Genomic DNA, 57,671 nt, shown 5'->3' on the forward strand with positions numbered 1-57,671 from the left:
TGATGGTGCGCTGCTGGGTCTCGTAGTCGACGTGGAACAGTCCGAATCGACGCGAGAAGCCGAACTGCCACTCGAAGTTGTCGAGCAGGGTCCAGGCGAAGTAGCCCTTGAGCGGGATCCCCTCGGCGACGGCGTCGCGGCACGCGCTCAGGTGGTCGAACAGGTAGCGCTCGCGGTCGACGTCGTCGACGGCGCCGTCGACGAGCTCGTCCGGCCAGGCGGAACCGTTCTCGGTGACGTACAACGGCAGGTCCGGCGCGAGCTCGTGGAACATCCGGAGCCCCTCCACCAGTCCTTCGGGGTGGATGGGCCACCCCATCTGCGTCTTGGGAGCCCCGTCGTCGACGAACCGGGCCAGCTCGCCGCCCGGCTGGTCTCCCTCGGCCTCGATCAGGTCGGGACGCGCCGCGCTGACGGATCGCGCTCCGTAGTAGTTCATGCCCGCGAAATCCACGGGCGCCGAGATCAGAGCGGCGTCTTCGGATGGGAGCGCGTTGAACCAGTCCGACTCTCCGAAGGCGGCGATCACCTCAGGGTCGTAGCCGCCACCGAGGACGGGATCGAGGAAGAACCGGTTCTGCCCGCCGTCGACCAGGCGAGCCGCGGCGACGTCCTCCGGAGCCGATGACGCCGGCCGCATCGGCCAGATGTCGAGGGTGATCCCCACGCGGGCAGAGGCGGGCAGGAGCTCGCGGGCCGTGCGGAGCGCGAGTCCGTGACCGAGCAGGAGGTGGTGGCCGGCACGTGCGGCGGCGCCGTCGCCCAAGCGGAGCCCGGGCGCGTGCACCCCGCCCGAGTATCCGGCGAACGCAGCGGCGTGCGGTTCGTTGAGGGTGATCCAGTCGGTGACCACGTCTCCGAGTGCGGTGTAGACCTCGCCGGCGTAGTCCCGGAATCTCTCGGAGGTGTCCCGGTTCAGCCAGCCGCCTCGGTCTTCGAGTGCCTGCGGCAGATCCCAGTGATAGAGCGTGACCCACGGAGCGATGCCGCGCGCGAGGCAGGCCTCGGCCAGCCGGCGGTAGAAGTCGAGGCCGCGGCGATCGGCGGGGCCGGTGCCGTCGGGCTGGATGCGGGTCCAGGAGATCGAGAACCTGTACGCGTTGACGCCCAGGCCGCTCATCAGTTCGAGGTCTTCCGGCCACCGCCGGTAGTGGTCGTCGGCGACCTCGCCTGTGCTGCCGTCGGCGATCGCGCCGGGAATTCGTACGAAGGAGTCCCACACACTGGGGCCGCGGCCGTCCGCGGTCGTCGATCCCTCGATCTGGTAGGCGGCGGTCGCCGTTCCCCAGGCGAAGTCGGATGGGAAATCACTGCGTTTCACTGATGGCCTCCTTTGGCGCTTGACTCGGAACACTACCCCAAACCCGTGATCGGTTACAGTCTCGTTCTCCAGTGGTTCACTTTCGGGGAATACGATGCCTGCGTTGGCCTGAGAGGTTGACTCGAACCGGTTACAGTGTAAATATACTGAGGCACACCAAATGGGGCTGTGCCCGGCGCACCGAAGAGATTACCCAGCCGACGTGCGACCGGAACTGTGCACGGTCCCAGTGTCCGGGCCCGCAACCTGCGTGGGCCGTGGCAAAAGGGTCGGTGCCGAGGCGCACCGACTAGAAAATCCAATGGAGGATTTATGCGCACATTCATCAAAGGCGCGCTTGCGGCCACAGTGGTCGCCGCTGCGCTCCTCACAGCAGGATGTTCAAGCGACCCGGGTGGCGGTGACAGCGGCGGCAAGGTGAACCTCACCTTCTGGTCCTGGTCCACGAACATCGACAAGACCGTCGCGATCTGGAACAAGTCCCACCCGAACATCCAGGTGCGACAGATCAAGATCGCGCAGGGCGACCCGTCGGTCACCAAGCTGCTCGCCGCCGCGAAGGCGGGAAGCGGGCTCCCCGACGTCACGCTGGCCGAGTACCAGACGGTGCCGTCCCTCGTATCGAACAACGTGCTCGCGGACATCTCGAAGTATGTTCCCGCCGACCTGAAGAACGAGTACTCCGAGGGCGACTGGTCAGGAGCGACGCTCGGAACCGACGCGGTCTACGGAGTCCCGCAAGACACCGGGCCCATGGAGTTCTACTACCGCAAGGACATCTTCGACTCACTCGGCCTGACGGCACCGAAGACGTGGGACGAGTACGCCGAGGTGGCGAAGAAGATCCACGACGCGAACCCCGCGCAGTTCCTCGGGACCTTCTCGTCGGCGGACGCCGGGCAGTTCAAGGGACTCGCCCAGCAGGCGGGCTCGTCGTGGTGGTCGGTCAAGGGCGACTCGTGGTCCGTCAACATCGACGACGCCGCGACGAAGAAGGTCGCCGCGTTCTGGGGCGGATTGGTCGAGTCCGGAGTGATCGACAACACTCCGCAGTACACGCCTGAATGGAACAACGCGCTGAACACCGGCGGTCAGGTCGGCTGGGTGGGTGCCGCGTGGAGTCCGGGCGTCCTGCTCGGGAACGCGCCCGACACATCCGGCAAATGGGCGATGGCGCCGCTTCCCCAGTGGGATGCGGCGAGCCCGGCGACCGGCACCTGGGGTGGATCGCTGAACGGTGTCACGACGGGGTCCAAGCACCCGAAGGAGGCGGCGGAGTTCGTCACCTGGCTCGACTCGAGCACGGAGGGCGTGACGTCGCTGGTCAAGGACGGCGGACTGTACGCGGCCGCGACCAAGGTTGCCGCTCCGGCACTGTCGGCTGCTCCGGCGTTCTTCCCTGACGACCCCGACTTCTGGAAGAAGATCGGCGACATCAACGCGACGACGAAGCCCTTCACCTACGGCCCCAACGTCAACGTCGCCTACAGCGCGTTCAACGACGCGTTCGGCAAGGCCGTCGAGACCAAGACCGCTGCCGCCTTCACCCTGGCTCTCGAGTCGATGCAGAAGACCACGGCGGACGATCTGAAGTCCACCGGATTCACCAAGTAGCACCCGATGTCGGTGCCGGAGGGCGCACGCGCGCCCTCCGGCACCCTCTACCTCAAGGAGTTCACGATGGCCGACACTGCCGTTCGCCGGGTCTCTGGCTCGCTCGAGCGCGGACTGACCTCGTCACCACGTCGTCGACGCGCCAGCTTCACCCCATACGGAATGCTCATCCCCGCGATCGTGCTCTTCGCCGCGTTCATGGCGGCCCCGATCATCTACACGATCTACCTCAGCTTCCTCAAGTCGCACGTCGTCGGGCTCGGTCTCGGGCCGAACGCGAAACAGGAGGTCTTCGCCGGCTTCAGCAACTACGTCAGCGCGCTCACCGACCCCGACCTGCTGGCCGGCGCGGTCCGCATCCTGATCTACGGCGTCATCCTGGTGCCCGTGATGCTCGGCCTCGCGCTGCTGTTCGCACTGATCCTGGACTCCCGTCGCAGTCGCGCTCGCGGATTCAGCAGGATCGCCATCTTCCTGCCCTTCGCCGTGCCGGGCATCATCGCGTCCCTCATCTGGGGCTTCCTCTACCTGCCGGGGACGAGCCCGTTCTACAGCATCACGAAGGCGATGGGCCTCAACGTGCCCAGCATCCTCGAGGGCAACTCGGTCATCTTCGCGATCGCCAACATCGGCATCTGGGGTGGCGTGGGATTCAACATGGTCGTGATGTACACGGCCCTGCGCTCGATACCCACCGAGCTGTATGAGGCCGCGCGCCTCGACGGCGCGTCGGAGGTTCAGATCTCGCTGCGGATCAAGGTCCCGATCATCGTTCCGTCGCTCATCCTGACGGCGATCTTCTCGCTCATCTCGACCCTTCAGCTGTTCAACGAACCGAACACTCTGCGTCCTCTCACCAACTCCATCTCGACGACCTTCACGCCGATGATGAAGGTCTACCGGGACGCCTTCATCCGCAACGACTTCTACACCGCGGCCGCGACGAGCATCGTGATCGCAATCGTCATCTTCGCCCTCTCCTGGGGCGTCCTTCAAGTCATCCAGCGCCGCGCATTCGCGGGAGAGGGGGAAGCGCGATGAGCGTTTTGACAATCGCCGGCACCCGGCCCAAACGCGAAGGGACGGACGCCCGGGCTGGTTTCCGCGTCAGCTGGAGTTCGACGATCGTGCTCCTCCTCGGAGCGCTCTACTGCCTCATCCCGGTCATCTGGGTGCTCATCGCGTCGAGCAAGAGCCAGGCCGAACTGTTCTCGACGAACACCTTCACCCCGGGTCTGTCCCTCTTCAAGAACATCGCCGACCTCTCCAACTACGGCGGGGGCATCTACTGGACGTGGATGCTGAACACCTTCATCATCGCCGGCATCGGTGCGCTGCTCTCGACCATCGTCTCGGCGATGGGTGGCTACGCCCTCGCCAAGTACCGGTTCCGGGGCAAGGCCCTGATCTTCTCGATCCTGCTCGCCGGTGTGCTCGTGCCCGGGATCATCCTGGCGGTGCCGCAGTACTTCCTGATGGCGAAGTTCGGGCTCACGAACAGCTATCTCGCGGTGATCCTGCCGCAGATCATCAGCCCGTACGGGATCTACCTCGCCCGCATCTACGCGGGTGCCTCGGTACCCGACGAGATCATCGAAGCCGCGCGCACCGACGGAGCCCGCGACTTCTACGCCTTCCTGAAGATCGGCGTGCCGATGATGCTCCCCGGCCTGGTCACCGTCTTCCTGTTCCAGTTCGTCGGCATCTGGAACAACTTCATGCTGCCGTACATCATGCTCGGCAATGATCGCCTGTTCCCGCTGACCGTCGGCATGTACACGATGCTGAACCAGGGGGCCTCGCAACCAGCGCTGTATACGACGGTGATCGTCGGATCCCTGGTCTCGATCATCCCGCTCATCGCTCTGTTCCTCATCCTGCAGCGTTACTGGCGCGTCGATCTGAGCGCCGGCGCCGTCCGTTGACCCGTCGTCGACTCCGAGAACAGAAGAGGATTCCGTGACCCAGCCATCCGTGAAACGCCCGACCATCCGCGAGGTCGCGGCTCTGGCGGGCGTCTCCCGGGGGACCGTCTCACGCGTCCTCAACGGCGGACGCTGGGTGAGCGAGGAAGCGGAGTCCGCGGTCCGGGATGCGATCACGTCGACGGGCTACAAGCCGAATCCGCACGCCCGGAGTCTCGCGACGAACAAGTCCAACTCCGTCGCCTTCCTGCTGACGGAGCCGACCGACACCCTGTTCGACGACCCGGTGTTCTCTGTGCTCGTGCGCGGTGCGGCGCAGGCGCTGGCCCGACGCGGACAGTCGCTGGTCGTGCTGGTCGCCGGAACGGCCGCCGAGCAGGCGCGTGCTGCCGACTACATCACGTCGGGCCACGTCGACGGCGTGCTGCTGGCCTATTCGTCGCACAGCGGCAGTCAGCTCGTGACGGAGCTGGTCGGCGCCGGAGTGCCGATCGTGGCGTTCGGTCCGCCGGTCGGCGCATCCCGCTCCCTGGGCAGCGTCGCGAGCGACGACTTCAACGGCGCCCGGCGGATGGTCGAGCACCTTCGGGATCGCGGACGGTCGAGAATCGCGTTCATTTCGGGACCGGACAACACCCCGGGCGGCGTCGGCCGGCTGGCCGGCTACCAGGCCGTGCTGGGTGACGAGTTCGACGCGAACCTCGTCGATCGAGGTGACTGGTCGCCGCGCAGCGGTGCGGCAGCGATGCAACGACTGCTCGGACGGACCCCCGATCTCGATGCCGTCTTCGCCGCCAACGACCAGATGGCCGCGGGAGCGCTCAGCGTGCTCACCGCCGCGGGCTACCGGGTGCCCACGGATGTCGCCGTCGCCGGCTTCGACGACACGAACATCGCCTCGACATCGTCGCCGGGTCTGACCACGATGCGCCAGCCCTTCGACCAGATCTGCGCAGAAGGCGTGCGTCTGCTGCTCGACCTCGTCGCCGGCGGCGTGCCTGCGACCATCACCCTCCCGGCGGAACTCGTCGTCCGCCAGTCCACCTGAGGCTCACGAGCCCCGTACGATCCTCCGCTCCCGATGGGAGCGGAAACAGAAGAGGAAGCATGACCATCGACATCACCCGCCCGACCCCATCGCCGAGCGCGGAAACGACGGCCCGTTGGCTGCCGGGCACGGATCGGATCGCTTTCGGCGCCGACTACAACCCGGAGCAATGGCCTCGCGAGGTGTGGGAGGAGGATGTGCGCCTGATGAAGGAGGCGGGCGTCAACCTGGTCAGCATCGGGATCTTCTCCTGGGCGCTGCTGGAGCCGAAGGAGGGCGTGTTCGACTTCGGCTGGCTCGATGACGTCTTTGAGCTGCTGACGGATGCTGGCATCGCGATCGACCTCGGCACCCCCACGGCATCGCCTCCCGCCTGGTTCTGGCAGGGCTACCCGCAGGCGCGACCCGTGACCCGGTCCGGCGTTCCGCTCGGTTTCGGATCCCGCGGCATGGCGAGCCCAAGCTCACCCGACTACGCCAGGGCGGCGACCCGCATCACCACGGAGCTGGCCCGACGATACGGAAGGCACCCGGGGCTTCGGCTCTGGCACGTGCACAACGAATACGGCGCCCCCATCTCCGAGTGCTACTCCGACGATTCCGTGCGCGCGTTCCGCGTGTGGCTGGCGGCTCGGTACGGTTCGCTCGACGCGCTCAACGCCGCGTGGGGCACCGCCTTCTGGGGTCAGCACTACGGCGAGTGGGACGAGATCGACGCTCCCCGCCAGACCGCGACGGCGATCAATCCGGCCCAGCGGCTCGACTTCGCCCGGTTCAGCGACCACGCCCTGCGCGAGTGCTTCCGCAGAGAGCGCGACATCCTCCACGAGCTCTCGCCGGGCATCCCGGTGACCACGAACTTCATGGCGAGCAGCTGCCCCGCGGTCGACTACTGGCGCTGGGCCCGCGAGGTCGACATCGTCTCGAACGACCACTATCTGACGGCGGAGCGCTCCGACCGCCACATCATGCTCGCCATGGATGCGGACCTCGCCCGTTCGTTGGCCGGTGGGGAGCCCTGGCTGCTCATGGAGCACTCGACCTCCGCCGTGAACTGGCAGCCGCGCAACCTCGCCAAGACTCCGGGCGAGCTGCGGCGCAACAGCATGACCCACTTCGCCCGCGGTGCCGACGGCATCATGTTCTTCCAGTGGCGCGCCTCCCGCTCGGGCGCCGAGAAGTTCCACTCGGCCATGGTGCCGCACGGTGGACCCGACACCCGCGTGTTCCGCGAGGTGACCGCTCTGGGCGCGGAACTCGGCGGTCTGTCGGAGCTCCTCGGAAGCCGCGTGCGCAACCGCGTCGCGATCCTGTGGGACTGGGAGTCGAACTGGGCGCTCGAGCTCGATTGGCGTCCCAGTGCGGATTTGAGCACGCGCCGTCAGACCGAGACGTTCTACAGCCGGCTGTGGCGTGACGGCGTCGGGGTCGACTTCGTGCATCCGTCCGCGGACCTCAGCGCGTACGATCTCGTGATCGCTCCGGGCATCTACCTGGTGACCCGGGAGTCCGCCGACAACCTCGGCCGGTGGGTCGAAGGCGGGGGAACCCTCGTCGTGAGCTACTTCACCGGGATCGTCGATGAGAACGACGCGGTTCCGGCTGGAGCCTCGCCGGGATACCTGCGCGAGCTGCTCGGCCTGCGCATCCCCGAGTACCGGCCGCTGCGCGTGGACGAGACGGTCGAGCTCTCCGACGGTACCCACGGGCGGATCTGGACCGACGACATCGAGATCGACGATGCCGAGGTCGTGTCCCACTTCGTCGACGGTCCCTCCGCCGGAGGTGCGGCTGTGACCCGGCGGGTGCACGGACGTGGGTCGGCGTGGTACCTCTCGACGGAGTTCGGCCTTGACGACCTCTCCGCGGTGCTCGCCGGCGCCTACCGTGAAGCTCGGATCGTCGCCGAGACGGGCGACGGGTCCCTCGAGACCGTCGTGAGGCACGGTGACGACGCGGCCTACGTGATCCGGATCAACCACGGCGAAGAAGACGTCCCCCTTCCCGACGACGGGGAGGTCCTCGTCGGCGCTGCTGGAATCGTGCCCGCCGGTTCCGTGAGGGTGAGCCGGCTTCCGGTCGAAGGCACCGGCGTATGAGCGGCATCCTCACCTCTGCGAACTGGCGGTCGTTGCTGCCGGGTCAGGAGTCGGAGCTCTGCGAGATCGACGTCGAGACCGGCGAGGTCGACGTGCTGCACCGCTCAGCGGAACAGGTGATCGAGGCGCCCAACTGGAGCCCGGACGGGGAGTGGATCGTCTACAACTCCGGGGGCGGCCTGTTCCGCCTCCGGCTGTCCGATCGCGTCGTGGAGCGGATCGAGACCGGTGAGCTGGACGACCACAACAACGATCACGTGTTCTCGCCCGACGGCGCGACCATCTACACCTCCTCGGAGGTGAGCGGACATCTCTTCGCCGTCCCCTTCGACGGCGGCGTCCCCCGGCGTCTGACCCGCGAGCAGGACCGGCCCTTCGGCTACTTCCTCCAGGGCATCTCACCCGATGGCGTGACCCTCTCCTTCACGGGCGCAGACGTCCGTCCGGGCCGCCCGTTCGCCAACGACCTCTACACCCTGCCGGCAGAGGGCGGGACCGAGCACCGGCTGACGGAGTGGGACGTCGACGCCATCGGCTGCGACTATGCTCCGGATGGGCGCTGGCTGTACTTCAACGCGGCACTCGATGCGCGACGCGAGGGGCACATGCAGCTGTACCGGATGCGGCCGGACGCCACCGCCGTCGAGCGGCTCACCGAGGCGGAAACCTCCGACTGGTTCCCCCGTGCCTCTCCGTCGGGCGACTGGGTGGCCTTCCTGAGCTTCCCGCCCGGCACCATCGGCCACGAGGCGAACGTCCCCGTCGTACTGAAGCGGATGCGGCCCGACGGCTCGGAGCAGCATGAGCTCGCCCGGTTCCTGGGCGGACAGGGAACCATGAACGTCAACAGCTGGGCACCGGATGGCAGGCGCTTCGCCTTCGTCCGCTACCCGATCGCCGAGAAACAACAGGAGAAGAAATGAAGCTCGACCAGCAGCGCCCATTCGGACGGACCGGTGTCGCGGTCACGCCGCTCGCCATCGGCACGGGGTCCTGGGGCCCCCGCCGGAAGGACGAGACGCAGGAGGACGCTGAGCGGCGGCTCGCCGACATCGCGGACCGCTTCTTCTCGGGCCGCCTAGAGACGAACCTGATCGACACGTCCAACATGTACGGCGAAGCGCTGTCCGAACCGACCATCGGAGCTGCGATCGCTCGGGCCGGCGGCGTTCCCTCTGGTCTCGTCGTGCAGACCAAGCTCGACCGGGACATGTCCGATGACCGCTTCGACGGCGACCGGATGTGGGACTCCGTCCACGAGTCGCTCGACCGGCTGGGAGTGGATCGGCTGCAGGTCCTGTACCTGCACGACCCCGAAGTCATCGGGTTCGAGGCCGCGATGAGGCCCGGTGGTGCCGTCGAGGCGATCGTCGAGATGAAGAAGCAGGGTCTTACCGACGCCATCGGCATCTCCGGAGGCCCGGTCGACATGCTGCAGCGTTTCGTCGAGACCGATCTCTTCGACGCGCTCGTCACCCACAATCGGTGGACGCTTCTCGACCGTTCCGCCGACTCCCTCCTGGATGCGGCGGCCTCCCGTGATCTCGGAGTGACCAACGGAGCTCCGTACGGCGCCGGCGTGCTGACCGGCGATCCCCGGTTCCAGGGCTCGTACGGCTACAAGCCGATCCATCCGCTGACGCAACGCGCGCTCGACGGCATCGCCGCTGTATGCCGGGAGGCAGGCGTCCCCCTGGCCGCGGCGGCGATCCAGTTCAGCATGCGCGACCCGCGGGTGCACAGCTCGATCGTGGGCGTCTCCGGGCTTGCACGCTGGGAGGAGGCCGTCGCGTTCGCCGAGGTGGACATCCCGGCCGGATTCTGGAACGCGATCGACGAGCACGTGCCCCCGGCGGAGGTCGCTCTCGACCGGATCTGAAACCGTCGCCGCGGTCGAGGCTCAGGCTCGCGTGCTGAGCTCTGCCGCCGAGACCGCGGCGCGCGGCGGCAGCCCGGCGGCGAACCGCTCAACCTCGTCGACCACCGACTCGCCCAGCCGGTGGACTTCGTTCCCTGCGGCGCCCGCGATGTGGGGCGTGAGGATCACGGAATCCAGGTGGCGGAGCGGATGGTCGAGAGGCAGCGGTTCCGGGTCGGTCACGTCGAGCACCGCGTGCAGACCGTGGTCGGCCACGGCCTGCGCGAGGGCCGCGTGGTCGACGAGTCCGCCGCGAGCAGTGTTGATCAGGGTCGCACCCGGCTGCATCATGTGGAGCTCGCGATGACCGATCATCCCTCGTGTCCGGGGGAGGAGCGGGGCGTGCAGGCTGACGACATCGCTCGCCGCGAGCAACTCGTCGAGTTCGACGAGCCGAGCGCTCGTGGAGTTCCAACCCTCGTCGAGGGTGGGGTCGGAGACGAGCACCTCCAGATCGAACGCTTCGAGGAGCTCGAGCACCCGCTTGCCGATCCGGGAGGCGCCGACGATGCCGACCGTCGTGCGGAAGTTCCCCGCGGAACCCGATCGGGATGCCTCCAGATCGACCGTGCGCCGGAATCGACGCACAGCATCGTCGATGCGCTTGCCCGCGAGCAGGATCATGGCGATCGTGTACTCGGCGACAGGGATCGCGTTGGCGTCGGCCGCGCTGGTCACGAGAAGCTGCCGCTCCCACGCGGAGGGAGCGACGATCCCTCGCAGCGTGCCCGCGGAGTGGAAGACGGCGCGCAGGCGCGGCATCGCGTCGAGCTCCCGGTCGTCGATGTATGGGCTCCCCCAGCCGGTGATCAGCACTTCGACACGCTCGAGTTGCGCGGCCGAGGCGGGCGCATCAGAGAGGTCCAGCACCGCCGAGAGCCGCTCGCGGGCGGAGCTGTCGAACAGCTTCGGCTGCCAGACAGGGTCGAGCGTCATCAGTGCGGGGATTCGGCCAGAAGTCATGCAGACAACCTAGCTTGTTACCGGTCTTGTTACCGGTCTCAGTGTCTTTCATCACTGGGCGAGAAGCGACTGGTGCAAATGTATGTCTGCCATCCTGAAACCGGTTTGAGTATCATGAGCGAAGACCGCAGACAACGTGAGAGCACGTAGACGGAGGAACGATGTCGATCCAACTTCACAGCACAGACAGCTCGACGGATGCGACGGACCGGCGGTACCCCCAGCTGGCCATGCTGATCGACGGACGGTGGGTCGAGACCGGTGGGAGCGGGAGCCGCCAGGTCGAGAATCCGGCCACGCTGTCCATTCTCGGAAACGTCCCTCTCGCCGACGAGCAGCAGCTCGACGCCGCGCTGGCGGCGGCCGGACGCGCGTTCGGAACGTGGCGCCTCGTTTCGCCGCGCGATCGGGCGGGCGTTCTGCACCGTGCGGCAGCCCTGCTGCGCGAGCGGACGGAGACCATAGCGACCGCGATGACCCTGGAGAACGGCAAACCGCTCCGTGAGTCGCGGGACGAGGTCGCATTCTCCGCGGACATCATCGACTTCCTCGCCGGCGAGGCTCAGCGCTCGTTCGGAACGTCGACCATCGACGGAGCGACCCGTCGCGTCACGCTGAGTGTCGAGCCGATCGGCCCGGTCGCCGCGTTCACGCCCTGGAACTACCCGCTGATCGTCCCCGCCCGCAAGATCGCGGCCGCGCTCGCCGCGGGATGCACGATGGTCATCAAGCCGGACGAGGAGACGCCCGCATCGGCCGTGGAACTCGCTCGTGCGCTCGTCGACGCCGGCCTTCCCGCGGGTGTGGTCAACGTCGTCTTCGGGGAGCCGGCCCGCGTATCCGCGCACCTCATCGCCTCGCCGGTGGTGCGCAAGGTCTCGTTCACCGGATCGACCAGCGTCGGCAAGCACATCGCCGCACTCGCGAGCGCAGGGGCGAAGCGCACGATGCTCGAGCTGGGCGGTCACGCGCCTGTGATCGTGTTCGACGATGTCGATCCGGTCGCCGTCGCGCAGCAGGCGATCGGCAGCAAGTTCCACAACGCCGGGCAGTCGTGCGGTTCGCCGACCCGGTTCTACGTCCACCAGGGCGTGCACGACGAGTTCGTCGGCGCACTGAGCGAGGCCGCATCACGGCTCGTCGTCGCGGACGGCATCGACGAACGCGCCCAGATGGGGCCGCTCGCGAACGTGCGGCGTCTGGATGCCGTCCGGCGGCTCATCGTCGACGCCGCCGGGAGGAACGCCTCGGTCGTCACGGGCGGTGCCCTGGACGGCATCGGCCATTTCTGGGCGCCGACCGTCATCGCGAACGTCGACGACGATGCGCAGTCGATGAACGAGGAGCCGTTCGGACCGATCGCTCTGACCGCGCCGTTCACCGACACGGACGAGGTCATCGCGCGGGCCAACCGTCTGCCGTACGGGCTGGCCGCCTACGTGTTCACGGGCTCGGCCCGCACCGCCGCACTCGTGCCCCGTGCGCTGGAGGTCGGGATGGTCGGGGTCAACCACTTCTCGCTCGGAGGGGAGGACACCTTCTTCGGCGGGGTGAAGGAGAGCGGGTACGGGTCGGAGGGCGGCGCCGAGGCGGTGCACGAGTATCAGATCCGCAAGCTGATCGACGAGGCCTGAGCGACGGGCATGAGTGCGACTGGTATGTCCGACCGATTGGATGCCGCACCCTGGCTCTACTGGAGCGAGCCGACCGAGAGCGAGCGGCACGAGCAGCTCGCGATCCAGCAAGCGCTGGCTGAAGGCGGTGCGCAGTTCGGAAGGGATGTGTACATCTCGCCCCGTGCCATCCTCGGTGTGGATCGGCTGCAGCTCGGCGACCGCTGCTACCTCGCCGCCGGGTCGTATGTCACCCACGACTTGATCGCCGGCGACGACTGCACGGTCAACCCGTACGCGGTCGTCCGCGGCTCCGTGCGGTTGGGGAGCGGTGTGAGGATCGGCGCTCACGCGTCCGTGCTGGGCTTCAATCACTCGACCGGTGTGGAGTCGCCCATCCACACGCAGCCCACCCGCTCGGCCGGAATCGTCGTCGACGACGACGTCTGGATCGGCTCGTCGGCCATCGTGCTCGACGGCGTTCACCTCGGCGCGCACTCCGTGATCGGCGCCGGTGCGGTGGTGACCAGGGACGTCGAGCCGTGGAGCATCATGGCCGGCAATCCGGCACGGCGTGTTCGGGATCGGCGGAGCACCGGAGAGCGGGCCGTTCCGATTCGGACGCGACTGGAGCGCTTCGGCGACAGCGCGCGGCGGCAGGCCCGCGACGTCATCGCTCGATCCTGGCTGCTCGAGGCCTCGGGCGGAGGCGCTTACGTCGATCGTCCCGGTGCGGAGACGACGGTCAGGGCGCACTGCGATGCCGTCGAGCTCGCCGACCTCCTCCTGGGCAGCGTGCCAGCGCAGCTCGCGGCCGACGAGCACCGGATGCGCCTGCGCAGCCTCCAGGACGAGGCCACCGGGCTCGTCGCTCAGTTCGGGTCGCCGGACGCACCGGTGTTCGGAATGGGTGACGCGACGTACCACGTGCTCTCGGTGGGCTATGCGCTCGATCTCCTGCGGTCCGGATTCGCGCATCCGGTTCACGGCGTCTCCCAGCTGAGTGCCGCCGAGCTGTGCGCCGCTCTGGATGCGCTCGACTGGCAGAGCGACGGCTGGGCCTGCGGGGCATGGGTGGACGCGTGGGCGACGGCAGCCCACTGGAACCGCGCGAGGGGAGCATCCGGACAGCCGGGCGGCCTGGAGGCGCTGTTCGGCTGGCTCTCCAGCCGCATCGATGCAGGCACCGGTGTCTGGTCCCCGCCCTCGGCCGACCAGGGCTGGCTGCAGGCCGTCAACGGCTACTACCGACTGACGCGCGGCTCCTACGCGCAGTTCGGACTCCCGGTTCCGCACGCCGAGCGCACGATCGACACCCTGCTCGACCATGCGCAGGACGGGCGCTGGTTCGCGGACGGCGTCCAGAACGCCTGCAATGTGCTCGATGTCGCGCATCCGCTGTGGCTCCTGGGGAAGCAGACCGACCACCGCACGCGGGAAGCGACCGAATGGGCTCGGGCCCAGCTCGAGTCTGCGCTCGGGCGCTGGCAGGACGGCAGGGGGATGCCGTTCGCCGCGGGGACGCCGTCCGGCTCGCCGGAGCAGGAGCCGGGACTCCAGGGCACAGAGATGTGGCTGGCGATCATCTGGACGCTCGCGGAGCTGCTCGGCGAATCGGCGTCGCTGGGCTACCGGCCCCGGGGAGTGCACCGTGCGGAACCCGCGGAACAGGGTCTCGATCGCGGTTCTCCCGCGTCCCTCCGCGGTACGCTGTTGCGATGAAGCGCGAGTCTAAGCGCCCGACGATCACCGATGTCGCCGAGGCGGCCGGGTTGTCCAAGGGCACAGTGTCACGCGTGCTGAACGGCGGGCACTGGGTCAGTCCCGATTCGCGCGCAGCGGTCGAAGCAGCGATCAAGAAGACGCGCTACCGGGTGAACCCCCACGCTCGCAATCTCGCGATGTCCAGGGCGAACACCGTCGCGTTCCTGCTGACCGAGGGGCAGCGTGTGCTCTTCGAAGACCCCAACTTCGCGACGCTCGTCCGCGAGACCGGTCGGGCGCTGGCCGAGCAGGACCTGTCGCTGGTGCTCATCGTCGCCGGCTCGCCCGAAGAGCAATCGCGCGCTCTCAACTACATCACCGCCGGCCATGTCGACGGTGTGCTCCTCGGCTTCTCGTCGCACTACGGCAACCCGCTCGTCGAAAGCCTGCTCGATGCCGGAGTGCCGGTTGTCGCCAGTGGACAGCCGCTCGGATTCGAGGGGCGGCTGAGCTGCGTCTCCGTCGACGAGGTCGTCGGTGCGCGCACCATGGTCGAGCACCTCCGCAGCCACGGCCGCAGCAGAATCGCGTTCATCTCGGGCCCGGCGGATACTCCGGGCGGCGTGGGCCGGCTCGAAGGGTACCGCCGCGGGATGGGCGACCTCTACGACGAGCGACTCGTCGCGAGCGGCGACTATCGCCGTGAGGCCGGCGAGGAGGCGATGCGGGAGCTGCTGCGACGCGACCCCGACATCGACGCGGTCTTCGCGGCGAACGACGCCATGGCCGCCGGTGCCGTGGTCGTCCTGCAAGAATCGGGCCGGCGAGTGCCGGAGGACGTCATGGTCGGCGGCTTCGACGACTCGGTGTTCGCGACCCAGTCGGTTCCGCAGCTCACCACGATGCAGCAGCCGTTCGCGCGAATCGGTTCCGAGATGGTGCGCCTGCTGCTCAACGCGATCGCGGGGGAGCAGCCGGCATCGCTCGTGCTCTCGACCCGCCTGGTCGAGCGCGCGTCGACGGCCGCGGAGCGTCTCGTCAGCTCTGTCCGATCGGAGTGATGACGAGCTCGTCGATCCGCACGTGCCGCGGGCTGTCGAGTATGAAACGCACCGTGCGCGCGACGTCGTCGGCGGTCAGCATGGTCGCGCGCTGGTCGGCATCCGGCACCGTGGGCCGCAGCGCGAGGAAGTCCGTGTCCACGTCACCCGGGCACAGGTGGCACGCCTTCACGCCGTTCACGTTCTCCTGGTCGTTGAGGGAGGCCACGAGCATCCCGAGCGCGGCCTTGCTCGACATGTAGGCGACGCCGGCGCCAGGCGAGAACCGCCACGCGGAACGGGATGACACCACCACGATGTTCCCCGTGCCTGCGGCGCGCATGCCGGGAAGCACCAGCTCGATCGCCCGCGCGACGCTCGTCAGGTTGGTGTCGACGATGGCGGCGAACTCGTCCGTCGACTGGTCGGCCCAGGTGCGTCGCGGCGCGTTACGGCCGGCCGCGAGCACGAGCCCGGTGACAGCACCCCACGCCTCGACGATGCTGCGATGCGCCTCCCGGAGCGCTTCGGCATCCGTGACGTCGACAGCCATGGCGAGCGCTTCGCCGCCTGCCGCGCGAACCGCAGCGGCCGTCGCCTCCACCGCCTCCTGGCGGCGCCCGCTCACCGCCACTCGCCAGCCGGCGTCCGCCGCCGCGAGGGCCGACGCGCGGCCCATGCCGCTTCCGCCTCCCGTGATCCAGATGACCGGTGATTCGCTCACGAACGAAGCCTCCTCGAATAAGGCACACTAAAACGGCTACTGCGCTGTAATAGTATGCATAATCATCCGAGGAGGAGAAGCCATGGAGTGGGGACTCGAAGACCGTGTCGTCGTCGTCACCGGCGCCGCGCGCGGCATCGGCAGGACCATCGCGCAGCGCTTCAGCGATGCGGGCGCCGCGGTCGCCGCGCTCGACGTGGCGGTGGACGGAGCGCAGGACTTCGCGCGGGGCGCGCGCTCCGCCGGCCGACGCGCGTCGGCGTTCGCCTGCGACGTCACCGACTCGGCGTCGGTGAAGCGTGCCCTGGCCGACGTGGCCGAGGCGTTCGGCGGCGTCGACGTCGTGGTCAACAATGCCGGCATCAACGTCGACGGCCCGGTCGAGGAGCTCAGCGACACCGACTTCGGCCGCTGTCTCGACGTGAATGTGACCGGCGTCTTCCGGATGTGCCAGGCGGCCATCCCGTATCTCAAGCAGAGCACGCACGGGCGCATCATCAACGCGGCGTCGTTCGCGGCCATCGTGCCCAGCGTGGGGAGCGCAGCGTACGCCGCCTCGAAGGCCGCGGTGGTGCAGTTCTCGCGCGTGCTGGCCGGTGAGCTCGGACCATGGGACGTGACCGTGAACGCATACGCGCCCGGCATGATCCCGACCGCGATGAACGGGTTCGCCGGGCTGCCCGAGGAGGCGCAGGCCCGACTCCTCGACACGCTCACGCTCCGCCGCTGGGGAGACGCGACCGACGTCGCCGATCTCCTGCTGTTCCTCGCCAGCGACGCCGCCCGCTACATCACCGGCACGCTCGTCGACGTCAGCGGCGGCAAGCTCGCCACGCAGGTCCCGGCAATGGCGTACGAGCGGGCGGGCCTCCTCTGAGCAGGCTGCCGCCCCCTCCCGCCCCCGAGCGAAAGGCTCCCGTCATGTCGCCGACTAGGCTCCCCTTGCAGTCGCTTCCGGGGCTGCACGGCCAGGTGCTCGACCAGCTCGGGGCCGCCATCTGCGCGGGGCGGATGGTCTCAGGCACGGTCATCACCCTCGACGAGATCGAGCGCTCGTACGGCGTCTCCCGTTCCGTCGCCCGGGAGACGGTTCGCGTTCTGGAATCGATGAGGCTCGTCATCTCGCGGCGCCGCGTGGGGACTGTCGTCCTGACGCCCGACGAGTGGAACCTCTTCGACCCGCGGGTGATCCGCTGGCGGATGGAGTCGCCCGACCGTGCCGAGCAGGTCGCATCCCTCATCGAACTCCGCGTCGCCGTCGAGCCCGAGGCGGCCCGACTGGCCGCGACCAGAGCCTCCGCCCAGCAGGCGGCGCAACTGGTCGCGCTCGCAGCCCGCATGTGGGCCGCCAGTGAGGAGGGCGACAGCGAGGGATTCCTGGAGCTGGATGTGCGCTTCCACGCGCTCGTGCTCGCGTCCTCCGGCAATCCGATGTTCCGCCGGCTCGAGTCGCTGGTGAGCGAGTTCCTCACCGGACGGCTGGCGCACGGCCTCGGACCCGAGCATCCGCACCCGGCCGCGCTCTCGCAGCACACCGCTGTCGCGACCGCCATTCAGACACGTGATTCCGACGAAGCGTTCGCAGCGATGCGCCGGCTCTTGCTGCAGAGCGCGCAGGAAACTTCGGCGGAGTAGCCCCGACTATTCCATCCGGTCGGCGAGTTCTCCCAGTCCCGACTCGACCATCTTCTTCAGTTCGACGAGCCGGTCGCCGAGCGGCGCGAGCTTCACGAGACTCTCGAGGGCGACGTCCGCCCGTTCCAGCCCGACCTTGCCGGTGATGAGGATCGGTCTGAGCGCGGGGAACCGGTTGGCGATGCGCTGCATCCACGGGATCCGTTCGGCGGGCCGGATGCGCGACGACGGCGGGCGCTCCTCCTCCTGCGGCTCCTCGCCCTCGCCGAACCGGCGGAGCAGTTCTGTCAGGAGGTCCCTCGACGCCTGCCAGCTGGCCAGCTTGAGGGCGAGTTCCGGTCCGGTCAGCCCGTAGCTGCCCAGCCGGAGCGGATCGAGCTCGAGGATCTGCAGGACGAATTCCTCGCGAGTCGAGAGGACGGCATCCCAGGCGGGCCCGAGGAACTCGAGGAACTCGTCGAAGCCTTGACGCGGAGGAAAGTCGGCACCCTCCAGATCCCCCGGGAACAGTTCGAAGCGCATCTGCACGAGCGTTCCGACATCGTCGTAGAGGGTCCACGCGAACGAGCCGACCTCGGCTGCGGGATCCCCGTTGAAGTATTCGCGGCGCGGATCGCTGAAGTACGGCATCGGTCTTCTCCACCGGATGTTATGAGGATTACTCAATCGTTCGAAGGGTACACCCATATCGCTGCCGGCCCAGAGGCGCGAGGGATGCGTGCTCCCTAGACTGACGAGACAGCCATCCAGTGAAAGGACCCCTCGTGAGATACGTGAACCTCGGCGGTACCGGTCTGAAGGTGTCGGAGGTCGTGCTCGGTTGCATGAGCTTCGGCGAACCGGGCCGCGGTGCGCATCCCTGGTCGCTGGGTGCGGAGGAGAGCGAGCCGTTCATCCGGGCGGCACTCGAGGCCGGAATCACCGCTTTCGACACGGCCGACGTCTACTCCGACGGCAGCAGCGAGGAGATCGTCGGAGCGGCGCTCGGCAGGTTCGCGAAGCGCGACGATGTCGTCATCGCCACCAAAGTCCACGGGCGCATGGGCCCCGGTCCGAACGATGCGGGACTGTCGCGCGGGCACATCCTGTCGGCGATCGATCACAGCCTCCGCCGCCTCGGCACGGACTTCGTCGACCTCTACCAGATCCACCGATGGGATCCGGAGACACCGATCGAGGAGACGATGGAGGCGCTGAACGACGTGGTGCGCGCGGGCAAGGCCCGGTACATCGGGGCGTCGTCGATGTGGGCGTGGCAGTTCGCGCAGGCGCAGGAGGTGGCGCGGGCGAACCGATGGACGCCGTTCGTGTCGATGCAGGATCAGTACAACCTGGTGCAGCGCGAAGAGGAGCGGGAGATGCACCCCCTCTGCGAGGACCAGGGCGTCGGCGTGCTCCCGTGGTCGCCCCTCGCCCGTGGTCTGCTGACCCGGGACTGGGGTGCAACCACCGGCCGCTCGGAGACAGACCGGTTCGGGCAGACGCTCTACCGCAGCACGGAGGAGTCGAACCGCGCCATTGTCGAGGCGGTCGCCGCAGTCGCCGAGGAGCGTGGCGTCTCCCGGGCGCAGGTGGCGCTGGCGTGGGTGCGTCAGAAGAGCGCAGTGACGGCTCCGATCGTCGGTGCGACGAAGCTGCGGCACATCGAAGACGCGGTGGCGTCGGTCGACGTGGTGCTGTCGCCGGAGGAGATCGATCGTCTCGAGCTGCCGTACACGCCACGGGCACCAGAAGGGTTCTGACGCCGGGCGCCACCGCTACCAGCGGTGCGCGCAGAGCTCGTCGCTCGACCGGCGTCACACGGATATATAGTTGATGCATATAAAGCAACTACACACGCAACCGATGTGAATTCCGTGAATCGAAGGACGACCTTGGCCCCCTCTGCCCGCACCGGCATGTTCAACAAAGACCACCCGCACTACAAGTGGGTGGCGCTCAGCAACACCACGCTCGGGATGCTGATGGCGACGATCAACGCATCGATCGTCATCATCTCCCTCCCGGCGATCTTCACCGGCATCAAGCTGAACCCGCTCGAACCGGGCAACGTCAGCTACCTGCTGTGGATGCTCATGGGCTACATGCTCGTCACCGCGGTACTCGTCGTGACGTTCGGGCGGATGGGCGACCAGTACGGTCGCGTCAAGATCTACAACCTGGGCTTCGTGGTCTTCACCGTGGCGGCCATCGCACTCTGCCTCGACCCGTTCAGCGGCGGGACGGCGGCCATGTGGCTGATCGTCTGGCGGCTGGTGCAGGGCATCGGCGGCGCCATGCTCTTCTCCAACTCGACCGCGATTCTGACGGATGCGTTCCCCGCGAACAAGCGCGGCTTCGCGCTGGGCCTCAACCAGGTCGCCGCCATCGCCGGAAGCTTCATCGGCCTGATCGTCGGCGGCGTGCTCGCGGAGATCGATTGGCGCGCGGTGTTCTTCGTCTCGGTGCCGTTCGGCATCCTCGGCACCATCTGGTCGTACAAGTCGTTGCACGAGGTGGGACAGAAGAACCCGGGACGCATCGACTGGCTGGGCAACGTCACGTTCGGCATCGGCCTCATCGCGTTGCTCACCGGCATCACCTACGGCATCCAGCCCTACGGCGACAGCACGCAGGGCTGGGGCAATCCCTGGGTTCTCGGATCCATCATCGGCGGGTTGGTGCTGCTCGTCGCGTTCGTGCTCATCGAGTTGCGCGTGAAGTCGCCGATGTTCGATATGCGGCTGTTCCGCATCCGGGCGTTCTCGTCAGGAATCTTCGCCGGGTTCCTCGCCTCGATCGGACGCGGCGGTCTGCAGTTCATGCTGATCATCTGGTTGCAGGGGATCTGGCTGCCCCTGCACGGCTACAGCTACGAATCGACACCGCTGTGGGCCGGCATCTACATGCTCCCGATCACGATCGGCTTCCTGATCGCGGGCCCGATCTCCGGGGCGCTCTCCGACCGGTTCGGATCCCGCGCTTTCGCGACGGTCGGGCTCACATTGGTCGGGCTGACCTTCATCGGCCTCCTGCTCATCCCGGTGAACTTCGAGTACTGGCAGTTCGCCCTGCTGACCGGGCTCAACGGCATCGGCTCGGGACTGTTCTCGTCGCCGAACCGCACCTCGATCATGAACAGTGTGCCGGCGAACGAGCGCGGGTCCGCATCCGGGATGGCCGGGGTCGCGTTGAATGCCGGAAGCTCGCTCTCGATCGGCATCTTCTTCTCGCTGATGATCGCCGGCCTCGCGACGACGCTTCCCGCGGCGCTGACCAACGGCCTCACCTCGCACGGCGTGCCCACGGACATCGCAACGCAGATCGGCCAGACCCCACCGGTCGGCAGCCTGTTCGCGGCCTTCCTCGGCTACAACCCGATCCAGAGCCTGCTGGGTCCGACCGGCGTGCTCACGAGTCCGCATGTCGACGGTGCGGCACTGGTCGGCAAGGAGTTCTTCCCCCAACTCATCTCCGGGCCGTTCCACGATGGACTCGTCGTGGTCTTCCTCGCCGCCGCGATCATGTCCATCATCGGAGCAATCGCCTCATTCGCAGGCGGATCCAAGTATGTTCATGAGGACACGATCGTCGATGGGGCGGTCGCCGAAGTGGATAGCGAGGAAGTCGGTGCGAGCCGCGCGTAGTTCTGGGAGACGTCGATGGTGACGGGCGACGGGCGCCAGGCCCGGCAGGAACAGGTGTTCGCCGACGACGACGACGACCTCGCCGGACGCTTGGCCCTCGCCGTCGGCCGCCTCAACCGGCGGATGCGATCGTCGACCGGAGGCCTCAGCCACGGCCAGCTCTCCGCCCTCTCCACGATCGTGCGCCGTGGGCCGCTGCGGCCGAGCGAGATCTCGGCCATCGAGATCGTCGCCGCGCCCACGATCACCCGGGTCGTCACCGACCTCGAGTCCCGCGGCCTCGTGACCCGGCAGCCCGACCCCGACGACGGTCGTTCGTTCTTCGTCGTCGGCACGGATGCGGGCAACGAGCTCCTCCTCCGTGCCCGATTCGACCGCGCCCACACGGTGACCGCGATCCTCGCCGAGCTCGACGACGGTCAGGTCGCGCGCATCCGGGAGGCGCTCACTGCGCTCGAGGCGGCCGCACGCGTGGACTCGCCCGAGACCGACCGGACGAACTGACCCGTCAGGGCGCGACCGCGACCCCGGCGACGAAGATCGCCGCCGCGACCTGCCAGAACAGCAGGACGAAGGCCGTGTCGCGAATCCGCCACGGCGTCGGGTACCGCTCGGTGCGGGTGGGATGCGCCCCGAACGCCCGCGACTCCATCGCCAGCGCCATCCGGTCGGCGTGCCGGATCGACGACGCGAGCAACGGGACCACCGCCGCGAACGCCCGCCGCGTCGCCGCGATCGGGCCACGACCGCGAGCGACCCCGCGAACCCGCTGCGCCTGCCGGATGAGCGCCAGTTCGGTCGCGAACCGCGGGATGAAACGGTATGCCGCGATCGCGGTGTAGCCGACGCGGTACGGAACGCGCAGCTGTCGCACGAGAGAGCGCGCCAGGTCGGGTCCGGTCGTCGTGAGGCCGCCGATCAGCGCGAGAACGACCAGGCTCGCCAGCCTCAGCGACGTGGCGAGGCCGACCGCGAACGCGCCGGCGGTGTAGTCGAACGCGCCGACGGTGAACAGGATGCGCTGGTCTTCGACCCGGGACGCATCCACCCAGAAGCCGAAGCTCACCCCCATCACCAGCACGATCGCCGGAAGCACCACGAGCAGCCCGACCACGATCGCCGCACGCACCCTCGCACCGATCAGGATCAGCGCGATCCCGAGCACGATGAAGGCGAGCGGTGTGAAGCGGTCGCGTGTGAACAGCAGCACCGCCATCGGCGGGAGCACCGCCGCGATCTTGGCCAACGGGTTCAGGTGGTGCAGAAAGCGGCCGGGAGCGGCCGTCGTCGCGCCGGCGTACGGATCGGTGGTGAGGATGCTCACGGGCGTCCCCGATCGCGAGTCGTCGGCTGTGCCGGGGTCGGCTGTGCCGTGGCCGCCAACGCCTGCGGGAGGTCTGCCAGCCGGGTGATCCCGTGCCACTCCGGATGCGCGGCAAGACCCGCGAACGCCCGTGCCAGCGGCGGAGGACGCAGCCCGGCACGCCCGAGGGTCTCCGCATCCGCCAGCACGTCCGCGGTCTCGCCGAACGCGGCCAGCCGGCCTTCCGAGAGGATCGCTACATGGCTGGCATACTCGGCCACCAGCTGGAGGTCGTGCGTGACGATGACGACCGTGGTGCCCGTGCGGTTGAGCTCGGCCAGCGTGGCGAGGAGTTCGGTCGCGCGTTCGCGGTCCTGCCCGAAGGTCGGCTCGTCGAGCACGAGAACGGGGGCGCCCGCGATGAGGGCTGTGCCGACCGAGAGCCTGCGCTTCTGCCCGCCCGAGAGGAGGAAGGGATGCGCGTCGCGGTGAGCGAGCAGACCGAGCCTTGCGAGCATCCGGTCGACGCGTTGCGCGACCTCGGAGTCGGGCGTCGTGCGCAGCCGCAGGCCGTAGCCGAGCTCGTCGGCGACCGAGTGGGTAACGAACTGGTGCTCCGGATTCTGGAACACGAACCCAACGGCCTCGGTCAGTTCCGGCACGGATGCGCGAGACGGGTCGAGACCGCCCACCTCGACGGTGCCGCGCGGTGGGCGGATGACCCCCGCGATCGCTTGCACGAGTGTCGTCTTCCCGGCCCCGTTCGCGCCGAGAACGGCCACGAAGTCACCACGCCCGACCTCGAACGACACGTCCCGCAGCACCTCGCGCTTGCCGCGCCTGACGCTCAGGCCGCGCACGCGCACCGCGCTCGAGCCCGCCACATCCGCTCGACTCGCGGCGAATCGACCTTCCGGCGCGCCCGGAAGGTCGATCTGCCGCGACTCACGCCCCGGCAGGCCGGGCGCGGGCGCGGGCGCGGGCACGCGGTCGAGGGCCGCGGCGAGTTCGGCGACCGTCAGCGGGAGCGGGGCGAGAGCCACGCCCGCGGCGCGCAGGCGCAGCGCGGCAAGTGTCGCCGTCGGCAGCCACACCCCGAGAGCGAGCAGCTCGTCCGCCCGTTCGCGCAGCACCTCGTCGGCCGCACCGTGGGCGACGAGCCGGCCGGCCGCATCCAGCACCGCCACGGTGTCCACGATGCCCATCGCGGCGTCGAGGTTGTGCTCGACCAGCACGATGCTGCGCCGGGTCGCGTCGGCGGGCGCAGCGACGAGCTCGCGCAGCACGGCGTACACCTCCTCCACCCCGGCCGGGTCGAGATTGGCGGTCGGTTCGTCGAGCACCAGGATGGGAGCGTCCAGCGCCAGTGCACACGCGATCGCCAGCCGCTGCTTGCCGCCGCCCGAGAGCGTGACCGGATTATCGTCCCGCCGCTCCCAGAGCCCGACCGCACGCAGCGCCCCTTCGGCACGCGCCAGCACCTCGGCCACCGCCACCAGAAGGTTCTCCGGCCCGAAACAGACCTCGTCGAGCACGGTCGCGGTCACGAGCTGCGCATCCGGATCCTGGAACACCATGCCGACCCGCGTGCTCAGTTCGGCGACCCGCGCCTCCCTCGTGTCGAGCCCGCCAACGAGCACCGTGCCTTCGAGGGCGGCCGGCACCGCATGCGGGACGAGCCCGTTCAGAGCCAGCGCCAGCGTCGACTTGCCGCATCCGCTCGGCCCGAGCACGAGGAGCACCTCGCCGGGTGCCACGTCGAGCGTCACGCCGTCGGGGGTCCACGCCTCCGCGCCCTCATGACGGATGCGCACCCCGCGCAGGGACAGCGCCGCCGGGTCGGTCACGGTCGCCTCAGCGTGAGGACGGAACGCCTGCGGCGCCGGTGGCGACCATCGACAGCACATCGGTGTCCCGGCGACGGCGCGGCCGCACGACGGGGAGCTGCAGCCCACGACCGACGCCGGTGCGGTCGAGCGCTGCGGCGACGGCGCGGCCGATCCAGGTGAAGAGGATGGGACTCAACACGAACAGCCCGATGTGCACCACCTGCACCCACGGCTGGCTCTGCTCGGCCCCCTGGGCGATGAACACCCCGAACCCGAACACCAGGCCGGCCACGGTGACCGCGGCGTAGAACAGCCAGGCGCGCCAATAGCGGTAGAGCGTCACAGCGAACGGGAGCTCCTGCAGCAGTCCGATCGACCCGGCGGCCATCACCGCGGCGAATCCGATCGGCTGGAACGGCACCGACACGAGTCCAGCGATCACCGAGGTGATCAGCGCGACACCGCCACGCCGCAGCAGAGCCTGCGCGATCACACCCGGAAGGAAGTACACGCCGATGACCGCGCCGTAGAACATCGGTGCGGCTGCGGCGAGCGTGCCCGAGACGTATGCGCTGATCGAGAAGACGATTCCCCCGGCGACGCCGATCGCGGCGCAGGTGAGCAGAAGGCGGGTGCTGGTGTTCTTCATGGGCCGTTTCGCGCGCGTCGGGGGGAGGGTTCCTCCAGAGTAGATGAGGTAAGGCAACCCTAACAAGGGCCGTCGCACCGCGCTGGTGCCCGCGACCGCTCAGGCGACGGCCAGCATCCCGGCTGCGATCAGCGCCAGCACGAGTCCCACCCACTGCACCGGCGCGATCCGCTCGCGCAGCACGATTGCGGCGAGGATGATCGTGCCGGCCGGGTACATCGCCGTCAGCACCGAGATCACGCTCAGCTCGCCGATCCGGATGCCGATCAGCAGCAGCACGTTCGCAGCCGCATCCACGAACCCGCACGCGACCGCGAGCAGCAGCCCTGGACGCCATCCCGAGACCACTGGTCCGGGACGCGCGGAGGAATCGTCGACCGCGACGCCGCCCGCGCCGACCAGTGCAGCCGTGCGCGTCCGCCGGAGCCGGGCCGCGACCGCAACCACGCCCACCGCCGCGAACATGATCGTTCCGGAGACAGCGCGGTTGACCAGCAGCGGCACGAGCCCGGAGTCGTCCGGCGTCTGGTCGATCAGGATGAAGAACGCGCCGATCATCGCGCCCGATCCGACGGCCATCAGGATGCCGCGCAGACTCGGCCGCACCGCCCCCTTCTCGGGCACGAACCCCACGAGCACCACGGCCACGAGGGCGATGCCGAGCGCGACGTATCCGATCGGAGCGAGCGTGTCTCCGCCGAGCAGCCCCCAGGTCATGGGCACGACCGCGGAGACGACCGCCGTCAGCGGCGACAGGATGCTCATCGGCCCGAGCGCGAGGCAGGCGTAGAGCAGCGCGATCGCGATGGCTCCCGTCACACCGGACAGGGCACCCCAGCCGACCGCGCCGGCGGACCACCGGCCGCCCACGAACAGAGACGCCACCAGCAGCGCGGCGAGTCCCGCGAACGCAGAGACGGCGGTGACTCGCAGAGCGCTGATGCGGCGGGCCGCGAGACCGCCCAAGAAGTCGGCAGAGCCGTAGACGAGGGCGCTGGCGAGCCCGATGATCGCGGTGAGCATCAGCCTCGGAAGCTGTAGACGTGCAGCACGGCGCCCGTGTCGAATCGGTCGAGCCGGGTGAGTTCGAGCGCCGCCCTGCCGCGGTCGTCGGGGAACATCCGGGTACCGCCGCCGACGATCACCGGGTACGTCAGCAGCCGCAGTTCGTCGATGAGACTCCACACGAGAAGCGAGCGAACCAGTGTCGCGCTCCCGGCGACGAGGATCGGCCCGCCTTCGCCCGCCTTCAGCTCGGCGACCCGGGCGCGCACGTCGTCGCCGAGACGGGATGCGTTCCAGCCCAGCTCGTCGGTGCGCCGGGTGACCACGTACTTCGGCATCGTGTTCATCTTGTCGGCGAACTCGCCGTCTCGCACCGGCCAGGCCTCCGCGAACTGCTCGAAGGTCTTGCGTCCGAGCAGCAGCGCATCGGCGTCGAGGATCTCCTGAAGCTTGAATTCGAAGAGCTCCGGCGTGCCGTACGGCACCGTCCATCCGGAGTGCGGATGCCCGATCTCTCCCCCCGGAGCCTCGACGACGCCGTCGAGCGTGATGAACTCCGTGACGATCAAGCGACGCACGATGTCTCCTCCCAGAGCCGGGGTGTGAGGCCGATCGTAGCAGCGCGGTCCGCGGCGGTTACCGCCAACTTAAGAGCACGAGACATTTGCGCGGCCCCCTGGCGGGCATGGTCGGCACCCACCTATAGTCTCCCCTGTGTGCCCCCGAAGGGGGGACACGCGTGGCCGGCGCGAGGGAGCATCGGCCATGGGAACGCGTGACGTCATCGCACTGAATCGTGAAGGGGATTTCCGATTATGCAGCAACGCTCAGCTACACCTGTGCCCTCGGGCAGGGGGGATGGCGGCTCGTCCGCCCGCTCCTTCCGCCGCATCGCCGCCGGATTGGCCGTCGTCACGGCGGCCTCGCTCGGTTTCGCGACACTCACGGTCTCGCCGGCGCTCGCCGCGACACCGACGAACACCATCGCCGAGGTGCAGGGCACCGGCGACGTCAGTCCGCTGAACAATGCGACCGTCACGGTGCAGGGCATCGTCACGGCCGACCACCGGGTGGGCGGCTACAAGGGCATCTACCTCCAGACGCAGGGCAGCGGCGGGGCGACGGATGCGACCCCCGGCGTCTCCGATGGCGTCTTCGTCTACCTCAACACCGCCAACCCGTCCGTGGCGATCGGTGACCTGATCACCGTCACCGGAACGGTCAGCGAGTACTTCGGTCTGACCCAGATCACCGCATCCGCCGCCGGAGCGGTCGAGCTCGTCACCGCTGGTGTCGGCGTGCCGGCCGCGACGCCGCTGCCCGACACCGTTCGCGGCACCGACCGCGAGGCGTACGAGAGCATGCTCGTCGAGCCGACCGGCACCTACAAGCTCGCCTCCAGCCACGAGCTCTACAACTTCGGGACGCTCTGGCTCTCGGCAGGCGACGCTCCGCTCGTGAAGAGCACCGAGACGCAGCGGCCCGGGGATGCGGCCGACGTGATCGCGAAGGCCAACCTGGCCGACCGCATCCTGCTCGACGACGGCTACAACATCCAGATCGCGAACAAGGACCACCCCGGCGACCAGCCGTACTTCACCAAGGATGTGGTGGTGCGCAACGGCGACAAGGTCGACTTCCCGGCCACACCGTACGTGCTGAACTGGGGCTTCGACGACTGGCGTCTGCAGCCGACCACTCCGATCAACGACGCGAGCCCGGCGAACCTCAAGCCGACGTTCGAGCAGACGAACCCGCGACCGGATGCTGCTCCCGCTGTCGGCGGCGACTTCGCCGTCGCCTCGTTCAACGTCGAGAACTACTTCACCACCCTGCAGAGCGAGAACCCGCTGGCACGCGGCGCGAAGACCGCCGCCCAGTTCCAGCTGCAGAAGTCGAAGGAGGTCGCAGCGATCAACGCGCTGGGCGCGAACATCGTGACGCTCGAAGAGATCGAGAACTCGATCCACTTCGGCAAGCCCGTCGACACCGCGCTGGCCGACCTGGTCTCCGGACTCAACGTGGCCGCCGGCTCCGACGTCTGGGCCTACGTTCCGACGCCCGCCGCGCTCGTGGACGCCGTCGACACCACCGACGTCATCACCACGGCCATCATCTACAAGAAGGCAGCGGTCACTCGCGTCGGCGACAGCACCACCGTCATCGACGAGTCCGTCTGGGGGAACGCGCGCGAGCCGATCGCGCAGACGTTCAAAGCCGGATCCAAGACCATGAGCGTGGTCGTCAACCACTTCAAGTCCAAGAGCGGAACGGGCACGGAACCGGCCGACGGCCAGGGACTCTTCAACGCCGACCGCGTCGCGCAGGCCAAGAGCGTGCTCGGCCTCGTCGGTCAGCTGGAGCAGACCAGCGGCAGCAAGAACGTCCTGCTGCTCGGCGACTTCAACGCGTATACGAAGGAAGACCCGATCGACGTCTTCACCTCGGCCGGTCTGGTCGATCTGGTGTCGGCCAAGGCCGCGGGCCAGTACACGTACAGCTTCGACGGCGAACAAGGCTCGCTCGACCACGCCCTGGCCTCGCCGGAGCTGGCGGCAAGCGTGGCCGGCGCGGGTGTCTGGGACATCAACGCCAACGAGTGGTCCGACCGCAGCTATGCGTTCGGCGCCGCCGAGGCGGGAACCCCGTATCGCGCGAGCGACCACAACCCGATCAAGATCGGGTTCGCCGAGAAGGACGCCCCCGTCTCGATCGACCTGCTGGCGATCAACGACTTCCACGGCCGCCTCGAGTCGAGTGCGACCTCCGGCGGAGCCGCCGTCCTCGCGGGCGCGGTGAACCAGTTCCGGGCGAAGAACCCGAACACCGTGTTCGTGTCGGCGGGCGACAACATCGGCGCCTCCACGTTCACGTCGTTCATCCAGAAGGACAAGCCGACGCTCGACGCGCTCAACGCGATGAAGCTCGACGTGAGCTCGCTCGGCAACCACGAGTTCGACCAGGGCGTGTCCGACATCCGGAACCGGGTCATCCCGGGCTCGCAGTTCCCGTATCTCGCGGCGAACATCTTCGACAAGGGCACCGACACCCCGACGTTCGACCAGTACTACGTCAAGAACGTCGGAGGCATCCGGATCGGCTTCATCGGCGCGGTCACGAACGAGCTGCCCTCGCTGGTCACGCCGGCCGGCATCTCGGGCATCGACGTGCGCGACGTCACCGAGTCGGTCAACAAGGTCGCACTGCAACTGCGCGACGGCGACCCGTCGAACGGCGAATCGGATGTGACCGTGCTGCTCGTGCACGAGGGCGCGGCCACCCCGGCGCTCGCGGACTCCACGAACGATTCGGCCTTCGGCACAATCGTGAACGGAGCGAACGACGACGTCGACGCGATCGTCTCGGCGCACACGCACCAGGCGTACACGCACGGGGTCGCCATCCCAGGCACCGACCGCACCCGTCCCGTCATCCAGTCGGGCCAGTACGGCGAGAAGCTCGGGCACATCGCCCTCACGGTCGACCCGCAGACGAAGACGATCCAGTCGTTCAGCAGCGAACTGCTGCCTCTGAACGACGCCGCCGGAGCGCCGCTCTACCCGGCCGACCCGGCCGTGGCAGCGATCGTCGCGGATGCGGTGAAGGTCGCCTCGCAGCTCGGCTCCGTCTCCGTCGGCCAGATCACGGGCGATTTCAACCGCGCCCGGCAGGCCGACGGCTCGGAGAACCGCGGCGGAGAGTCCACCCTCGGCAACTTCGTCGCAGACGTGCAGCTCTGGGCCACCCAGGATGCGGGCGCCGAGATCGCTCTGATGAACCCGGGCGGACTGCGTGCCGACCTGAAGTTCGCGTCGACCGGACCGAACGACGCGGACGGCAACGTCACCTACCAGGAGGCCGCATCCGTGCAGCCGTTCGCGAACACCCTGGTGACCGAGACGCTGACCGGAGCGCAGCTCAAGCAGGCGCTGGAGGAGCAGTGGCAGCCCGCCGCGGCCAGCCGTCCGTTCCTCAAGCTCGGCGTCTCCGCGGGCCTGACGTACACGTACGACCCGACGGCCGCCGCCGGCTCGCGCATCACGCACGTCTACCTGAACGGAACCGAGGTGCAGGACACCGATACCCACAAGGTCGTCGTCAACTCGTTCCTCGCCTCCGGTGGTGACAACTTCACCACTCTGGGTCAGGGCAGCGGCAAAGCGGACTCCGGCAAGATCGACCTCCAGTCGATGGTCGACTACTTCACGGCCAACCCCACTGCCACGCCGGACTCGGCGCAGCGTGCGGTCGGTGTGAAGCTGGCGGCGCCGGCATCCGGAACCGCGTACCAGCCAGGCGAGAGCGTGGCCGTGACCCTGTCGTCGCTGCTCTTCAGCGACACGGCGACCCAGCCGACGACCGTCTCCCTGGCGATCGGGGATGCCGTGGTCGGCACCGGAACGATCGACCCGGCCATCGTCACCACCACCGACGAGGTGGGGCGCGCGTCCGTCACGGCGACGATCCCGACCGGTGTCTCAGGCGCTCAGACGCTGACGATCACCGTGCCGGGAACGGACACGAAGGTGTCGGTGCCGATCACGGTCGCGGATGCGACCCCGCCGGCGACCAAGGTCTCGAGCGTCACTCTCGGCTGGGCCAACACGGTGCTCGCGAGCCACAACTCGCAGCTGACCTACACGGTGACCGTGCTCGCCCAGAAGGGCGTCGAGGCCACCGGCACCGTCGTCATCCTCGACCGCGGCAAGCAGGTCGCCACGGTCACCCTGAAGGCGGGCGACGGCGGCAAGGCCAAGGTCACCCTGCCGAAGCTGAAGGCGGGCTTCCACCTGCTGACGGCGGTCTACGGCGGCTCGGATGCGGTGAAGGGCTCGTCGACGCTCCCCTTCCCGGTGCTGCTCTGGTAGCAGCGCGCTGCTGACGTGGGGGCCCGGACCGGAGGCGGTCCGGGCCCCTTCGCGTGCTCCTCCACACGGGTGTGGCTCTCCACAGGCCGGCGGTCGGGTCAGCGGGGGTCGGTCGCTCTCGTTACGATCGAGGAATGAGCTGGAACGCCGAACTGCCCTGGGAGCCCGACGAGCGCGATGCGCCGCCGGAGGAGGACGAGCCGCCGTTCCCCGACTACGCCGACCACACGTACCGCGGTGGCCATGTCGACTTCGGCGGTGGCGCGTTTGACGCGGCCGCCGCATCCGGGGCGCCGTCGGGTGGCGCTCGCCGTGCCGCGCGGGCTTCGTCCTCTGCGCCTTCCTCCGCCCCGGCCGAGGTGCGCGCTGCCCGCCCGCTCTTCGAGTCGGCAGCCGAGGCCCTGCACACCGTGTTCGGCTACGACTCGTTCCGCGGTCAGCAGGCCGAGATCGTCGAGCAGCTCACGGGCGGCGGTGATGCGGTCGTGCTCATGCCGACCGGTGGCGGCAAGAGTCTCTGCTACCAGATCCCGTCGCTGTTGCGCGAGGGCACCGGCATTGTGGTCTCGCCGTTGATCGCCCTCATGCAAGATCAGGTGGATGCGCTCCTCGCCGTCGGCGTGCGCGCCGCCTTCCTCAACTCCACGCAAGACGGCGCAGAGCGCTCGCGCGTCGAGCGGGCGTACCTGGGCGGCGAGCTCGACATCCTCTATGTCGCCCCCGAACGCTTGTCGTCGGAGGCGACCAAGCGTTTCCTCGAACGGGGCACGATCGCGCTGTTCGCCATCGACGAGGCGCACTGCGTCTCCCAGTGGGGGCACGACTTCCGTCCCGACTACCTGGCCCTGTCCGAGCTGGCCGAACGCTGGCCCGACGTTCCCCGCATCGCGCTCACGGCCACCGCGACCGAGGCGACCCACAAAGAGATCACCTCCCGCCTGAAGCTCGAGGGCGCAGCGCAGTTCGTCGCCGACTTCGACCGGCCGAACATCCAGTACCGCATCGTGCCCAAGTCCGAGGTCCGCAAGCAGCTGGTCGACTTCATCACCGCAGAGCATCCGACCGATGCCGGAATCGTCTACGGGCTCTCGCGCAACACCGTCGAGAAGACCGCGGAGTTCCTCAGTGCTCGGGGCCTCAAGGCGCTGCCGTACCATGCGGGCCTGGATGCGGCCACGCGCGCGGCGACGCAGTCGCGCTTCCTCCGCGAAGACGGTGTGATCGTGGTCGCGACCATCGCCTTCGGCATGGGCATCGACAAACCGGATGTGCGGTTCGTCGCCCACATCGACCTCCCCAAATCCGTCGAGGGCTACTACCAGGAGACCGGCCGCGCGGGCCGCGACGGCCTCCCGTCGACGGCCTGGCTCGCCTACGGTCTCAACGACGTGGTGCAGCAGCGCCGCATGATCGACGATTCGCCGGGAGACCTCGCGCACCGGCGCCGCATGACTCAGCACCTGGATGCGATGCTCGCACTCTGCGAGACCGTCGAGTGCCGCCGGGTGAACCTGCTCGGCTATTTCGGCCAGCGCGCCGAGCCGTGCGGCAACTGCGACACCTGCCTCACGCCGCCCGAGAGCTGGGACGGCACCGTTCCCGCCCAGAAGCTGCTCTCGACCGTCGTGCGTCTGCAGCGGGAACGCAACCAGCGTTTCGGTGCCGGTCACCTCATCGACATCCTCCGCGGCAAGCGCACGCCCCGAGTCGACCAGTATGGTCACGACGCCCTCGCCACCTGGAACATCGGCACCGACCTCACTGACAGTCAGTGGCGCGGCGTCGTACGCCAGCTCCTCGCCTCGGAGCTTTTGAAGACAGAGGGCGAATACGGCGTCCTCGCCCTCACGCCCGAGGGCGCCACCGTGCTGAGCGGCGCCCGGCCCGTGATCCTCCGCCGCGAGCCCGACAGGCCGGAACGCGCGCCGCGCTCGTCGCGCAGCACCGCATCCGCCGACCTCGCGCCCGCCGACCAGCCCCTGTTCGAAGCGCTCCGAGCCTGGCGAGCCGAGGAGGCGCGCACCCAGGGCGTCCCCGCCTACATCGTTTTCGGCGATGCGACCCTGCGCGCGATCGCAGGCGCCCGCCCGGCCACGCTCGGCGAGCTCGACGGCATCACCGGCATCGGTGCCAAGAAGCGCGAGGCCTACGGCGAGGCCCTCCTCGGAGTCGTCGCCGCCGCCTGACGCTGCGCGCGCTGCGCGCGTGCTGCGCCAGCGCCGCGCGGCGGCGTCGGAGAAATCGCCCGAGCCGCCCTGACTTCACCGTTCAGACGGACGAAACGCCGGCCCCATTCGCGAAATCTCCGACGTTGCGCGAGCCCATGCGCCCCCTATTCACCCTGCCCGAGCCGCTCCGGCGCCACCGTCGCCGCCGACTTCTGCGGGTAGACGGTTTCGCGGCGCTCGAGCATGGCGACGAAGTCGGCGATGCGGCGCGCACGGGTCTCGGGCCGCTTCGCGTTGGTCGTGCGGAACACGATCGCGAACCGGTTCTGGCTGCTCAGGGTCTCGAAGAACGCAGCAGCTTCCGGATGCGCGGCCAGTGCGGCCTCGAGGTCGTCGGGGAGGGTCTTGTCGGAGACGCGTTGGTAGGCCGCATCCCACCGGCCGTCGGCCTTGGCACGGTCGACCTCGCGCATCCCCGCCTCTGTCATCTCACCGGATTCGATGAGCACTGCGATGAGGTCGCGGTTGCGTTGCGACCAGATGCTGCGCGCGCTCCGCGGGGTGAAAGTCTGCAGAAAGTGGGTCTCGTCGAGGGCGTTGCGGCGGCCGTCGATCCAGCCGAAGCAGAGGGCCACCTGCACCGCCTCGTCGTGGCTGGGGCTGGGGAGTCCGGACCCCTTCTTGGCCAGGGCGAGCCGGATTCCGGCGGATTCGTCGTGGTGCGCGACCAGCCATTCCCGCCAGGCGGCTGCGTCTTCGACGTAGATCGTCTCGTGTTCTCCCATACCCCGATCATCCTCCGATCAGAACCCCGTGTCTGGTACGAATGCGACGATGTACGGTCGTGGTTCTCCAGGGCAGCCAGGGAATTTTCTTTCCGGCCCTTGTGTTATCCCAATGAACGTTTCCGCGACGATCTCGAAGGAGGATGCGATGGCAAGGATGATCGAAGAGCTCGAGGACGAGACCGGCGCCGTGATCAAGTACAAGAGGCACACCAACGGGCGTGGCCTCGTCGCACCGACGGCCCGTGTGGCCGAGTCGGCGTACATCGACGCGACGGCCTACGTCGAGGCTGAAGCCCGGGTGGGACTCGACGCGTATGTGGGTGCCGGAAGCTGGATCGACCGCGGCGTGACCGTGGGCGACCGCACGTTCATCGGCGCCAACGTGCACGTGGGCGCAGGCAGCGTGGTCGGAAGCGGCGTGCGCATCGGCAGCAACGCGAAGCTCGGGCCTGACGTGATGGTCGGCAACGGGATGCGCATCGATCGCGACCTGAAGATCCCCGCCGGAACGGTGCTCGAGTTGCGCGGCGCGGCGGCCGCCCGCGCGTCGCTTGCCGCCCCGCTTCCGCGGAACCCGCGCGCAGGTCGCGGCGACACCCGCGCTAGCTCCCGCCGCGCCGCGTAGGCGCCGGCGCAAGCCACGAACACCGCGCTCAGGCCCTCCCCTCGGGGAGGGCCTTTTCGTCGCCCGGCCCCTGACCCGGACCCGACCCCGGCCCCGGCGCCGCGCGTGCCACGACCGCGGCGCGCACCGACCGCATCCGGGAGGCCGCGGCCAGTGTCGCGACCACCGCGATCGCCGCACCGACGGCGAACGCGACCGAGGTCGTCGTGCGGTCGACGAGAATGCCGGCCAGCGCCGCGCCGGCGGCTGCGCCCGTGTTGACGGAGGTGTTGATCCAGGTCGACGCTTCGTTGCGCACGTGCTCGGCGGTGAGGGCGTCCGCGAGCAGGTATCCGGTGATCAGGCTCGGCGCGAGGAACACCCCGACGCCGACGAGGATGAATCCGAGCGTGAGTTCGTTGCCGGCGACGGCCGCGAGGGCGCTGGTTCCGGCGAGAGCGACGCTGAGCACGACGAGCCGCACGGCCAGCGACGACCGCCAGGTGCGGTGGCCGTAGACCAGGCCGGCGACCGCGCTCCCGGCCGACAGCAGGGCGAGCAGGATGCCCGCGAGAGCTGCGGACGACCGCTCGGTCGCAAAGGCGGGCACCGCCGTCTCCACGGTTCCGAGAACGACGCCGACACCCGAGAGGGCGACGAGGACGATCCAGAACCCCGGTTGCCGCAGCGGTCGCTCATGGGGGTGGGTGACGGATGCGGCCGGCGGCCGTTCGCGAACCGTGCGCGCCAGCGAGAACAGCGCCGTGCCGACGAACGCCACCGCTGCCGTGCCGTACAGGGCGACGACGGGCGTCGCGAACAGCAGCACGAGCCCGACGAGCAGCGGTCCGGTCGTGAAGAGCACCTCTTCGGCGACCGCATCGAGGCTGTACGCACGGGTGAGCATCCGGGGACTGGGAGCGATCGACGCCCAGATCACGCGCATCGCAGACCCGAGCGGGGGAGCGAACAGTCCGGCGATCCCGGCGAGCACGACCAGCAGCCAGGCGTCCGCGCCGGCCAGGCACGCGGATGCGATGCCGGCGAGCGCGGCGGCGAAGAGAGTTCCCATCACCAGGAGCGCGCGCGTGGGGCCGAACCGGTCGACCGCCCGCGCCCGGTACGGCGAGGCGATGACGTTGAGCACGCCGAACGTTCCGGTCGCGGCGCCGGCGACAGCGAACGACCCCGTGGCCGTCTGGACGCTCAGCAGCAGCGACAGGGTCACCGTCGCGTACGACAGCCGCCCGAGCAGCGCCGACGCGAAGAGCCGCGGCGCGTGCGGCAGCCGGAGCACATCGGCGTACCCCTCGCGCGGCGCGGTGGCCTCGCGCGCCTTCCGTGCGCTCACGTCGTCGCTCGAGTCGCGGTAGATCGACCTTCCGGGCCGTCGGGAACGTCGATCTGCCGCGACTCAGACGCAGCGGCGGGCCCGGCCGCCGCGGCGGGCCCGGGGGCGGCGAGCTCGAAGAGCGCGAGGGTGGCGGCCACCGGACGCGTGCCAGGCGCCCCCGGTGCGGCGGCGGCGTCGGCGAGCACGACTCCCGCCTCGCGGACGAGCTCCATCACGCGCTGCCACGCCCCATCCGGAACCCAGAACTCGGCGTCGGTGAACGCGGTCGGAGTGCCTTCGGCGTGCGAGGATGCGCGGCGCGTCAGCTCGGCGGCCATCGCCCCCATGAGTGCTTGCAGCCCGCCATCGCCCGAGGTCAGCCCTTCGCCGCTGGTCGGATCGTGCCGGTACCGCTTCGCCCGGCCGCCACGGATCGGGACCTCTTCCGCGACGTAGACCAGTCCGGCCTCGTGCAGCCGCCGCAGGTGGTAGCTCACGTTGGCCTGGGTGTCGTCGAGTGCACGCGCCGCCTCGGCCGCGCTGAGGGCGGTGCCGCCCAGCAGCGAGAGCAGCCGGAGCCGCAATGGATGCGCGAGCACGCGCATCCCGCGCAGCTCACCCCGTTCGTCACTCACCCGCCTATCCTGCCCGCCTCACTCGCAACTGTCAAACAGTTCTTTGGAGGTGAGGACGCCAGGCCGCGGCCTCACACCACCGACGGCAACCGATCGAGACAGTCCGCCCATCCCTGCCCATGCGATTCCGCGTCCTCCGCTGTCGCGAAGCGTTCGTGCAGCACGGTCAGCTCCGTCCCGCCGCCCGCACCGGGAGCCAGCGTGAGGGTCACGAGTGTCTCCTCCTGGTCGCCGTCCCACCGCCAGGTGAAGACCAGCCGCTCCGGCGGTTCGACCGCGGCGAACACTCCCGAAAGGCCCATGCCGGTCACGTCGGAGACGAGACGCCAGGCGCCGCCGACACGCGCATCCACGTCGCCGGTGCTCTCGAACCGGGCGGGCCAGAACCAGCTGACGAACTCGGCCGGATCGGTGAAGGCGCGCCACACGCGCTCGCGGCCGGCCGGGAGCGTGCGAGTGATCTCGATGCTGGTCATGGATGCTCCTCCAGGTGTCGTTCGAGCGAGTCGAGCCGTGAGTTCCACAGTTCGCTGTAAGCGCGCATCCACTCCTCGGCCGGGCGGAGGGCCGCGGGAGCGAGCCGGCACCACCGCGTGCGCCCGCGCTTGGTGCTGAGCACGAGGCCGGCGGCTTCGAGTACGGCCAGGTGTTTCACGAACGCCGCGAGGCTCATCGGATGCGGATGGGCCAGGTCGCTGACGGTCGCCTCTCCGCCGCGCAGGCGCTGCACGACCTCGCGGCGCGTCTGGTCGGCGAGCGCGTGGAACACGGCGTCCACCTCGTCCGCCGCCGTCGCCGAAAGCTCAACCATGTGGTTAAGTATTGCGCGTTGTCGATACGCGCACAATCCCAGGGATTCGAATTGGAGCATTCCGCAAACGGGCGGCGACGCATCCGGTGCCCGTTTGTAGGCCGCGCACCGACGACTTCCTCTTCCCAGCCGAGGGCCGTACCGTGAAAAGATCCCCGCGAGATCGAAGAGGAACGCTCATGGTAGATACCGCTGTGCCCACCACTACGTCGTCCGCTGTGCCCGCCACGGCACCCGCACCCACCGGCCCCGGCGCCCCGCGAGGTGCTGCGCCGCGCGTGGACATCGAGGCTCTCGGCCGGCAGCTGCTCGGCCAGTGGGCGGAGGCGCGACTCGCCTCCCGCGCGCTGTCGAGCCGACCCGAGATGCAGAAGGTGGAGGGTCTGAGCCTCGCCGATCAGCGGGCGCGCACGTTCGAGCAGCTCAAGCTGCTCGTCGCGAACGGTCAGGTGCACCGCGCGTTCCCGAAGAGCGTCGGTGGCGGCGAGGACAACGGCGGCAACATCGCCGGCTTCGAAGAGCTCGTGGCGGCGGACCCGTCGCTGCAGATCAAGTCCGGCGTGCAATGGGGCCTGTTCGGCGCCGCGGTGCTGCAGCTCGGCACCGAGTACCACCACAAGAAGTACCTCCCCGGCATCATGTCGCTCGACGTGCCCGGCGCATTCGCTATGACCGAGACCGGGCACGGGTCGGATGTCGCATCCGTCGCCACCACCGCGACCTACGACCCCGAGACGCGGGAGTTCGTCATCGACACCCCGTTCCGCGGGGCGTGGAAGGACTACCTCGGCAACGCCGCTAAAGACGGAATCGCCGCCGTCGTGTTCGCCCAGCTCATCACCAAGAACGTCAACCACGGCGTGCACGCGTTCTATGTTCCGATCCGCGACGAGAACGGCGACTTCCTGCCGGGCATCGGCGGCGAGGACGACGGCATCAAGGGCGGCCTGAACGGCATCGACAACGGCCGGTTGCATTTCACCGGCGTGAGGGTCGCCCGTACCGACCTCCTCAACAAGTACGGCGACGTGGCCGAAGACGGCACGTACTCGTCGTCGATCGACAGCCCCGGACGTCGCTTCTTCACCATGCTCGGCACGCTCGTGCAGGGCCGGGTCTCGCTCGACGGCTCCGCGATCAACGCCGCGAAGATCGGCCTGAAGATCGCGATCACCTACGGCGCCGAGCGCCGCCAGTTCACCGCGGGCAGCGACACCGACGAGGAGGTCATCCTCGACTATCAGCGTCACCAGCGCCGCCTGCTGCCCCTTCTCGCCACCACCTATGCGGGGAGCTTCGCCCACGAAGTATTCCTGCACAAGTTCGACGACGTGTTCAGCGGTCGTACCGACACGGATACCGATCGCCAGGATCTCGAGACCATCGCGGCCGCCCTCAAGCCGCTTTCGACCTGGCACGCGCTCGACACCCTGCAGGAGGCGCGCGAGGCCTGCGGCGGCGCCGGCTTCCTCACCGAGAACCGGCTCACCTCGCTGCGCGCGGACCTCGACGTGTACGTCACGTTCGAGGGCGACAACAACGTGCTGCTCCAGCTCGTCGCCAAGCGTCTGCTCACCGACTACAGCCGCAAGTTCGCGAAGGCGGATGCGGGGGCGATGGCCCGCTACGTCGTCACCCAGGCGGCGGGCAAGGCCTACCACGGCACCGGACTGCGCAGCGTCGCCCAGACGGTCAAGGACTTCGGCTCGACCGCACGCTCGGTCAACTGGCTGCAGGACGCGACCACCCAGCGCGAGCTGCTCACCGACCGCGTCGAGACGATGATCGCCGAGGTCGCCAACCGGCTGCGCCCCGCATCCAAACTGGGCAAGAAGGCGGCGGCCGACCTGTTCAACTCGCAGCAGAACGAGCTGATCGAGGCGGCCCGCGCCCATGCGGAACTGCTGCAGTGGGAGGCGTTCACGGATGCGCTGGAGCAGGCTCCCGATGCCGGGACCAAGCAGGTGCTCACCTGGCTGCGCGACCTGTTCGGCTTCGGGCTGATCGAGAAGCACCTGGCCTGGTACGTCATCCACGGCCGCCTGTCGCCGCAGCGCGCCCAGGCGGTGTCGGCGTACATCGACCGGCTGCTCACGCGCATCCGGCCGCACGCCGTCGACCTCGTGGATGCGTTCGGCTACGGACCCGAGCTCGTGCGCGCCAAGATCGCCACGGGCGCTGAGGCCGAGCGTCAGGCGGAGGCCCGCGAGTACTACGCGCAGCAGCGCGCCTCCGGCACCGCGCCCGTCGCCGAGAAGAGCCTGAAGCCCAAGAAGCGCTAGCGCGGGCGGTCCCTGCTGCGCACCGCTGCCCGGCCCTCCCACCGAACGAGGGGTCGCGACGCGCCGTCTCCGGAACGGGTAGGGCGGCGTGTTGCGACACCTCCTTTCGTGTGAGCGGGCGTGCATTCGAAGCCGCGGGGTGCCCGCGCCAACGAGGGGTCGCGACGCGCCGTCTCCGGAACGGGTGGGGCGGCGTGTTGCGACCCCTCCTTGGCCGCGCGGGCGGCTAGAGGAGGCCGAGGGCGCGCACGGCCTCGCGCTCGTCGAGGAGCTCGGCGACGGATGCGTCGATGCGGGAGCGCGAGAAGGCGTCGATCTCGAGGCCGGCCACGATCTGCCACTCGCCCCCCACCGACCGCACCGGGAACGACGAGACGATCCCCTCGGGCACGCCGTACGAGCCGTCGGAGACGATGGCCGCCGACGTCCAGCGCTCGCCGGTGCCGTTGACCCAGTCGTGCACGTGGTCGATGGCGGCGCTGGCGGCGGAGGCCGCGCTCGACGCGCCGCGCACGTCGATGATCTCGGCGCCGCGCTTGGCGACGCGCGGGATGAACTCGCGTGCGAGCCAGTCCTCGTCGACGAGCTCGGTCGCCGGGCGGCCGTCGACGGTCGCGTGGGAGAGGTCGGGGTACTGGCTGGCCGAGTGGTTTCCCCAGATGATGACCCCGTCGATCGCCGACACGGGCACCTCCAGCTTGGCGGCGAGCTGCGCGACCGCGCGGTTCTGGTCGAGACGGGTCATGGCCGTGAACCGCTCCGGCGGAACATCCGGCGCGTGCGCGCTGGCGATCAGGGCGTTCGTGTTCGCCGGGTTGCCGACGACGAGCACCCGGACGTCGGATGCGGCGCCCGCGTTGATCGCCTCGCCCTGCGGACCGAAGATGGCCCCGTTGGCCTCGAGCAGGTCGGCCCGCTCCATGCCGGGACCGCGCGGGCGGGCGCCGACGAGCAGCGCGACACTGACTCCGTCGAACGCCGCTCTCGGATCGTCGGTCACCGCGATCCCGTTGACGAGCGGAAAGGCGCCGTCCTGGAGTTCGAGCGCGGTGCCCTCGGCGGCGGAGAGGCCCTGAGGGATCTCGAGCAGCCGGAGGTCGACCGGCACGTCCGGACCGAGCAGCTGACCCGAGGCGGCGCGGAAGAGCAGGGCGTAGCCGATCTGGCCGCCCGCTCCGGTGACGGTCACGGTGACGGGCGTACGGGATGCGCGGGGTGTACGGGATGCGCGGTCGGATGCGGAGCTGTGTTCTGTCACGCGGCCAGCCTATTCCGAAGGATCGCGGCGGCAGGCACACAGAAGGAACGTCAGAACCAGCGCACCCCCGCGACGGTGAGGCTGGGCGTCTCCGGGTCGGCGGGCGCGGTGCTCGCGGGAAAGTCGAAGACGCCCAGGATGAGCATCATCGGGTAGTCGGGTGAAGCCTCGACGCGCCGGGTGGGAGCGCCGTCGAGGAAGAAGTCGACCGCATCCGGCCGCCAGTCGATCGCGTAGGTGTGGAGCTCGGCGACGTCGATCGGGGTGTCGAGCACGGCGAAGTCTTCGGGAAGTGCCGGGTCGCGAAACCGGTGGACGCCGCTGCCGATGCCGGCGGACGGCCCCGAGTCGGTCGCCCGCACGCCGTCGCCGAAGACCTCGACCAAGCAGAGTTCCCCGCAGCGCTCCGGCCGGTCTTCGAGGCCGATCATCCAGGCCGAGAACATCGAACGCGGCCCGATGCGGGCACGGGCGTCGACCTCCACGCGACCGTATCGGCGCACGAGACCGAGCTGCGTCGGCTGCTGCTCCCGAACGGTCAGGCCCTCCCGGAACGGCGCCGGTGCGAGCGTGCTGCCGACCGGTCCCGACCAGTTCGCGCTCTGCACCGCGGAGACGCGGAGCGCAGGTTCGTGCGTGTCCGCGCACCAGCGCGGGTGCCCCGGCGAGATCGAGAGCCGGAGCCCGCCGCCGGTGAGCGTGTAGTCGGCGGCCGCCGCGAGACGGGAGCTCCACGCGGGCAGGTAGGAGGGCGTCCACACCTCGAGTACGAGGTGCGGTGGGGGGAAGTCGGTGGCGAACGCATCCACGCCCACACCGTACTGCGCCGCGCCGGTCAGGGGGAGCGGCGGGACACGAGGGTATCCGGGCCCATATGCTCTGGGCATGCGCACCTTCTACCCTGAGATCGAGCCGTACGCATCCGGGATGCTGGATGTCGGCGACGACCAGCTGCTCTATTGGGAGACCAGCGGAAACCCGGACGGAAAGCCGGTGGTGTTCCTGCACGGCGGTCCGGGCGGTGCGACCAACCCGGATCAGCGGCGCCTCTTCGACCCCGAGAGGTACCGGATCGTGCTGTTCGACCAGCGGCAGTGCGGCAGGAGCCTCCCGCACGCGAGCGATCCCGACGCGGATCTGAGCGCGAACACGACCTGGAAACTGGTCTCCGACATCGAGAAGCTGCGCGAGCACCTCGAGGTGGAGCAGTGGATGGTGCTGGGCGGTTCCTGGGGGAGCTCACTGGCACTCGCGTACGCCGAGACGCATCCCGACCGGGTGACCGAGCTCGTGCTGCGCGGCATCTTCACCCTGCGCCCCGCGGAGCTGGAGTGGTTCTACGAGGGTGGCGCAGCGGCGCTCTTCCCCGACCTGTGGGAGGGATTCCTCGAGCCCGTGCCGCCGCCCGAGCGCGGGCATCTCATCAGGGCGTACAGCCGGCTGCTCAACGATCCCGACCCCGCTGTGCACGGTCCGGCCGCCGTCGCGTGGTCGCGGTGGGAGTCGTCGACGATCACCCTGCTGCCGCGGCCGGAGGTCGTCGCGGCCTTCACCGAGGAGCAGTACGCGGTCGCGTTCGCCCGCATCGAGAACCACTACTTCATGAACCTCGGCTGGTTCGAGCCGGAGCAGCTGATCCGGGATGCGGAGAAGTTGCGCGGCATCCCCGCCGTCATCGTGCAGGGTCGCTACGACGCCTGCACGCCGCCGATGACGGCCTGGGAGCTGCACCGAGCGTGGCCCGAGGCGGATTTTCGGCTGATCCCGGATGCGGGGCACGCGTTCGACGAGCCCGGCATCCTCGATGCGCTCATCGAGGCCACCGATCGCTTCGCGGGCTGATTCCGCGAGCCGAAAGCGGGGTAGACACCCCCGCGTCCCCTTTTAGGGGGTATGCAACGAGGGCCTATATGTGAGAATCTCTCAGATGTGAGGAATGCTCAGAGGTCCCAGTTGCATGCCTGGTCGTCAGGGTATCGGTCGACGCCCATCGTGGCTACTGCGGGGCTGATGGTGATCATCCTCGTCACCTGGCTTCTCATGGCCGTCGCCCCGTCCGCGAGCGCGGCCGGCGGCTGCGGTACGGCGCCCAATCCGATCGTCTGCGAGAACGCGCTCCCGGGCACCGATCCCTCTGTCTGGGACATCAACGGTGCAGGCGACAGCGACATCCAGGGCTATTCCACCGACATCAGTGTCAATGTCGGCAGCACCATCAGCTTCAAGGTCGACACGACCGCACGGGCGTACACGATCCAGATCTTCCGCACCGGGTACTACCAGGGTCTCGGCGCCCGCAAGATCGCCGACGTCACGCCGTCGGCGACGCTTCCCCAGGTGCAGCCCCAATGCCTGTGGGACGCCACGACCGAGCTGACCGACTGCGGCAACTGGGGCGTCTCGGCGTCGTGGAACGTGCCGACGGATGTCGTGTCCGGCGTCTACCTCGCGCTGCTGACCCGCACCGACAACGGCGACTCGAGTCACATCACCTTCGTCGTGCGCAACGACTCCAGCCACTCCGCAGTGCTGTTCCAGACCTCCGACCCGACCTGGGAGGCGTACAACACCTACGGCGGATCGGACTTCTATCAGGGCGCAGCGAACGGTCGCGCGTACAAGATCAGCTACAACCGCCCGATGGTGACCCGCGGCAACAACGACGGCCGCGACTTCTACTTCAGCAACGAATACCCGATGGTGCGCTTCCTCGAGAAGAACGGGTACGACGTCTCGTACTTCAGCGGTGTCGACACCGACCGGTACGGCTCCAAGCTGCTCAACCACAAAGTGTTCCTCTCCGTCGGGCACGACGAGTACTGGTCGGCTGCGCAGCGCGCCAATGTCACCGCCGCGCGGGACGCGGGCGTCAACCTCCAGTTCCTTTCGGGCAACGAGATGTACTGGCACACGCGCTACGAGCCGTCCGTCGCGGGAACCCCCACCAACTACCGAACGCTCGTCTCGTACAAGGAGACCTGGGCGAACGCGAAGATCGACCCGACCGCGCAATGGACGGGGACCTGGCGCGACCCGAGATTCGCATCCCAGGCCAACGGCGCAGGGCTTCCGGAGAACGGCCTCACCGGCACGATGTACATGTCGAACTTCAGTGACCTCGCCGTGACGGTGAACTCTGCCCAGGGCAAGACGAGGATGTGGCGTAACACCAGTCTGACTTCCATGGCCCCGGGAGCGACGACCGCCCTCGCGCCGAGCACCGTCGGCTACGAGTCGAACGAGGACATCGACAACGGGTTCCGGCCCGCCGGACTGATCGACCTGTCGACGACCGTCGGTCCCGTTCCCCAGTACTTGCAGGACTTCGGCAATGAGACGGAACCGGGTACGACGACCCACCACGTCACTCTGTATCGCGCGCCCAGCGGAGCCCTCGTGTTCTCGGCCGGCACGATCCAGTGGGCGTGGGGTCTCGACCAGAACCACGACGGCGACGGACCGCCGGCCGACGTTCGCATGCAGCAGGCTCAGGTGAACCTGCTCGCCGACATGGGCGCCCAGCCCGCGACGCTCGCATCCGGACTCGTGGCATCCGCCGCGAGCACCGACCGCACCGCGCCCGTGGCCGTCATCACCTCGCCCGCAGCCGGGGCATCGATCGCCAACGGCGCGTCGGTGACCGTCACCGGCACGGCCACCGATTCGGGTGGAGTCGTGGCCGGCGTCGAGGTCTCGACGGACGGCACCACCTGGCACCCCGCGACGGGAACGACCGCGTGGACGTACACCTACAGCCAGCAGGGCGTCGGTGCGCAGACGCTCAGGGTGCGCGCCACCGACGACAGCGGCAACTATCCGTCGACGCCGACGAGCCGCGCGGTGACCGTGACCGGGCCGTACAGCGCCTTCGGCTCGATCGTCCCGGCGACCCCGGATGCGGGCGACACCTCATCCGTCGAGCTCGGCCTCAAGTTCACGCCGTCGCAGAGCGGCTATGTCTCCGGAGTCCGCTTCTTCAAGAGCGCTGCGAACACGGGCGTGCACACGGGCTCCCTGTGGGACTCCAACGGCACCCGTCTCGCCAACGTGACCTTCGCCAACGAGACCGCATCGGGATGGCAGACCGCTGCGTTCACCTCGGTCGTGCCGGTTGCGGCCGGCGTCACGTACACGGTGTCGTACTCGGCACCCAACGGGCACTACGCGGCGACGCAGTTCTACTGGTCGTACCGAGGGTTGACCTTTGCCCCGCTCACGGTCGCAGGCGGCTTCGGTGCGACGCCGGCCGGTGTCTACAACACCGCGATCGGCCAGTACCCGTCGAGCAGTTTCGCGCAGTCCAACTACTTCGTCGACGCCGTCTTCACGACGACGGACAACTCCCCGCTCCAGGCCACCGGCCAATTCCCGATCGCCGGATCGTCGAGCGTGCCGAGGTCGTCGACCGTCGGAGCGACCTTCTCCAAGCCGGTCGTCCCGTCGTCGGTCTCGATCACGCTGAAGAACCCGACCGGATCGACGGTCGCCGGGTCCGTCTCGTACAACGCCACGACCCGGGTCGCGACGTTCACGCCGACGAGCGCGCTGAGCGCATCCACCGTCTACTCGGTCACGATGGCAGCGACGGACACCTCCGGGTTCACTCTGACGAGCGGGCAGACCTGGAGCTTCACGACGGTCAATCCCGATCCCGCGCCAGGAGTGTGCCCGTGCGGCCTGTTCACGGACTCGACCGTGCCGACCACCCTCCAGGTCGCTGACAACCCCGTAACGCTCGGTGTCACCTTCTCGAGCTCGGTCGACGGCACGGTGTCCGGGATGCGCTTCTACAAGGGCACCGGCAACACGGGTACCCACGTCGGAGCGCTCTGGTCGGCGGCTGGTGCGCAACTCGCGACCGCGACCTTCACCAACGAGTCGACGTCCGGATGGCAGACCGTGACGTTCAGCAGTCCGGTCGCGATCACGGCCAACGCGAAGTATGTGGTCTCGTACCGCACGACGACCGGGTTCTACTCGACCGTCGCCGGGCAGTACAGCGGTAGCGGCATCACGAACTCGCCGCTCTCCGCCGGAACCGGTGCCGGCGCGTTCAGCTACTCCGACTCGTTCCCCGACGGGAGCTCGACCACGAACTACATGGTCGACGTCATCTTCAACCGCGCGAACGCGTCGATCACGGCGTCCAACCTGACCCCCGCGAACGGTGCGACCGGTGTGGCGACCTCGTCCACGATCTCGCTGCAGCTCTCCGCACCCGTGGTCGCGGGGTACAACGTGGCCGTGAGCAGCGGCGGTTCTCCCGTCGCCGGCACGACCTACCTGTCGGCCGACGCGAAGACCATCAGTTTCGTACCGAGCCCCGCGCTTCCGGCCGGTGCCGTCGTCAACGTCTCGGTCACGGGAGTGAAGTCGAGCCAGGGGGCGGTGCTGCCGACCCAGAACTGGTCGTTCACGACGCACACCGCAGCAGCGCCGGTCACGTACTCCCTCTTCGGGTTGGAGAACCCGGTGACGCCCGCAGCCACGACCGATTCGTCCTCCGTCGAACTCGGCGCCTCGTTCACGACCTCTCAGTCGGGAACGGTCAACGCCATCCGGTTCTACAAGGGCACGACCAACACGGGCACGCACACCGGTTCGCTCTGGTCGAGCACCGGCACCCGGCTGGCGACGGTGACGTTCACCAATGAGACGGCCTCCGGATGGCAGACCGCGCAGCTCGCAACGCCTGTCGCGATCACCGCGGGTCAGACCTACGTCGTGTCCTACCTGGCGCCCAACGGCAACTACTCGTTCACGAGCAACTACTTCGCCACGGCCAAGACCAGCGGTCCGCTGACCGCCGGAACGGTCAACAACGGGCGGTTCGTCTACGGCTCGGGCGGAACGATGCCGAACGGCACGTGGAATGCGACGAACTACTTCGTCGACGTCGTGTTCACCCCCTCGACGACGCCGCCGCCCGCACCGGTCTCGGTGACCTCGACCGCCCCCGCCTCGGGTGCGACCAATGTCGCACCGACCGTGACGGTGACGGCGACGCTGTCCGCCGACCCGGGCTCGACGCCCGCGCTGGCGCTCAGCGGACCGGGCGGTTCGATCGCGGGCACCTCGAGCTACAACGCAACGACCAAGGTCGTCTCGTTCACACCCACGACACCCCTGCCCTGGTCGACGGCCATCACCGCATCCGTGACGGCACCTGGGGCGACCATCACCGGAGGCTCGTGGTCGTTCACCACGACGGCCGCCCCGCCGACGGTCGACGTCGACAGCATCTTCGCGGCGAACGCCGTTCCCGACGTGCCCGGATGGGGTGACTCGAACGAGATCCAGGTCGGAGTCAGATTCACGACCTCGGTGGCCGGAACGATCACCGGCATCCGCTTCTACAAGGGAGTCGAGAACACCGGCGTGCACCAGGGCTACCTCTGGTCGGCGACCGGACAGCAGCTGGCCGCGGTGACCTTCGCCAATGAGACGGCCTCGGGATGGCAGACCGCGACATTCAGTCAGCCGATCGCGATCGTGCCGGGCGTCGAGTACCGCGCGAGCTACCACAGCAACGTCGGCTGGTACTCGGTGACGTCCGGCGGCCTCGCGAACGTCGTGACCAACGGACCGCTGTCGACCTTCGCGCCCGGCGGGGTCTACCAGTACGGCGGGGACTTCCCGTCGAACCCGACGACTACGAACTTCTGGATCGATGTCGCATTCAAGCCAAATCCGTAACGGCGGATGAACCGTCGGGGCCTCCGACCAACCGGCCCCGCACAACAACTCCATTGGGGGAGTAGAGATGACTGAAAAGCTGAGGATCGCCGTCGTCGGCGCCGGCTACTGGGGGCCGAATCTGGCCCGCAATTTCCGTGGCAGCCCCGACTGGGACCTGGTCGCGATCTGCGACCTCGACCGGGACCGCGCCCAAGCGCTCGCCGACAAGGTCGGCGGCGCGCGGGTGGTCACCGACCTGGCCGAGCTGCTGGAGTCGGACGAGATCGACGCGGTGGCGGTCGCGACGCCCGCCCGCACCCACCACGCGGTGGCGCGGGCAGCGTTGGCCGCGGGAAAGCACGTGATGGTCGAGAAGCCGCTCGCCGACACCGGGGAGCGCGGCCAGGAGATGGTCGCCTTCGCCGCTGAGCAGGGGCTCGTGCTCATGGCCGACCACACGTACTGCTACACGCCGGCCGTGCTGAAGATCCGCGAGCTGATCGATGAGGGCGCGCTCGGCGACATCCTCTTCATCGACTCGGTCCGGATCAATCTGGGGCTCATCCAGCCCGACGTCGACGTGTTCTGGGATCTCGCGCCGCACGACCTGTCGATCATCGACTTCGTGCTCCCCGGCGGACTTCGACCGCTGTCCGTCTCGGCGCAGGGCGCCGATCCGCTCGGCTCGGGAAAATCGTGCATCGGCTACCTGACACTCCCGCTGGAGAACGGTGCGATCGCCCATGTGCACGTCAACTGGCTCAGCCCGACCAAGATCCGACAGATGATCATCGGCGGAACGCGTCGCACCCTCGTGTGGGACGACCTCAACCCGCAGCAGCGCCTGAGCGTCTACGACCGGGGAGTCGACCTCGAGCTTCAGAACCGGGACGAGGCCGACCGCAGGGCTGCGACGATCTCGTACCGGCTCGGCGACACCTGGTCGCCCGCCCTGCCGGAGCGCGAGGCGCTCGGAGCCATGGCCGCCGAGTTCGCGGCGAGCATCCACGAGAAGCGTCCCTCCCGCACCGACGGGGAGGCGGGCCTGCGGGTCCTCGCCGTTCTCGAGGGCGCGACACGGAGTCTTGACCTGGGTGGCGCCGCCGTGCCACCGTTCGATGAGCGCATCCTGGTGGGAGGACTGTCATGAGCACACTGCAGGGCGCGAACGTCCTGGTGACCGGCGGTGCCGGCACCATCGGTTCGGAGATCGTCGACCAGCTCCTGACGGCCGGGGCGGCACACGTCGACGTGCTCGACAACCTCGTGCGGGGCCGCACGGCCAACCTCGCCGACGCATTCGCATCCGGACGGGTGACGCTCGTCGAGGGCGACCTGCGCGACCGTGACCTGGTCCACGACGTGACCCGCGGAAAGGACCTCGTGTTCCACGAGGCCGCCATCCGCATCACCCAGTGCGCCGAGGATCCCCGGCTGGCGCTCGAGGTCCTCGTCGACGGCAGCTTCAACGTGTACGAGGCGGCGGTCGAGCACAGCGTGGGCAAGCTGATCAGCGCGTCCAGCGCATCCGTCTACGGGCTGGCCGAGGAGTTCCCGACACCGGAACGCCACCATCACCACAACAACGACACCTTCTACGGTGCCGCGAAGTCGTTCAACGAAGGGATGCTCCGCAGCTTCCGCGCGATGAACGGGCTCGACTACGTCGCCCTGCGCTACTTCAACGTCTACGGACCCCGGATGGACGTGCACGGCCTCTACACGGAGGTGCTGGTCCGCTGGATGGAACGCATCGCCGACGGCAAGCCGCCCCTGATCTTCGGCGACGGCCTCCAGACGATGGACTTCGTGTTCACCCGCGACATCGCACGCGCCAACCTGCTCGCCGCAGCGAGCGACCTCACCGAGGGCGTGTACAACATCGCCAGCGGCACGGAGACCAGCCTGCTCGGGCTGGCCGAGGCGCTGCTCGAGGCCATGGACTCCGACCTCAGCGTCGAGCACGGGCCCGAGCGGGCCGTGAACGGCGTGACCCGGCGGCTCGCCGACACGTCGGCCGCGCGCGAAGATCTCGGCTTCGTCGCCGAGGTCCCGCTGACCACCGGCCTGCGGGAGCTCGTCGAATGGTGGGCCCCGCTCCGCGAGGAGATCGCCGCCGGTCGCACCCTGGTCGCTTCATGAACCGCGTCAACGTCATGAAGCCCTGGCTCGGCGAGGAGGAGATCGCCGCGGTGACCGAGGTCATCGAGTCGGGCTGGGTCGCCCAGGGTCCTCGCGTCGCGCGCTTCGAAGACGAATTCTCGGCGGCGATGGACGCGTCCGACGCCGTCGCCACGTCGAACTGCACCACCGCGCTCCACCTCGCGCTCGTGGTGGCCGGTGTCGGACGGGACGACGACGTGGTCGTCCCGTCCTTCTCCTTCATCGCCACGGCCAACGCGCCGACGTACGTGGGCGCGCATCCGGTGTTCGCCGACGTCGACGAGACCACGGGCAATCTGACGGCCGACACGGTCGCGGCAGCGATCACCGATCGCACCCGCGCGGTGATCGCCGTCGATCAAGGCGGTGTTCCTGTCGACCTCGACTCCATCCGGGCGCTCTGCGATCCCCTGGGCATCACGGTCATCGAGGACGCCGCCTGCGGCGCCGGCTCGACCTACAAGGGCCGCCCGGTCGGTGCAGGGGCAGAGGTCGCGGCGTGGTCGTTCCACCCCCGCAAGCTGCTCACCACGGGAGAGGGCGGGATGCTCACCACGAGCAACCCGGACTGGGCCGCGCGCGCCCGGCACCTCCGCGAACACGCCATGAGCATCTCGGCGAAGGACCGGCAGGCCAGCGTGCTCCCACCCGCCGAGGAGTATCTCGAGATCGGCTTCAACTACCGCATGACCGACCTGCAAGCCGCGATCGGCATCGTGCAGCTCGGCCGGCTCGGCGCGATCGTCGCCCGTCGCCGCGAGATCGCTGCAGAGTACGCGAGGCAGCTCGCGGACATCGAGGGTCTGCGCCCGGTCCGCGATCCCGCCTGGGGCACCAGCAACTTCCAGTCGTACTGGGTCGAGGTCGAGCCGTCGTTCGGCACCGGCCGCGAGGGTGTGCTCGAGGCACTGGCCGCAGCCGACATCTCCGCGCGACGCGGAATCATGGCCTCCCACCTGCAACCGGCGTACCGGAACGTCGACACCGGCCGGGTCGCACTGCCGGTGACGGAGCGTCTCACGAAGAACTCGATCATCCTCCCGGTCTTCCACCAGATGACCGAGGGGGAACAGGAGCGGGTCGTCGAGGCGTTGAGGGGTGCCGCCGCGCTGCGAGGTGCAGCGTGACCGATGTCGTCCTGATCGCCGCCAGCGGCCTGTCGCGAGAGGTGATCGCGGCTGACCAGGACACGTTCGACGTCGTGGGGATCCTCGACGACAACCCCGAACTGCATGGAACCATGGTCGGTGGCGCGCCCGTGCTCGGAGGCACCGAGCTGGCCGCTCAGCTCAGCACGGCCCTCCTCGTCTGCGTCGGCTCGGGCGCCGGCCGGCGGCGCGTCGTGGAACGTCTCGGCCTCATCGGCGTGCGAGACGACCGCTACGCGACTCTGATCGACGACTCGGTGCGCATCCCGCCGGGCTGCGAGGTCGGACGGGGGAGCATCCTTCTCGCCGGCACCGTGCTGACCGCGGATGTGACGATCGGTCGTCACGTGGTGATGATGCCGCATGTCACCGTCACGCACGACGATGTGGTCGAAGACTTCGTCACCCTCGCTGCAGGGGTCGCGCTCGGAGGAACGGTTCTCGTGAGAACGGGGGCGTACATCGGGATGAACGCCGGCGTGCGTGAGCGCACGACGATCGGCCCGGACGCGATCATCGGGATGGGCTCGGTCGTCCTCGGCGACGTGCCGTCCGGGGAGACGTGGGTGGGCGTGCCGGCTGCGCCGCTCGTGCTCGCCGGCCGGAACGCGGTCGGACGATGACGATGCGCAAGGCCGAGCAGCAGGATCATCACGCGAACGACCAGGAGCCGCCGTCGAAAGTGCGCAGGCTCAGTCACGGTGCGACCTGGAGCCTGATCAACACCCTCGTGACGCGGGTGGCCGGTATCGCCGTCATGGCGGTGGTCGTGCGCATCGTGTCGCCCCACGATTTCGGTGTCTTCACCGTGGCAGCTCTCGTCTACACGATCGTCTCGTCGTTCGGCGAGCTGGGACTCTCGGCCTGCATCCTGCGACGGGATGTCGACGTGTCGCTCGCGGCGCCGACGGTCACCCTGCTGTCGATGGCGAGCGGGGTCATCCTGTCCACGACGATGGCCGCGTTCGCGGAACCGCTGGCCGCCGCCCTCGGCGCGCCCGAGGCGGACTCGGCGATCCGCATCCTCTCGATCTGCGTCTTCCTCAGCTCGCTGACGACCGTCTCGTACGCCCTCCTCGCCCGTGACTTCCGGCAGGGCAGACTCTTCGCCGCGACGGCGATCGCCTTCGTCCCGTCGAACGCCCTCCTCGTCGTTCTCGCCATCAACGGCGACGGCGCCCTGGCCTTCGCCTGGTCGCGGGTGGCTGCGCAGGTGATCACCGGGGCGTACGTGATCTGGGCCGCCCGCCCGTGGTACTCGCCGCGCTGGAACAAGCTGCAGGCACGCGTCGTGCTGGGATTCGGTCTGCCGCTGGCCGGAGCGAACCTGCTCAACTACCTTCTGCTCAACGCCGACTTCGCGTTCATCGGAAACCTTCTCGGTCCGGCGCTCCTCGGCATATACACCCTGGCCTTCAGCGTCGCCTCATGGTCGACCGCAGCCCTGGCCGGCACGATCAACGGCGTCGCTATGCCCGCGCTGTCGGCACTGCGCGCTGAGCCGGACAAGCTGAGGGAGACGCTGTCACGGTGGGTTCGGCTGGTCGCCCTCGTCGCCTTCCCGGTCGGCGCGCTGACCGCAGTGCTCTCGTCGGAGATCATCGCCGTGCTCTACGGACCCCAGTGGACGCAGGCCGGCCCGGTGCTTGCGATACTGGCGGTCTACGGCGCGATCTTCGCGGTGTCCCTGCTGCTGTCGAACCTCCTCGTCGGGGTCGGCCGCACCGGACGAGTCTTCATGATCCAGGCGGTCTGGCTCGGCACGCTGCTCGTCGCGATGTGGCTGGGCGTGCAGTGGATGGGCATCGAAGGGGCCGCCCTGGCCCATGTGGTGGTCATCGTGGTCATCGTCGTTCCGATGTACCTCGTCACGCTCAGGCCGGTGCTCCGGTCGGCTCCGCGGCTCCTGTTGAAGGCCGTTGCCGCGCCCATCCTCGCAGCACTGTTCGGCGGAGCGGTCGCGTACGCAGCGATGTTCTCGCTCGACGGCAGCTTCCTCAGGCTCGCCGTGGGGGGCACGGCCGGGCTCTTCGCGTACCTGGTCGTCGCGCTCCCGATGATCCGTGAGCACCTTCCCTCCCGCATCACCGCGAAGCTGGCGCCGGTGCTCGGCGGCTACGACTCGGTTCTCCGCTTCCTCGCCCGCAAGCCGGTGCGCACATGACGACGACGGATGCGGGCGCCAAGCCCAGGATGGTCTACTTCCGCTGGACGCGGCCCGGCCTCCCAGCCTTCCTGCAAGGGCACGTGAGCGAGCAGCTGGCGACCCTGGAGCAGTTCTTCGACATCGTCGTGATCGACCGCGACTGCGACTACGGCCGGATCTGCGACGCGTACCAGCCCGACCTCAGCGTGTTCGAATCCGGTGTCTATGCGGGCGACCGGTCGATCAGCAACACCACCAGCCATCCCGAGATCCCCAAGCTGGGCTTCCTCCACGCGGACGCCTTCGATTCGTCACGCGCCGCATTCGTCGCCGACATGGCGCGCTGGAACGTCGACTGGTTCTTCACGACCTCGATGTCGATGGCGGAGTACACGCCCGAGATCGCGGACAGGCTCTTCGTCTGGCCGAACGCCGTCGACCCCGCGGTCTTCCACGACTACGGCCTGCCCAAGAACATCCCCGTCCTCTTCACCGGGAGCCAGGCCTGGCACTATCCGTGGCGGAACGCGGTCAGCCGTGCGGTCACCCCGGAGTTCATCACGACGACGATGCCCCATTTCGGCTGGGGCCAGGCACGCGGCACGGAGCGGATGGTGCGCGGCGAGGAGTACGCGCGGCTGCTCAATTCGAGCGTGTTCGTGCCGACGTGCGGCACGATCTCCCGGGATCTGGTGCGCAAGCACCTCGAGATCCCGGCTTCGATGGCCTGCCTGGTCACCGAACGCACGGCTGCAGTGGAGGCCTTCGGATTCGAGGACATGGTGAACTGCGTCTTCGCCGACGCGTCCGATGTCGTCGACAAGCTCGACCAGCTTCTGCGCAACCCCGACGACCTCGACCGGATCACGCTGGCAGGGCACCGATTGGTGCACGAGCGCCACACCGTCGCGAAGCGCGATCAGGTGCGGCAGTGGTTCGAGCTGGTGCGCGAGCACGGAACCGGAGTCCGGCTGAGGCAGACCTGGCCCGACGGCCGCCTCGAGCTCGCCACGCCCGACACGGATCTCCTGACCGGCAGGGTCGTCGGTTCCGGCCCCGACCGGGTGCTGCTCGCGCAGGGCTGGGAGGCCGTCGACAGCGGAGACATCGCCGCCGCCGAGCGTGACTTCCTGCGCTGCATCAACTACTACTTCATGCCCGAAGCGGCCATCGGCCTGGCGTTCACGGGTCTTCTCCGGGGCGACCCCGCCGCCGCCCAGGACTGGGTCTCCCGCGCGATCAAGGCGTCGTCGACGTACGGTGCCGCCGAGCCCGACCCGGTGCAGTGGGCGACGGAGCTCCGGATGCTGCTGTGCGCCGGCGATCTCGCGGCGGCCCGAATCGCGGCCGAGAAGTATCCGGGCATGTCCCATCCGGAGCTGGATCGGGTGCGCGCTGCCGTCGCAGCGCTGACCGGCGCGGAGGTGAGCGACCCGGGCGCGCGCCCGCGCGCATCCGTCTGCCCGCCGCCCGACTCCACCGATGAACAGTGGACTCTCCGGCTCGTGGCGATGCTGCGGGCGTGCGGGCAGGCCGGTCCTGCAGCACGGCTGTCGGAGCAGCACGGGACCTCGTCGGCTGAGAGCGGTACAGCGCCGCTGCCGGCAGTGCGCGCCGGCTGGCGCGGCCGCTTCCGGGTCGAGGCGCGACTGGCCCGCCTCCGGAAGGGCGACTCGCGGTCGACGGCGGAACGCTGGGTGCGGGCACGACTCTCGCCCCTCAAGAGACGCCTCACGAGCGACCCCTGGTCGCGGTTCGTCGGCGACTACGCGAAGCGCGAGCCCGTGTCGACAGCGGTCATCGTGCTCGGGAACGACGGATGGAGCAGATCGGCTCGCGCGGTGAGGAGCGGTCTGCTGGAGAATCCGGCCGTGCGCGAAGTGACGACGTTCCCCTCCGACTCCGAGCCGGACGCACACGCCCGCGTCGACGACCAGACCTCGCTCTACTTCGTCACCTCGGGCGGTACCGCCCTGCTCGGCGGTTCGGTCGCGCTCGGACGGGCGGCGACGATCATCATGGAGGGTGTCAACGAACCATCGGGTCAGAGGATCCTTGAAGACCTGATCGCCGGACGCGAATTCGATCTCGTCGACCATCGGCCAGAGCACGGCACCGGAACGGTGGTGCTGCGACGGTCCAGCGTCGGAATACAACGGAAGGACAACGCTCGATGACAATCCCCCTCGTCGACCTGCGGGCACAGCAGGCGGAGATCGCCGAAGACATCGCCGGCCCGCTGAGCGAGGCATACGCGAACGGGCATTTCATCGGCGGTCCCGAGGTCGAAGAATTCGAGCGCGAGTATGCGTCGTTCATCGGCGCGCGCCACTGCATCGGTGTGGGCAACGGCACGGACGCGCTCGAGTTCGCGCTGCGCGCTGTCGGGGTCGGCCACGGCGACGAGGTGATCGTTCCCGCGAACACCTTCATCGCCACGGCGGAGGCCGTGATGAGGATCGGTGCGACGCCGGTGCTCGTGGATGTCGACGACGAGTATCTGCTCATCGATCCGGAGCTCGCCGTCGCTGCGATCACGGAGCGCACGCGGGCGGTCGTTCCCGTGCACCTCTTCGGGCAGGTCGCTCCGGTCGAGAAGCTCGCAGCCGCGGCCGAGGCGGGCCTGGCCGTCGTCGAGGACGCGGCCCAGGCCCACGGCGCCCGACGATTCGGACAGGCGGCAGGCACGCTGGGCGCCGTCGCCGGCACCAGCTTCTACCCGGGCAAGAACCTCGGAGCGGCAGGTGATGCCGGAGCGGTGACGACGAACGACGACGACACCGCTGCGAAGCTCCGGCTGCTCGGCGCGCACGGCAGCCGCACCAAGTACGTGCACGAGGCGGTCGGATTCAACTCACGGCTCGACACGGTGCAGGCGATCGTCCTGCGGGCCAAGCTGCGGCGACTCGCAGCGTGGAACCGGATGCGCGTGGCCGCGGCGCAGCGGTACAGCGAGCTCCTCGCAGGCTCCGCCGTCGCAACCCCGCGCTCGGCACCGGGAAACGAGGACGTCTGGCATCTCTACGTGGTGCGCGTCGAGGAGCGGGACCGCGTGCTCGCGCGGCTGAACGAGGCGGGGATCGGAGCGGGGATCCACTACCCGACGCCGCTCCACCTCACCGAGGCGTTGTCCGGTCTGGGCCGAGGGCGCGGGGACTTCCCGGTGTCCGAAAGGGCCGCCGACCAGATCCTGTCGCTGCCGATCTATCCGCATCTCACCGCCGAGCAGCAGGATGTCGTGGTCGAGGTTCTCCTCGACGCCGTCGGCTAGCGGGCGCTTCTGCGCTTCGAGCGCTTGGAGCGCTTCGGTCGCGCCGAGAGAGCCGGATTCGTGATCCCGGCCGCCGCGAGCGTCTGGCGTTTGAGCACGTTCGACAGCGCGCCGATGAAGCCGACGCCGAAGAAGACCAGGCTCGATGCCTGCGGAAAACCGAACGCGTCGAAGGTGGCGAAGCTGCACGCACCGGCGGCGACCATCGCCGCGAGCGCCTGCGCGAGACTGCGGATGACCGGGTCGGAGGACATCTTGCGGGTGGCGAAACCGGTGAGGATCGCGACGATGAAGAGCGTCAGGATCGCGGCGGTGCCGAGGATGCCGACCTCGATGAGGAGTCCGAGGTACTGGTTGTCGAGGATGCGGTACTGCGGCAGGAACGTGCCGAGTCCTCGACCGAACACGGGGGATCGTTTGATGAACTCCCACGCGAGCGCGTAGCTGTCGGTCCTCGATGCCGCGCTGCCGTCCTCCGAGATGCCGGTGAAGAGCCGGGTCAGGGTGCCGAGCATCCCGGGAATGGTGACGTACACGGCGACGATGATCGCGGCGATCACGGCGTACGACATCCGCCGCCGGCGCTTGGGCCAGATCGGCATCAGGATCGCCAGTGCGACGACCACGCCCACCAGAGCGGAGCGTGAGATGGTGATCGGCACCGCGAAGGCGATCGCCGCCACCGGGAACCATCGCACGAATTTGCTGCGGTGGGTGTCCGCGAACGCGAAGTGCAGCGCGAGCGGAAGGATCATCGAGAGCACCACGCCGAACTCGATCGGGTGCGTCGATGTTCCGGCGGCCCGGTTGAAGCCGTTGCGGCCGTAGATGCTCGTGAGGGAGGTGTTGGGGGTGAGCCCCGGGATCTGGATCACATCCACGATCGCCTTGCCGGTGAAGAACTGGAGGATGCCGATCGTGGCGATGATGCCGCCGACGATGACCAGTACGCGCAGGGGCCGCTCGATCCTCGCGGTCGTGGTGAGGCCGTCAGAGGCGAGGAGCACGATTCCGAGCCAGGATGCGATCAGCAGCAGCCCGCGATCGGCCGAGTTCAGCTCCAGGCCGTCGATCGGCCGCATGGTCGCGACGACGTAGCTGATCAGCACGGCGAGCGTGAAGCCGAGCATCGCACGGCGGACCGATTGGGGTGGGCTGAGGGATGCGATCGACCGGTTCATCTGCGCGCCCACCCACCAGATGAGGGCGGCCAGCCCGACGAGCAGGGCCGGAGTTCCGACGGCACCGAGCGCCGAGATCGTGAGGTTCGCCGGAATGAGCAGGAGCACGAGCACGTAGCCCGTCAGCAGCCAGGACGCATCCAGCCGCGAGCCCTCCTGAACCGTCGGCGACGTCAGCGCCACCCTGCTCACCGTCGAACCGTCACCGTCTGTCTGCGACGAGGTCCGCATCGTCGTCGTCGCGGGCGACATCGTCGGACAACTCCACGGAGTCGTCGACTGCATCGTCGAAGTCGTCGAAGTCGAAGCGGGGTTCGGTGG

Annotated in this window: 46 protein-coding genes and 1 pseudogene (2 of these 47 cut by a window edge); 29 read left to right on the forward strand and 18 right to left on the reverse strand. The window is 68.9% G+C overall.

Annotated elements, in window-relative coordinates; all coding sequences use genetic code 11:
• Nucleotides 1-1,321: the 5' portion of a GH1 family beta-glucosidase gene (locus ACFVV0_RS17110; RefSeq protein WP_387065748.1), read on the reverse strand. It extends 53 nt beyond the left edge of the window; the window shows 1,321 of its 1,374 coding nt (coding positions 1-1,321); it begins with the start codon at nucleotides 1,319-1,321; the stop codon falls past the left edge of the window.
• A gap of 312 nt (nucleotides 1,322-1,633) precedes the next feature.
• Between ACFVV0_RS17110 and ACFVV0_RS17115 the strand changes: the two genes are divergently transcribed.
• From ACFVV0_RS17115 to ACFVV0_RS17150, 8 genes and pseudogenes are all read left to right on the forward strand, one after another.
• Nucleotides 1,634-2,935, forward strand: a complete 1,302-nt coding sequence (locus ACFVV0_RS17115; protein ID WP_387065751.1) for an ABC transporter substrate-binding protein — start codon at nucleotides 1,634-1,636, stop codon at nucleotides 2,933-2,935.
• 162 nt (nucleotides 2,936-3,097) lie between these two features.
• Nucleotides 3,098-3,976 (forward strand): carbohydrate ABC transporter permease, encoded by an 879-nt coding sequence (locus tag ACFVV0_RS17120; protein ID WP_387066360.1) that lies wholly within the window; start codon nucleotides 3,098-3,100, stop codon nucleotides 3,974-3,976.
• Nucleotides 3,977-4,017: 41 nt separating this feature from the next.
• Nucleotides 4,018-4,116 (forward strand): annotated as a pseudogene (locus ACFVV0_RS17125) (carbohydrate ABC transporter permease); the annotation flags it as partial.
• Between the two features lie 177 nt (nucleotides 4,117-4,293).
• Complete coding sequence (locus ACFVV0_RS17130; protein ID WP_387066362.1) at nucleotides 4,294-4,860, forward strand: carbohydrate ABC transporter permease; 567 nt, start codon at nucleotides 4,294-4,296, stop codon at nucleotides 4,858-4,860.
• Between the two features lie 34 nt (nucleotides 4,861-4,894).
• Complete coding sequence (locus ACFVV0_RS17135) at nucleotides 4,895-5,908, forward strand: LacI family DNA-binding transcriptional regulator (RefSeq protein ID WP_387065754.1); 1,014 nt, start codon at nucleotides 4,895-4,897, stop codon at nucleotides 5,906-5,908.
• A 59-nt stretch (nucleotides 5,909-5,967) separates the two neighbouring features.
• Nucleotides 5,968-8,007: a beta-galactosidase gene (locus ACFVV0_RS17140; protein WP_387065757.1), complete on the forward strand. Its 2,040-nt coding sequence runs from the start codon at nucleotides 5,968-5,970 to the stop codon at nucleotides 8,005-8,007.
• The gene (locus tag ACFVV0_RS17145) at nucleotides 8,004-8,930 is read left to right on the forward strand and encodes a TolB family protein (RefSeq protein WP_387065760.1); all 927 of its coding nucleotides are present in this window, start codon (nucleotides 8,004-8,006) and stop codon (nucleotides 8,928-8,930) included. The genes ACFVV0_RS17140 and ACFVV0_RS17145 overlap by 4 nt, the downstream gene beginning before the upstream one ends.
• Nucleotides 8,927-9,886 (forward strand): aldo/keto reductase, encoded by a 960-nt coding sequence (locus tag ACFVV0_RS17150; RefSeq protein ID WP_387065761.1) that lies wholly within the window; start codon nucleotides 8,927-8,929, stop codon nucleotides 9,884-9,886. The genes ACFVV0_RS17145 and ACFVV0_RS17150 overlap by 4 nt, the downstream gene beginning before the upstream one ends.
• 21 nt (nucleotides 9,887-9,907) lie before the next feature.
• Here the strand turns inward: ACFVV0_RS17150 and ACFVV0_RS17155 are convergent, their stop codons facing one another.
• A complete protein-coding gene (locus ACFVV0_RS17155; protein ID WP_387065764.1) occupies nucleotides 9,908-10,888 on the reverse strand; it encodes a hydroxyacid dehydrogenase in 981 nt (326 codons plus the stop codon).
• Nucleotides 10,889-11,049: 161 nt separating this feature from the next.
• On the opposite strand from ACFVV0_RS17155, the gene ACFVV0_RS17160 reads away from it, so the two are divergent.
• The 3 genes from ACFVV0_RS17160 to ACFVV0_RS17170 are packed head-to-tail and all read left to right on the forward strand — an operon-like array spanning nucleotide 11,050 to nucleotide 15,266.
• Nucleotides 11,050-12,522, forward strand: a complete 1,473-nt coding sequence (locus tag ACFVV0_RS17160; RefSeq protein ID WP_387065767.1) for an NAD-dependent succinate-semialdehyde dehydrogenase — start codon at nucleotides 11,050-11,052, stop codon at nucleotides 12,520-12,522.
• Nucleotides 12,523-12,531: 9 nt separating this feature from the next.
• Nucleotides 12,532-14,223, forward strand: a complete 1,692-nt coding sequence (locus tag ACFVV0_RS17165; RefSeq protein ID WP_387065770.1) for an acyltransferase — start codon at nucleotides 12,532-12,534, stop codon at nucleotides 14,221-14,223.
• The gene (locus tag ACFVV0_RS17170) at nucleotides 14,220-15,266 is read left to right on the forward strand and encodes a LacI family DNA-binding transcriptional regulator (protein ID WP_387065773.1); all 1,047 of its coding nucleotides are present in this window, start codon (nucleotides 14,220-14,222) and stop codon (nucleotides 15,264-15,266) included. The genes ACFVV0_RS17165 and ACFVV0_RS17170 overlap by 4 nt, the downstream gene beginning before the upstream one ends.
• Here the strand turns inward: ACFVV0_RS17170 and ACFVV0_RS17175 are convergent.
• On the reverse strand, nucleotides 15,244-15,969 hold the full coding sequence (locus ACFVV0_RS17175; protein WP_387065776.1) for an SDR family oxidoreductase: 726 nt from the start codon (nucleotides 15,967-15,969) through the stop codon (nucleotides 15,244-15,246). The two genes, ACFVV0_RS17170 and ACFVV0_RS17175, sit on opposite strands and share 23 nt — an antisense overlap.
• Nucleotides 15,970-16,051: 82 nt before the next feature.
• Here ACFVV0_RS17175 and ACFVV0_RS17180 point away from each other — a divergent pair, with 82 nt between their 5' ends.
• Nucleotides 16,052-16,846 (forward strand): SDR family NAD(P)-dependent oxidoreductase, encoded by a 795-nt coding sequence (locus ACFVV0_RS17180; RefSeq protein ID WP_387065779.1) that lies wholly within the window; start codon nucleotides 16,052-16,054, stop codon nucleotides 16,844-16,846.
• Between the two features lie 44 nt (nucleotides 16,847-16,890).
• Nucleotides 16,891-17,604 carry a FadR/GntR family transcriptional regulator gene (locus ACFVV0_RS17185; protein WP_387065781.1) on the forward strand — a complete coding sequence of 238 codons (714 nt, stop codon included), beginning with the start codon at nucleotides 16,891-16,893 and terminating at the stop codon, nucleotides 17,602-17,604.
• A 6-nt stretch (nucleotides 17,605-17,610) separates the two neighbouring features.
• Here the strand turns inward: ACFVV0_RS17185 and ACFVV0_RS17190 are convergent, their stop codons facing one another.
• Nucleotides 17,611-18,234 carry a hypothetical protein gene (locus ACFVV0_RS17190; RefSeq protein ID WP_387065784.1) on the reverse strand — a complete coding sequence of 208 codons (624 nt, stop codon included), beginning with the start codon at nucleotides 18,232-18,234 and terminating at the stop codon, nucleotides 17,611-17,613.
• 134 nt (nucleotides 18,235-18,368) lie between these two features.
• On the opposite strand from ACFVV0_RS17190, the gene ACFVV0_RS17195 reads away from it, so the two are divergent.
• The 3 genes from ACFVV0_RS17195 to ACFVV0_RS17205 all read left to right on the forward strand — a co-directional run bounded on the left by ACFVV0_RS17195 (nucleotide 18,369) and on the right by ACFVV0_RS17205 (nucleotide 21,734).
• A complete protein-coding gene (locus ACFVV0_RS17195; RefSeq protein ID WP_387065786.1) occupies nucleotides 18,369-19,346 on the forward strand; it encodes an aldo/keto reductase in 978 nt (325 codons plus the stop codon).
• Nucleotides 19,347-19,478: 132 nt separating this feature from the next.
• Entirely contained in the window at nucleotides 19,479-21,230 is a 1,752-nt protein-coding gene (locus tag ACFVV0_RS17200) for an MFS transporter (RefSeq protein ID WP_387065789.1), read from the forward strand.
• A 15-nt stretch (nucleotides 21,231-21,245) separates the two neighbouring features.
• Nucleotides 21,246-21,734, forward strand: a complete 489-nt coding sequence (locus tag ACFVV0_RS17205; RefSeq protein ID WP_387065792.1) for a MarR family winged helix-turn-helix transcriptional regulator — start codon at nucleotides 21,246-21,248, stop codon at nucleotides 21,732-21,734.
• A gap of 4 nt (nucleotides 21,735-21,738) precedes the next feature.
• On the opposite strand, the gene ACFVV0_RS17210 is transcribed toward ACFVV0_RS17205, so the two are convergent.
• The 5 genes from ACFVV0_RS17210 to ACFVV0_RS17230 all read right to left on the reverse strand — a co-directional run bounded on the left by ACFVV0_RS17210 (nucleotide 21,739) and on the right by ACFVV0_RS17230 (nucleotide 26,594).
• The gene (locus tag ACFVV0_RS17210; protein WP_387065795.1) at nucleotides 21,739-22,554 is read right to left on the reverse strand and encodes an energy-coupling factor transporter transmembrane component T family protein; all 816 of its coding nucleotides are present in this window, start codon (nucleotides 22,552-22,554) and stop codon (nucleotides 21,739-21,741) included.
• Nucleotides 22,551-24,440 carry an ABC transporter ATP-binding protein gene (locus ACFVV0_RS17215; RefSeq protein ID WP_387065798.1) on the reverse strand — a complete coding sequence of 630 codons (1,890 nt, stop codon included), beginning with the start codon at nucleotides 24,438-24,440 and terminating at the stop codon, nucleotides 22,551-22,553. Before ACFVV0_RS17215 ends, ACFVV0_RS17210 begins: the two co-directional genes overlap by 4 nt.
• On the reverse strand, nucleotides 24,388-25,011 hold the full coding sequence (locus ACFVV0_RS17220; protein ID WP_387065801.1) for an ECF transporter S component: 624 nt from the start codon (nucleotides 25,009-25,011) through the stop codon (nucleotides 24,388-24,390). The genes ACFVV0_RS17215 and ACFVV0_RS17220 overlap by 53 nt, the downstream gene beginning before the upstream one ends.
• A 99-nt stretch (nucleotides 25,012-25,110) precedes the next feature.
• Complete coding sequence (locus tag ACFVV0_RS17225) at nucleotides 25,111-26,034, reverse strand: EamA family transporter (RefSeq protein ID WP_387065804.1); 924 nt, start codon at nucleotides 26,032-26,034, stop codon at nucleotides 25,111-25,113.
• A complete protein-coding gene (locus ACFVV0_RS17230) occupies nucleotides 26,034-26,594 on the reverse strand; it encodes a dihydrofolate reductase family protein (protein WP_387065807.1) in 561 nt (186 codons plus the stop codon). Before ACFVV0_RS17230 ends, ACFVV0_RS17225 begins: the two co-directional genes overlap by 1 nt.
• Before the next feature lie 261 nt (nucleotides 26,595-26,855).
• Here ACFVV0_RS17230 and ACFVV0_RS17235 point away from each other — a divergent pair, with 261 nt between their 5' ends.
• Together ACFVV0_RS17235 and recQ are read left to right on the forward strand one after the other, a co-directional pair.
• Nucleotides 26,856-30,884, forward strand: coding sequence for an ExeM/NucH family extracellular endonuclease (locus ACFVV0_RS17235; RefSeq protein WP_387065810.1), 4,029 nt, complete (start codon nucleotides 26,856-26,858; stop codon nucleotides 30,882-30,884).
• A gap of 134 nt (nucleotides 30,885-31,018) precedes the next feature.
• Entirely contained in the window at nucleotides 31,019-33,070 is a 2,052-nt protein-coding gene (gene recQ, locus ACFVV0_RS17240; RefSeq protein WP_387065813.1) for a DNA helicase RecQ, read from the forward strand.
• Between the two features lie 146 nt (nucleotides 33,071-33,216).
• Here recQ and ACFVV0_RS17245 read toward each other — a convergent pair whose 3' ends face one another.
• The gene (locus ACFVV0_RS17245; protein WP_387065816.1) at nucleotides 33,217-33,837 is read right to left on the reverse strand and encodes a YdeI family protein; all 621 of its coding nucleotides are present in this window, start codon (nucleotides 33,835-33,837) and stop codon (nucleotides 33,217-33,219) included.
• Nucleotides 33,838-33,985: 148 nt separating this feature from the next.
• On the opposite strand from ACFVV0_RS17245, the gene ACFVV0_RS17250 reads away from it, so the two are divergent.
• On the forward strand, nucleotides 33,986-34,465 hold the full coding sequence (locus ACFVV0_RS17250; RefSeq protein WP_387065819.1) for a DapH/DapD/GlmU-related protein: 480 nt from the start codon (nucleotides 33,986-33,988) through the stop codon (nucleotides 34,463-34,465).
• 28 nt (nucleotides 34,466-34,493) lie between these two features.
• Here the strand turns inward: ACFVV0_RS17250 and ACFVV0_RS17255 are convergent, their stop codons facing one another.
• The 4 genes from ACFVV0_RS17255 to ACFVV0_RS17270 form a co-directional block, all read right to left on the reverse strand.
• A complete protein-coding gene (locus ACFVV0_RS17255) occupies nucleotides 34,494-35,795 on the reverse strand; it encodes an MFS transporter (RefSeq protein ID WP_387065821.1) in 1,302 nt (433 codons plus the stop codon).
• On the reverse strand, nucleotides 35,792-36,412 hold the full coding sequence (locus tag ACFVV0_RS17260; RefSeq protein ID WP_387065824.1) for a helix-turn-helix domain-containing protein: 621 nt from the start codon (nucleotides 36,410-36,412) through the stop codon (nucleotides 35,792-35,794). The genes ACFVV0_RS17255 and ACFVV0_RS17260 overlap by 4 nt, the downstream gene beginning before the upstream one ends.
• Before the next feature lie 71 nt (nucleotides 36,413-36,483).
• Entirely contained in the window at nucleotides 36,484-36,888 is a 405-nt protein-coding gene (locus ACFVV0_RS17265) for an SRPBCC domain-containing protein (protein WP_387065826.1), read from the reverse strand.
• Complete coding sequence (locus ACFVV0_RS17270) at nucleotides 36,885-37,223, reverse strand: ArsR/SmtB family transcription factor (RefSeq protein ID WP_387065829.1); 339 nt, start codon at nucleotides 37,221-37,223, stop codon at nucleotides 36,885-36,887. The genes ACFVV0_RS17265 and ACFVV0_RS17270 overlap by 4 nt, the downstream gene beginning before the upstream one ends.
• Before the next feature lie 179 nt (nucleotides 37,224-37,402).
• Here ACFVV0_RS17270 and ACFVV0_RS17275 point away from each other — a divergent pair, with 179 nt between their 5' ends.
• Nucleotides 37,403-39,505, forward strand: a complete 2,103-nt coding sequence (locus tag ACFVV0_RS17275) for an acyl-CoA dehydrogenase (RefSeq protein WP_387065832.1) — start codon at nucleotides 37,403-37,405, stop codon at nucleotides 39,503-39,505.
• 226 nt (nucleotides 39,506-39,731) lie between these two features.
• Here ACFVV0_RS17275 and ACFVV0_RS17280 read toward each other — a convergent pair whose 3' ends face one another.
• Both ACFVV0_RS17280 and ACFVV0_RS17285 read right to left on the reverse strand, forming a co-directional pair.
• Nucleotides 39,732-40,763 (reverse strand): malate dehydrogenase, encoded by a 1,032-nt coding sequence (locus ACFVV0_RS17280; protein ID WP_387065835.1) that lies wholly within the window; start codon nucleotides 40,761-40,763, stop codon nucleotides 39,732-39,734.
• Between the two features lie 50 nt (nucleotides 40,764-40,813).
• On the reverse strand, nucleotides 40,814-41,650 hold the full coding sequence (locus ACFVV0_RS17285) for a glycoside hydrolase family 16 protein (RefSeq protein WP_387065838.1): 837 nt from the start codon (nucleotides 41,648-41,650) through the stop codon (nucleotides 40,814-40,816).
• Between ACFVV0_RS17285 and pip the strand changes: the two genes are divergently transcribed.
• From pip to ACFVV0_RS17330, 9 genes are all read left to right on the forward strand, one after another.
• On the forward strand, nucleotides 41,649-42,605 hold the full coding sequence (pip, locus tag ACFVV0_RS17290) for a prolyl aminopeptidase (RefSeq protein WP_387065841.1): 957 nt from the start codon (nucleotides 41,649-41,651) through the stop codon (nucleotides 42,603-42,605). The two genes, ACFVV0_RS17285 and pip, sit on opposite strands and share 2 nt — an antisense overlap.
• A gap of 150 nt (nucleotides 42,606-42,755) precedes the next feature.
• Nucleotides 42,756-47,459 carry a DUF4082 domain-containing protein gene (locus tag ACFVV0_RS17295; protein ID WP_387065843.1) on the forward strand — a complete coding sequence of 1,568 codons (4,704 nt, stop codon included), beginning with the start codon at nucleotides 42,756-42,758 and terminating at the stop codon, nucleotides 47,457-47,459.
• 67 nt (nucleotides 47,460-47,526) lie between these two features.
• Nucleotides 47,527-48,591, forward strand: a complete 1,065-nt coding sequence (locus ACFVV0_RS17300) for a Gfo/Idh/MocA family protein (protein ID WP_387065845.1) — start codon at nucleotides 47,527-47,529, stop codon at nucleotides 48,589-48,591.
• Nucleotides 48,588-49,583: an NAD-dependent epimerase/dehydratase family protein gene (locus ACFVV0_RS17305; protein WP_387065848.1), complete on the forward strand. Its 996-nt coding sequence runs from the start codon at nucleotides 48,588-48,590 to the stop codon at nucleotides 49,581-49,583. Before ACFVV0_RS17300 ends, ACFVV0_RS17305 begins: the two co-directional genes overlap by 4 nt.
• Nucleotides 49,580-50,731, forward strand: a complete 1,152-nt coding sequence (locus tag ACFVV0_RS17310) for a DegT/DnrJ/EryC1/StrS family aminotransferase (RefSeq protein WP_387065851.1) — start codon at nucleotides 49,580-49,582, stop codon at nucleotides 50,729-50,731. Before ACFVV0_RS17305 ends, ACFVV0_RS17310 begins: the two co-directional genes overlap by 4 nt.
• On the forward strand, nucleotides 50,728-51,375 hold the full coding sequence (locus ACFVV0_RS17315; RefSeq protein ID WP_387065854.1) for a NeuD/PglB/VioB family sugar acetyltransferase: 648 nt from the start codon (nucleotides 50,728-50,730) through the stop codon (nucleotides 51,373-51,375). Before ACFVV0_RS17310 ends, ACFVV0_RS17315 begins: the two co-directional genes overlap by 4 nt.
• Nucleotides 51,372-52,916, forward strand: a complete 1,545-nt coding sequence (locus ACFVV0_RS17320) for an oligosaccharide flippase family protein (protein ID WP_387065856.1) — start codon at nucleotides 51,372-51,374, stop codon at nucleotides 52,914-52,916. Before ACFVV0_RS17315 ends, ACFVV0_RS17320 begins: the two co-directional genes overlap by 4 nt.
• On the forward strand, nucleotides 52,913-55,075 hold the full coding sequence (locus ACFVV0_RS17325; protein WP_387065859.1) for a glycosyltransferase: 2,163 nt from the start codon (nucleotides 52,913-52,915) through the stop codon (nucleotides 55,073-55,075). Before ACFVV0_RS17320 ends, ACFVV0_RS17325 begins: the two co-directional genes overlap by 4 nt.
• Nucleotides 55,072-56,169 (forward strand): DegT/DnrJ/EryC1/StrS family aminotransferase, encoded by a 1,098-nt coding sequence (locus ACFVV0_RS17330; protein ID WP_387065861.1) that lies wholly within the window; start codon nucleotides 55,072-55,074, stop codon nucleotides 56,167-56,169. Before ACFVV0_RS17325 ends, ACFVV0_RS17330 begins: the two co-directional genes overlap by 4 nt.
• Here the strand turns inward: ACFVV0_RS17330 and ACFVV0_RS17335 are convergent.
• Both ACFVV0_RS17335 and ACFVV0_RS17340 read right to left on the reverse strand, forming a co-directional pair.
• Nucleotides 56,166-57,542: an O-antigen ligase family protein gene (locus ACFVV0_RS17335; RefSeq protein WP_387065863.1), complete on the reverse strand. Its 1,377-nt coding sequence runs from the start codon at nucleotides 57,540-57,542 to the stop codon at nucleotides 56,166-56,168. The genes ACFVV0_RS17330 and ACFVV0_RS17335 overlap by 4 nt on opposite strands.
• Before the next feature lie 10 nt (nucleotides 57,543-57,552).
• Nucleotides 57,553-57,671 carry the end of a hypothetical protein gene (locus tag ACFVV0_RS17340; RefSeq protein WP_387065866.1) on the reverse strand. 853 nt of this gene lie beyond the right edge of the window, so the window shows 119 of its 972 coding nt (coding positions 854-972); the start codon falls outside the window, past its right edge; its stop codon occupies nucleotides 57,553-57,555.

The sequence above is a fragment of the Leifsonia sp. NPDC058230 genome (assembly GCF_042882245.1).
Classification (GTDB): domain Bacteria; phylum Actinomycetota; class Actinomycetes; order Actinomycetales; family Microbacteriaceae; genus Leifsonia.

What these genes read in the sequence shown, in the direction of transcription:
- ACFVV0_RS17115 (WP_387065751.1), top strand. Translation starts at nt 1,634, where the DNA reads ATGCGCACATTCATCAAAGGCGCGCTTGCGGCCACAGTGGTCGCCGCT.
- ACFVV0_RS17120 (WP_387066360.1), top strand. Translation starts at nt 3,098, where the DNA reads ATGCTCATCCCCGCGATCGTGCTCTTCGCCGCGTTCATGGCGGCCCCG.
- ACFVV0_RS17130 (WP_387066362.1), top strand. Translation starts at nt 4,294, where the DNA reads ATGGGTGGCTACGCCCTCGCCAAGTACCGGTTCCGGGGCAAGGCCCTG.
- ACFVV0_RS17140 (WP_387065757.1), top strand. Translation starts at nt 5,968, where the DNA reads ATGACCATCGACATCACCCGCCCGACCCCATCGCCGAGCGCGGAAACG.
- ACFVV0_RS17145 (WP_387065760.1), top strand. Translation starts at nt 8,004, where the DNA reads ATGAGCGGCATCCTCACCTCTGCGAACTGGCGGTCGTTGCTGCCGGGT.
- ACFVV0_RS17150 (WP_387065761.1), top strand. Translation starts at nt 8,927, where the DNA reads ATGAAGCTCGACCAGCAGCGCCCATTCGGACGGACCGGTGTCGCGGTC.
- ACFVV0_RS17155 (WP_387065764.1), bottom strand. Translation starts at nt 10,888, where the DNA reads ATGACTTCTGGCCGAATCCCCGCACTGATGACGCTCGACCCTGTCTGG.
- ACFVV0_RS17160 (WP_387065767.1), top strand. Translation starts at nt 11,050, where the DNA reads ATGTCGATCCAACTTCACAGCACAGACAGCTCGACGGATGCGACGGAC.
- ACFVV0_RS17165 (WP_387065770.1), top strand. Translation starts at nt 12,532, where the DNA reads ATGAGTGCGACTGGTATGTCCGACCGATTGGATGCCGCACCCTGGCTC.
- ACFVV0_RS17170 (WP_387065773.1), top strand. Translation starts at nt 14,220, where the DNA reads ATGAAGCGCGAGTCTAAGCGCCCGACGATCACCGATGTCGCCGAGGCG.
- ACFVV0_RS17180 (WP_387065779.1), top strand. Translation starts at nt 16,052, where the DNA reads ATGGAGTGGGGACTCGAAGACCGTGTCGTCGTCGTCACCGGCGCCGCG.
- ACFVV0_RS17185 (WP_387065781.1), top strand. Translation starts at nt 16,891, where the DNA reads ATGTCGCCGACTAGGCTCCCCTTGCAGTCGCTTCCGGGGCTGCACGGC.
- ACFVV0_RS17190 (WP_387065784.1), bottom strand. Translation starts at nt 18,234, where the DNA reads ATGCCGTACTTCAGCGATCCGCGCCGCGAATACTTCAACGGGGATCCC.
- ACFVV0_RS17205 (WP_387065792.1), top strand. Translation starts at nt 21,246, where the DNA reads ATGGTGACGGGCGACGGGCGCCAGGCCCGGCAGGAACAGGTGTTCGCC.
- ACFVV0_RS17215 (WP_387065798.1), bottom strand. Translation starts at nt 24,440, where the DNA reads ATGTGCTGTCGATGGTCGCCACCGGCGCCGCAGGCGTTCCGTCCTCAC.
- ACFVV0_RS17220 (WP_387065801.1), bottom strand. Translation starts at nt 25,011, where the DNA reads ATGAAGAACACCAGCACCCGCCTTCTGCTCACCTGCGCCGCGATCGGC.
- ACFVV0_RS17225 (WP_387065804.1), bottom strand. Translation starts at nt 26,034, where the DNA reads ATGCTCACCGCGATCATCGGGCTCGCCAGCGCCCTCGTCTACGGCTCT.
- recQ (WP_387065813.1), top strand. Translation starts at nt 31,019, where the DNA reads ATGAGCTGGAACGCCGAACTGCCCTGGGAGCCCGACGAGCGCGATGCG.
- ACFVV0_RS17245 (WP_387065816.1), bottom strand. Translation starts at nt 33,837, where the DNA reads ATGGGAGAACACGAGACGATCTACGTCGAAGACGCAGCCGCCTGGCGG.
- ACFVV0_RS17250 (WP_387065819.1), top strand. Translation starts at nt 33,986, where the DNA reads ATGGCAAGGATGATCGAAGAGCTCGAGGACGAGACCGGCGCCGTGATC.
- ACFVV0_RS17265 (WP_387065826.1), bottom strand. Translation starts at nt 36,888, where the DNA reads ATGACCAGCATCGAGATCACTCGCACGCTCCCGGCCGGCCGCGAGCGC.
- ACFVV0_RS17270 (WP_387065829.1), bottom strand. Translation starts at nt 37,223, where the DNA reads ATGGTTGAGCTTTCGGCGACGGCGGCGGACGAGGTGGACGCCGTGTTC.
- ACFVV0_RS17275 (WP_387065832.1), top strand. Translation starts at nt 37,403, where the DNA reads ATGGTAGATACCGCTGTGCCCACCACTACGTCGTCCGCTGTGCCCGCC.
- pip (WP_387065841.1), top strand. Translation starts at nt 41,649, where the DNA reads ATGCGCACCTTCTACCCTGAGATCGAGCCGTACGCATCCGGGATGCTG.
- ACFVV0_RS17285 (WP_387065838.1), bottom strand. Translation starts at nt 41,650, where the DNA reads ATGCCCAGAGCATATGGGCCCGGATACCCTCGTGTCCCGCCGCTCCCC.
- ACFVV0_RS17300 (WP_387065845.1), top strand. Translation starts at nt 47,527, where the DNA reads ATGACTGAAAAGCTGAGGATCGCCGTCGTCGGCGCCGGCTACTGGGGG.
- ACFVV0_RS17305 (WP_387065848.1), top strand. Translation starts at nt 48,588, where the DNA reads ATGAGCACACTGCAGGGCGCGAACGTCCTGGTGACCGGCGGTGCCGGC.
- ACFVV0_RS17310 (WP_387065851.1), top strand. Translation starts at nt 49,580, where the DNA reads ATGAACCGCGTCAACGTCATGAAGCCCTGGCTCGGCGAGGAGGAGATC.
- ACFVV0_RS17320 (WP_387065856.1), top strand. Translation starts at nt 51,372, where the DNA reads ATGACGATGCGCAAGGCCGAGCAGCAGGATCATCACGCGAACGACCAG.
- ACFVV0_RS17325 (WP_387065859.1), top strand. Translation starts at nt 52,913, where the DNA reads ATGACGACGACGGATGCGGGCGCCAAGCCCAGGATGGTCTACTTCCGC.
- ACFVV0_RS17330 (WP_387065861.1), top strand. Translation starts at nt 55,072, where the DNA reads ATGACAATCCCCCTCGTCGACCTGCGGGCACAGCAGGCGGAGATCGCC.